This is a genomic window from Pseudoselenomonas ruminantium, from assembly GCF_900104055.1.
In the GTDB taxonomy this organism is placed as follows: Bacteria; Bacillota; Negativicutes; order Selenomonadales; family Selenomonadaceae; genus Selenomonas_A; species Selenomonas_A ruminantium_C.
In genome coordinates this window covers 1-57,671 of sequence record NZ_FNJQ01000006.1, presented here as the reverse complement: position 1 = coordinate 57,671, position 57,671 = coordinate 1, and the positions used below count along the sequence as shown (strand labels likewise).

Sequence of the window (57,671 nt, the reverse complement as noted above, 5' to 3'; positions counted from 1 at the left end):
ATATCGAATTTTCCAGCCAGCGTATCTGCCGTAAGCGTTGGCCAGCTCGTCGGCACATATTCAATCTTCACCCCCAGAGAATCTGCGATAATCTGGGAAAGTTCCGCATCAATCCCTTCATATTCTCCGGTCTGCGGATTGCGATAGGACATTGGGATATAATCCCCCGTAGTGCCGATCCGTATCGTTCCCCTGGCCGCAATATCCTCCAAATGCCCGGCCTCGGCATACATTCCCGGCAAAATCAGCAGGGCAAAGGTCATAATGCATACCATCAGTTTCGCTACTATATTCTTTCTCCCCATATTTCTCCCCCTCAAACTCGTTTATCGCCAAAATTATTTCCCGGACTGCGGCAAAATAATGTCACACTCGAACATCCGCAGCCATGGATTTTTGACCTTAAAGCCCTGCAAGAAGTCAAAATGCGGCAGATTCTTATTGGCAAAAGCCTGCATACGTTCATTGTTCTGCTGTTCCGCAAAGGCGAGTTTATCCTGCAATTTTATATAGTAACCCGGATTGCCGAATTGTTTCACCAGTTCATCGCCGACCACCGTACGAACATTGGCCTGATAGGCCCAGTCATCCAGATAGCGCACAGCCAGCAATTTGTTCCTGCCAGCCTCCGTCATCTTGGGCGCCAGCATGCCTGTCCCGATGGCAAAGCCCGTGGAATTGGTCGCGGTATTCCAGCCCGAATACGTACGCAGTTTGAACAACAGGCCCTTCTGCCGCAACTGTTCCAGCAGCGCATTATCGGCACCATTGGAATATTTGATATCCGCTACGCCGACTGGATAGCCCTTTGCCACATAATCTGCCACCAGACCGGCAAAGTGTTTCGTGCTCTTGTCCGCTGTCAGCTGCGGCTGGAAATTACCGCCATCCGGGTATCTATTATGCAGGCCGATGGTTTTTCCTTTTTTTTCCGTATTCACCAGCAACACGAAATCCGCCCGCTTAGGCTCCGGCACTTTAAGACCACCGGCAATGGCCAGCGCTGCATCTACGGAAGCTGAAATCTTTTCATCGGAAAAGGCAGGAACCGTATCACCGCCCTTGCCTTCATTATATGCCACATAAACAAAGGGCATCTCATAAGTCATATCGTTGACCGCGCGATTCAGCAACAGGACATTGAACTCGTCAATCCCTGGCATGGACTGGAACTTCGTCCGCGGCAGCTTGTTCTTCGCCGCATAGTCTAGGATTTCCCGATTCTCCCGATGCGTCTGGCAAAGCGGTGCATTATCGTCACGGCCGAGAATCAGATAGTCAATCACACCATCCCGGGCATAATCCATCAGTTTTTTGGTTGCCGCCAGATTCTTAGCCCGGCGCGCCAGCCAATCCTGCATATATTCCGCAGGGATTGCCTTTTCCCGCTCCTGCAGCATCTTTTCCTCTTGTTTGGACAATCCCTCTGTTTCCTTTTTATCCATCAAACGTGAATAATGGAAGAAATCCGCACCATATTGCGCATAATAATCCGGTTCCTCGATATTCCCTTCCTGCCCCCAGTCAGGCGTCCGCATCAGCGAATCGAAAACATAGAGATGCAGCCGCGGATTATCCTTACGCAGCTGCGCAAAACCTTCGATGCGCTCTGCCAGCTTCGCCTCAGAAACCTCATGCTTGCGCGATGGAATCAGACCGCCATATAGCATGGAATCGGAAGCGATAACCGCCGAGTCTGCCGCCTTGGCATTCTCATCGAGCCATTGCCAAAGCTCATCCGGATGCCCCATATTCGTGGCATTGCTCAAAAGCTCCTGCGGCGGCAAAATCATTTCATACCCCGCCTCCTGCAGAACCTCCACCGTCTGACGATAGGAAATCGGCCTGTCGTCATGAGGAATAAACAAAATCTTCCCCGCCGCTGCTCCCACATGCATCGACAACACCAGCCCCCCTAAAATCAATAAGGAAACTATTTTCCTCAATCTCTTTTTCAATCAAATATCCTCCCTATAATCTGAATTCTATCTCCACTATACTTCAAGACCAAGCCAAAATCAACACAAAACACCCACGCCAAGCAAGAAACAAACCGGACTTGGCGCAGGTGCTTGCTTTTTGACCGGAGTCCGCTGCCGCAGGCTGACTCCTAAGCGAAAAAACTGTACATAACGCTGAAAGCCGCGCCGTGGTGACCGGCGCAATCCAGCTAAGTCAACGGCATTCCCGAGGGAGTCATTCAGGACGCAGGGCAAAAAGCAAGCACCTGCGCCCCCACGCATTTCTGTTATTGCCCCGCACTCACATAACTGCGTTTTTCCTTAGGAATCTCCTCCCAACGGATCTCACTGGCCGGAATCTTATGCTTCAGCCCCCAGGCCGCCGCAATCCCCGCGGCTTCCCCAATGCTCATACAGGTAGGCTGGATGCGCATAGACGCCTGTAGAATAAAGCTGGCACTGATGCAGCGCCCCGTCACCAGCAAATTCTTGATTTCATTCGTCACCAACGAACGATAGGGAATCTCATAGAACCCGCCCTGGGGCAGCTTTTCCGAGACCTTCTCCCCATGCGCATCAATGAACCATGCCGTACGGCAGACCGCATCAGGGAAACGGCTCTGATTGTGATAGTCATCCTCCACGAGATAATACTTGCCACGAATACGCCAGGATTCCCGTGCCCCGAGCATGGCCGCTTCGCGGCTGATAAAGGCATGCTCGAAGCCCGGCAAATGACGGATCAAGTAATTGGCAATATTATGCATCATCCGGCGGCCAAAGGTCACAGCCTTGCTATAGGAGATGGGATCACTGGCCGAAAAACGCACAGGTATTTCCGGACAGTTCATGCTCATGACACCATCCTTGCCAATAATGGTGTAGCCCTGCATGTATTCCGCCTCTTCCTGCGTGATTTCACCGCACTCCACGCCCTTGGCCATAATCTCTTCGAGCTTATAGCGCTGCTTGCGGTGCATGGCCTCGGCAATCTCAAAATACGGCGGCTTAGACTTGCACCAATCCTCCTTGAGCTCAATGGCCACATGCTGATAAAGCCGCTTTACATCTATGCCGCCCATTTCAAAGCGGAAGGACAGGGGCTGGTTATTCCCGGTCTTTTCATAGCCCCGCTCAAAGGGAATACCTGCTGCCCGGGACAGATACGCATCCCCTGTCGCATCCACAAAAGTCTTGGCCTTGATGGCAGCCAAACCTGCAATAGTCTGCACGATAACCGCCGTAATCTCTGCCCCTTCCTTGACCACATCCACGAGAACCGTCTGATAGAGGATATTGACACCGGCCTCCGCACACATCTCATCATAGATCAGGGCCAAAGACTCAGGATTATGCCAAGTCTGCGCCGTCACGCCATCATAAGGTTCAATCCCATGTTTGCGCAGGCGGTCTTTTACTTCTGCCACATAGGGCGTATCACTGTCCGGCGCATGGGTATCCATAAAGGGATAAACACAACCCAGGACTGCCAAGCCGCCTAATGCCACACCGCGCTCCAGCAGGACCGTTTTCGCCCCCTTGCGCGCGGCATTTATAGCCGCCGCCGTTCCGGATGGACCGCCGCCCGCAACGCAAACATCCACATCATAAAGCACAGGCAGTTTTTCCTGCCCAAAATCCAGCACCGCTTTTCCCTTAGCCTCAGCAACGCCGCCCCCCATAACCAGCCCGGCCGCCGCCAGTCCTGTCATCTTCATGAAATCCCGCCGAGAAATAGGAATACCAAATGATTGTTCCATTATGTCCATCCTCCTCAGATTCAGCGGACAGTCCGCTTCACATCATCTCCATAAATGGTCTTGAAATCATCCCGCATAGAATTTCTCCCTTCAATCTCCAACTCAATATACTCTGATAAAATTCGACCTGCACATAAATGAATCCTGCCACCATAAGCAAAATGCCCCAAGGCCGCCTCCGACTGTTCCACAAAACGCCAAAAGCACCCGCACCAAGAATCAAACTGAACTTGGCGCAGGTGCTTGCTTTTTGACCGGAGTCCGTTGCCGTAAGGCTGGCTCCTAAAAGAAAAAACCTGGATACAACATTGAATGACAGAAATCAAGCCCCCAATCGTTGTAATCTATAATGCTGATACCCATTCAACACCAGCAATACCAGCAGCGACATAGCCAGCATCACAATGGCCACCGCGGCCGCCGCCTGATAATCAAACTGCTCCAGCTTGGTCATGATGAGCAGCGGCGCAATCTCCGTCTCAAAGGGCACATTGCCTGCGATAAACACCACGCTGCCATATTCCCCAATCCCCCGGGCAAAGGCCAGCGCAAAACCGCTGATCAGCGGTGTGATGAGTTCCGGCAGGATTACCTTGCGGAAAGTCAGGAACTTCCCCGCTCCCATAATGGCCGCCGCCTCTTCCAAAGAAGCATCCAAATCCCTGAGCACCGGCTGGACGCTGCGCACCACAAAGGGAATCCCCACAAACACCAGCGCAATGGTAATGCCCACCGCCGAAAAAGCCGACGGAATACCTGCGGCATAGAAGAACTGCCCCAGCCAGCCATTTTCCACATAGAGGGTGGTCAGCGCAATGCCCGCTACCGCCGTAGGCAGGGCAAAGGGCAGATCGATAAGACCATCCATCAGCCGCTTGCCAGGAAAATCATAACGCACCAGCACCCAGGCCAGCAACAGGCCAAAGACGGCATTGATGACCGCCGCGGCCAAAGCGCAGCCAAAACTCAGCGCATACCCATGCAACATACGGTAATCCGTCACCTGCTGGATAAAGCTTTCCCCACTCATGCCGCTGGCATAGAGTACGAAAGCCCCCAGCGGCAGGAAAATCAACAACGACAGATAAAAGAATACGATTCCCAAGGCGAATCCGCCTCCCGGGATGACCTGCCCCAGCTTCAGCATATCGCTTCCCCCTTCTATAAATCACTTCTTGTAAATCTGGTCAAAAGTGCCCCCATCGGCAAAATGTTCCTTCTGAGCTTTCGTCCAGCCGCCAAAGGCTTCGTCAATGGTAAAGAGCTTGAGTTCCGGGAACTGGCTCTTGTACTTCTCGAACACGGTCTTGTTGCGGGGACGGTAGAAATTCTTCGCTGCAATTTCCTGACCGGCATCGGAATAGAGATAGTTGATATAAGCTTCGGCCACCTTGCGGGTGCCTTTCTTGTCTACAACCTTATCCACCACAGCCACGGAAGGTTCTGCCAAAATGGACAAGGACGGCGCCACGATCTCAAAGTCCGGCGAATCTTTCAGTGTAATCAAAGCTTCATTTTCCCAGGCAATCAGCACATCTCCCTGACCGCGCTGCACAAAGCTCGTAGTTGCGCCGCGGGCACCAGAATCCAAAGCCACCACATTCTGGAAAAGCTTCTTGATGAAATCTTTGACCTGGTTTTCATCGCCGTTAAACTTCTGACGCGCATACTCCCAGGCCGCCAGATAGTTCCAACGGGCACCACCGGAGGTCTTCGGGTTCGGCGTGACAATCTTCACATCATCCCGCACCAGATCATCCCAGTCATGGATATTCTTGGGATTGCCCTTGCGCACTAAGAACACAATGGTCGAAGTGTAGGGAGCGGAGTTATCGGGAAATTTCTTGATCCAATCCTTATCGATAAGTCCTGCCTGCGAAATCTCATCCACGTCATAGGCTAGAGCCAAGGTCACCACATCCGCTTCCAGCCCTTCAATCACGGAACGGGCCTGTTTGCCAGAGCCGCCATTGGACTGACGGAACTCCACATCCTGACCGCTCTGCTTCTTCCATTCGCCCGTGAATTCCTTATTGAACTCCGCATAGAGTTCCCGGGTGGGATCGTAGGAAACATTCAAGAATTCCCCAGCTCCCTTGTTTTCCCCGCCGCTGGCTGCCTGTTCACCGCCGCAGCCCGTAAAGAGTCCTGCTGCCGCCAATATGCTGAGTGCCAAACCTGTCTTTTTCCACCATTTCATCATGATTACCTCCCCAATAAATAAATAATTTCCTAAATATAAAATAAGAGGCTCCACAAATCGCCCCTAACAGGCAATCTGTGGAACCTCCAATTTTTTTGGTCAGTTCATCCAATATATCTATCTTGACTTGTCAAATCCCGTCGCCATCCATGAACCGCTGTTTTTCCAACCGGTCAAAATGTGTGACAGTTCCCTGTTTCACGATAATGCTGAGCCTGCCATAATAAAGGCTGGCCAACTCCCGCTCGATGGTCCTGCGCAGATTCCGCTCTGTCACATCCGACCATTCTGCCGGCTTAGGAATGCCCTGCCAAGGATGCACCCGCATCTTTTCTGTACGCTCCACCTGAATCAGAACACCATTCTGGGCAATCAGCACCACTTCACCAAAGTACAGGCCGCGCAAAACATCCATAATGTAATTCAATACACCAACAGGTACATCCTTCATATACATCTCTCCTAAATGACGATGACCTTATGTTACACTATTACACCTATTATGTCAATAGGCATATGATAAATTTACACTTTCAGGCAAAAGAAAATACAGCTCCCACGATCAGAGCTGCATTTCTCCATAGGTTATTCCGGATAAAACACGAGTTCACGCCCCTGCAGCCGCGCCTGCAATGCTGCCATAAAACTGCGGCCAGGATCTATTTTTTCAGAACGATACCCTGCTACTTTCTCCCGATACAAACCGCTGCTTCTGGCCGCATCCTGCTGATAATGGCCAAAAACATAACGAATGGTAGGATATTTTTCCTGCAGATAGCAGATAAGTTTGACATTGGCTTCCAGCTGCTTGGCCGTCAGATCTTCTGCTCCGTTCACGCCACCGACATTCTCAATCCCGATTGCACACCAATTATAGCCAATGATATGGCGATCCAAAGCTGTCTCAGGCGTCAAGCGGAAAACTGTCCCATCACGAGAAACCAGGAACTGCGAGGCCACATTCAATGTTCCATCACTTCTGGCTTCCTGATAAAAATGCTGGTAAGCAGACTCCCAGGTATTTCCAGCCGTCCAATGAACGACTATCGCCTGCGGCACAATATAAACCATATCCATACCATAATGCGTCTGTGCATATTCACGGATAAGCTGCTCTCGCTGTGCCGACCATTGGATTGGCTTATCGATGATCTGCAGTTCCCCCGCCAGCATCGTTCCCGGCAAAAGCAACAGACCAATCAGCACAAGCAGTATCTTTCTAAACATAATCCGCCCTCACTTCAACGTTTTTCCAGCATCTTATTGACGCGAACGGCAATAAAGGCTGCCAACAGTGCCTTCATGATATCCCCAGGAATAAAGGGGAATACCGCCATGACCAGCCCCTGCCACAAATCGACCTGCATCACCAGCATCATGGAAATCAAGCCGCCTACATAGGTAAGCGGCACACCGGCCAGCACTGAGACCAGCGCATAGCGGCGGAAGTTTATATTCTTCCCTTTCAGCCAGCTGACAATCATGCAGACAACAGGCCAGCCAATATAAAAGCCGCCCGTCGGTCCAAGAAGGCGTCCCAAGCCGCCCACACCGCCGGGGAAAATCGGCAGGCCAATAGCTCCCAAGAACACATACGAAGCCACGGTAACAAATACCAAGCGCGGCGGCAACACCAATGCCGTCACCGTCAAGGCCACCGTCAAAGCCGTCACCAGTCCCGGCGTGAAGGGCAGAGGAAAGGAGATAAATGCCGACACACAGCAGAACGCCACGCATAGCGCCATCTTCATCATTTCCCGCACCGTGAAATGTTCCCGTTCATTTTCCATATCAATCGCCAAATCTCTCTGCATGATAACGCCTCCGTCTAAAAGGATAACAAGTTCTACAAACCTCCTTCATTATAGACACATCCCCGCATATCGTCAACTCCTATTTTACGCAAAGTTAACAAGATTAATCTTAAGTTATTGACAGTCTTATTCGATATAAATAATAATGGTTATATCTATTCCAAAGGAGGAAATCCCATGAAAACATTGCTGCAATCATTCCACTGGCAAAAACTGCTGCTATTGTTGTGTCTGTTGCTGCTCCCCACCCTACCTGCCAGTGCAGAGAAAACAGACTGGTATGACAAGGATTACAACTTCAGCCAGATCAAAAAAGCAGTGGTCTACGATGTTGTGCTGACGGACACCGCAGAATTCGAAAGCGACCTGCTGAATCAGACTTTGCAGGAAGAATATCTGAAAAACGCCCAGCGCCCCCAATATCACCTGATCCGTCCGGACAAGGCTGCCGTGCTTTCCCCGGACAATCCCAACGAAGCCGCTGACGTCTATATCCAATGTGAACTGCTCAAATGGCATAACGATTCCTATATCAAGGAGCCCTATACCACCTGGGAATCCCGCACTGCTACGCGGACGAAAAAACTCCCCAACGGCCAGAAAGTGTCCGAAACCTATTCCTATACGGTCCCCGTCTATCATCCGGCCAGAACAGTCTACACCTCCACCGTACGCCTGAAATTCGAAGTCTTCGACTCCAAGACCAACAAACGCATCATGGCTCGCGATGAACTGCGGCTGCGGGATGACTCCAACCATGGCGAGAAAGGCATCTTCGGCCGGATCAGCAAATCTTTCTTCGATGATTTAAACAAAAAAATAACCCGGTAAAAGAAAACCAGCAGGAAGCAATCAGCAGCGAAAGGATTGATACGCTATGATGGTGGTCAAAAACAACATGACAGCTGTGAGTTCATTGAACACGCTGAACAAGAACACCAATGAACTTGCCAAGCAGCTCCAACAGGTGTCCACAGGCATGAAAATCAACAGTGCCGCAGATGATGCATCGGCTTATGCCATCAGCGAACGGATGCGGGTAAATATCCGGGGGCTGGCTGCCGCCTACAGCAACACCCAGAATGCCAACAGCATGATGAAGGTCGCGGAAGGCGCAATCTCCTCCACCGTGGATATTTTGAAAGCCTTCAAGGAAAAGGCCCTCGATGCGGCCAATGACACCAACACCGATGTAGACCGGGCAATTATCCAGAACCAGCTGACGCAGTATATGTCCCAGATTGACGACAATGCCAATATCACCTTCAACGGCCAATATCTGATCAACGGCACCATGGGACGCAATATCGTTGCCGACCAGCACGATGCCATCGTCTCCTTTATGAGTTATCTGGATGATTCCCAGCTCCCTGCCCAGGCGGCGCTCGATGCAGCCATCAACTACACCTCCTGCGGCATGTTCAAGGATGAAAAAGCACTGATTGACAGTTTTATCGCCGATGTCGAGGAACATGGCCTGGCAGCCTGCGGCATTGACCTCAGCAACGATGATACCGGCGCTATCACCGGCAAGGATACTGGCGGCGAAGTCATCAAGACTGCCGAAAGCATCGTGCCGGAAAAAGGCAATCCCTATGCCGGCTCCCCCAAAGACTCCACCATCATCCGCGGCCTGACCGTCAACTGGCCGGATACCGAAAATGACGAGATGAAATCTGCCATCATCTCCGCTTTGGATAATGAGTGGCTGCAGAACTGCATGGACCTGATTGATGAATCCTATGCGCTGAATTTCGAGGAAAACGGCACTTCGGTGCGCTCGATGGATGTCAAGTTCACAGATGCGGATGATGGCACACTGGCCTTTGTCACGTCAAGCTTCAATACCAGTACCGGCATTACCAACGGCCTCAGCCTGACCGTCAACATGCACTATTACAACAATCTTGACCTGTCAGATCCCAATGGGGCTGTGGCAGGTTCATCCAACGAACTCTATCTGGACCGAACTATCGCCCACGAAATGACACATGCCCTGATGTCAGCCAATATCAAGAATTTCAGCAGCCTGCCCAAATATATCAAAGAAGGCGCCGCCGAACTGGTTCATGGTATTGACGATTACCGCAAGAGCAAGATTGAAGCTATGGCGGCAGATACGGAAAAATTGCGCAATACCTTGGAAAATTCTTCTACCGCCGAGGGTGATGATGCCTACGCGGCTGGCTATATGATACTACGCTATCTGACGAATAAAGCAAACAGCGCCGATCCGGAAAAGAACCTGTCCTTCCAGATCGGCACCAAGGCCAATCAGGCCATCCGCATGGGATTGGCCGATATGCGTTGTGAATCACTGGGACTCAAAAAAAGCGACGGCACTACCGTCAGCGTCGTCACGCAGTCCAAAGCCAATTCGGCCATCACCGTTGTAGACCGCGCCCTTAACCGGGCCATCAAGCAGCAGATCACCGTCGGCGCCATGCAGGTGCGGCTGAACTTTGCCGCCGCTAACCTCAGCACCGCCCACGAAAATGTCACCGCCTCCGAAAGCGTGATCCGGGATGCCGATATGGCCAAAGCCTTCACGTCCTATACCCGGGCCAACGTCCTGCTGCAGACCTCCCAATCCATGCTAGCTCAGGCTAACCAGAATAGCAACAATGTCTTAGGCTTGCTGCAATGAAAAAAGGAGCTTTATAGCTCCTTTTTTCATGCCTCCAGGAAAGCCTTGGCATCCTGCCGAACATCCAATGCGGTCAATACCATGCCATTCAAAAAGTGAATCCCTTCTATGGCTCCACAGGCTTCAAGATGTTTCTTCATCTGCGTAAATTGCTCGTAAGGCAGGAATATGATCAAGATTTCAGCCGGTGCAAGATTCATACCATCGGCATGGAGTTCACCAGCAGTCAGGTAACGCTCATCCTCCCGCAGCATCAGCATCTTCTTATACTTATCTGCCTCCTTGTCCGGCCCCACAACAATACGTCTCTTGCCTGCCGTAAGATTTGCATAGATCAATAATTTTGAATTGGCATTCTGCTGAATATTATGCGCCAACCGACAAAGAAAATTCGTATCACACCATGGAGTATCAGAAAAATTCTCCCAAAACAGACGCTGATAGTTGTTGCCATAATCAAATGCATGCAATCCATTATAACTATAGATACATGGTTCCAACGTATTGTTTCCCTGATTGATTTCCTTCATAACCCAAGTATTGTATTTATCCGGCAACAAGCAACAAGCTGCCCCAAAAACATGATTCAAAACATCCTGTACAGGATAATCACTTAACTCATGTTTTCTTAGAAAAGCCACGCCTCTTTCCAAAAGATCCTTTTCCTGTGAGAATGCCGGCATATTCAGCAATAAAACTTGAGCATTGAAATAACGTTTCGCCTCACAAAGACCTTTTTTGACCAACTTGCTGACATGATCATCCTGTATCATCCCATCCGGCACAGCCGCCAGTCCATTTTCACCTGTTTTTTCTGCCCAAAGCTCCTTGATATCCAGATTGACTATGGTATCAGCATCAAGATAGATCAGCCGTTCTACATCAGTCAGCTCTTCACCGAGCAAAAGCCGAAACCAGTCAGCCCGACCATTTCCTGACTTGCCATTTTTCTCCATCCATTTATTGCCCGACTCCATTCGTGCCAAACGGTCTTTATATTGGAGCTCCAAATCATGAAAAACCAATTGCTGACCATAGCTGCGCACCAGTTGCATCAGATAGCGCCGGTTATCTTCAGACAGGCTATAATCATGCAGGATATGTACCGTCACCCATTCTTCTGTATGGGCGAAAACTGAATGCATGGATGCTCCGATAAGCTTGGTATAGGTGCCCTTCTTATCAGAAACTGCATAACAAATATGTATCATCAGCGGCACCTCCTACATAACCATAAAAATACGATATTCATCTAACAAATGTGCAGGACGAGGCAGAATCAGTGCCTTGCCATCAATGAAATCTTCCCATTCCTGCCAGCCAGCCTCCTCTAATTGCTTGCGCAGTTCCGGAAAGGTATCCAGGAAGAACACATAGACATGGGTGCTCAAATCATAGGGAAGATGCAGGCCTGTTTTCTCCCATCCTTCTTCTAATGCCACATAGGGCTCCACATCTTGCAGAAAAAACATTTCCCGAAGTTTCTCCTCATTTTCTTTCGGCCCGACAAATACCCGTCTGCGTCTCCCCCAAACCGCGGCAGCCCTTCGATTAAGTTCATTATTCTTGTGGATATTTCCCGATATGACGTCCCGTGTCACGATAAGACTCTTGCAGATATATTCCGCATTGCACCATGGAGTATGCACAAAAGCCTCATAAAATACACTATCGCGCGGATCTGCAAAATTCAGGCGCAAGGTACGTCCCATGTAGTGATAAATGCCTTCCCGCAACTCCGGCTCTCCCCACTTTCTGTCCCAATGTTGCAGAATATTGTAGTTCCATGGCAAATGCATGTAATCCCGGGAAAAGAAATAGTTCAGGATATCCTGGTCAAAGAATTGGCACTCATCCTGATGCTGTACGAGGAACTGCAACCCCGGCAACAATATATCCCCCATATTCCGCAGGCGTTCCAAATCCATGATCAACACCCCGGAGTTGAAACAGCTATCGGAATCTGTCCAGCTATTTTTAAACAGGTAAAGTTTTTCATCAATGGATTTATCCACCTGCCGTTGGTAATGATTCATCAAATCACGTTCCCCCACAGCACCAATGGGATGATTATCCATGAAGATTTCCCAAAATTTGCGGATATCCATATTCACAATCGTATCCGCATCCAAATAGATCAGCCGCTTTACATTCTTCGGCAATACCCGTGCTGCTAAAATTCGATAGAGCGCAGCCGGCGTATAGTAGTCTGTGTCCACGGCTTCCTTAAAGATCTCCCTTGCTTCCTGCAAAATATCCTGGCAAAGCTCTGCCATATTATAAAAGAACATCTGCTGCCCGCAGCTGCGTGCCAATTCGATAAAGTAATCCCGGTTCTGTTCCGTCAGTGTCTCATCGTGGAGTAGATGCACCGTTACCCAGGCATCTGTACGAGCAAACAGCGAATATATCGACGTTCCAATATATTTGCTATAGGTTCCCTGCTTATCCGTCATGGCATAGGCCACATGCACCATGCGGGCATCCTGCCCAATCTTCTTCCGCACCACTGCTGCCACCTCACTTAATCGTATAAATTCATACTGTATATATACGCTGCCAACACGAAAAAGCCTCCCTTACGGGAGACTTTTTCGGCTGAATATTATCTTACTGCAGTAATCCCAGTACCGATGAACTCGATTGATTGGCTTGTGCCAGCATGGACTGGGACGCTTGCAGGAGGACGTTGTTCTTGGTATATTCGGTCATTGCCTTGGCCATATCGGCATCCCGGATGGTCGATTCCGAAGCCTGTACGTTATCCCGGGCAATATGCAGATTCGCTGAGGTCTGATTCAGACGGTTGGCGATAGCGCCGATATCGGTCTGCTGATCCAATGCCTTCTTGATTGCATTATCGAGAACATTGACCGCCACATTGGCGCTCTTCTGGGTTGCCAAACTGATGGTTGTACCATCAGCCCCCTTGAGCCCCAAGGCCTCGGAACGCATATCTGTAAGACCAATCTTGATGGCCTGATTGGCCTTGGCATCCACCTGGAATGTAAGTGAGCGATCCGATGACTCATCAAAGGCACGAATGCTTTCCGTGAAGTTATCCAGTACAGCGTTAACATTTTTCTTGATCTGTCCATTAACATCCGTGACATTAAAGGTAAAACCTGCCAACTGATACTTATTGCCAGTACCAGCAGCCCGGATGGTCAGCCCTGACCCCATATCGGCGGTATAGACATCATTACCAGCGGCATCCTGACCGACAATATAACCATGGTCCATTGTTAGCTGGTAGGGAATCAATTCACCTATGTTCCCCTGATAGGTTTCCACAGCTGAAGAGATTTCTGCAACCTTTATAGCCAAGGCCGAAGCAATAGCCGAATCCCTTGTCGATGCTGCCGTAGATATTGCACTTTCCTTAATTTCAGTTTGTTCACTTATAAGTGTACTTAGCTGGTTCGAATATGTTGTATAAACCGCTTGTGTCGAGGCTAAAGCAGTACTAGTATCTGCAGCCATGCTAGAATAACTAGCATACGTAAGGCCAAAAGTTGTTTGCATATTGCTCCAATAGGTATTATCTGTGCTAGGATGCTCCGTCAAAATTCTATTCTGGGTGGAATATGTCTGGGTATTCAGTTCCACATCCGCAGCAGCTAGCGATATTGCTTCTGATAAAGTTATATTCGTATACGTAGTTGTCTTGTTACTATATGAATGAACAGGATCATATACATTCTGATTATATGTAGCCGTAGCCGCATTTACCGCATTATTGAAGTTAGTATTTGCTGTACTCTCGGCTGCTGCATAATTGGCATTAGCCGTACTTACTGCACTGTTATATGCTTCATTAGCTGCACGTAATTGTGGGTTATTGCTTACATCAATATAAGGATCCATCGCTTCGACCAACACATCATTCAGTGTTTTAGTAGCATCAATCTCGATTTCCTTGCTATAGTTCTGCCCCTGAATCACATAGGATACAGTAATCCTGTCCGATGTCAGGATATTCAGGCTCTCACCATTGCGGTTCTTCAGATCCACCAGCGCGGTAAGGCCTGTAGTTGATTTGTCGAGACTCTGATTGGTCAGCGACGTCCGCGTAGCATTGCCTTTGGGCATCTTGCTGCCATCGACCAATGTCTTTCCATTGTAAGTAATCAGGGCGTTGTCATCCACCTGGTCGATGAACTGATCCATTTCTTTTTGGATAATGCCCCGATCTGTGTCGGTATTGGTATCGTTGGCTGCATTGATGGCTTTTTCCTTCATGGTGCGCAGAATATCAATCGTGGAAGAGACAGATCCTTCTGCCACTTTCAGCAGATTCGCACCATTCTGCGTATTTTGATCTGCCTGGTCCAGTGACCGTATCCGCACCTGCATCCGCTCGGCGATGGCATATCCGGAATTGTCATCGGCCGCGGAATTGATTTTCATGCCCGAGGACACTTGTTGCAGGCTTTTGGCGAGTGCCGCCGAGTTCTTGTTTAGTGTGCCCAGCGTCCTAATCGCCGAGATATTGTTTTTAACAACCATAGACATGGCTTCACACATCCTCCCTGATAATATCCAGCCTTGTTACTGCATCTGCTCTCTCACACTCCATGTGAGATGCAAATCTATCCCCAAAAGGGAACACCTACCCCCTTATATAGTTTCGCTTACCTTATATATCGTATATTTAGGGAGAAACTTAAGCGGTCAGCAAACTTTTTCTACAAAAAAACTGCCGTCCTGAAATGTCAGCAGGACGGCAGTTTGCGCAAGTTCTTACCAGATTTCCTTCATCCAGCCCCGATAATTTTCTTCCAGGAACTTGATCAGCACGTCAAACATACCATAAATTTCATCGCCCAGACGCTCGAAATCTTTTTCTTCATTGCCCGGCGTCAACAGACAGATATCGAGAATCAATGCGCCTGACTGGTCAAAGTAGAGCTTGAAAGGCTTGAACTTCATATTCTGTTCGCTGACCAGACGCAGGACGGCCAGTTCATTTTCCTCCGTGCGGGCATTCGGCGAGATCTGCACGCGGATCATGGAGAACACGCTATCGTCTAAGAGTACCAGCGTAGGCAGCTGCTGGCCTTCCACGACCACATGGGAACGGTATACCACCGTATGCTGCGCATCGTCGGCAATCTCTTCCACCTGAAATGCTTCAATCTTCTTCTCTTCCAAATACTTGCTGAATGCTTCGGCTTTGATATTCATGAAAAAAACAACTCCTTTGTTCTTGGAAATTTGTCTATAGATATATTATTCCACAAAGAAGCTGTTTTTCCTTTATTTATTATTAGTCTACTTTTACCTGCAGCCAAAGTTTCGTGTAGAGCTTGTCCAAAGCCTCACCCAAATAGCTGTAGGATTCCTGGCCTTTGTAGACCTCTTCCGGCGGGAAGGCCACATCAACATACTCACCGAGGTCTTCTTCCACCTCATCGCGCACAGTTATGTTCGGCGTGGAATAGCCCAGTTCTTCAAAGTTAGCGGCCGCGATGTCCGTGCGGCACATGAAATCGATGAACTTATGCGCATTTTCCACATGGCGGGCATTCTTCGGAATCACCCAGCTGTCAATCCAGACATTCGTTCCTTCCTTGGGTGCTGGCTGGAAGCGGAGATCCGGATTGGACTTCATGAGCTTGATGGCTTCGCCGGAGAAGATGACGCCCAAGGCGGCCTCACCGGAGCTCAGCTTGTCGCGGATATCGTCCACGCCATAGGCCTGCACCAGCGGTTTCTGCTTGATCAGCAGGTCACGGGCTTCCCGAAGTTCTGCCTCATTGGTGGTGTTCATGGAATAGCCCAGCAGCCGCAAGGGAATCATGATCGCATCGCGGGCCGAATCCTGCATCAGGATATTGTCCTTATACTTTTCATCCCAAAGGATTTTCCAGCTATCCACAGGCTCCTGCACCATCTTCGTATTGTACATGATGCCTACGGTGCCCCAGCAATAGGGGACGCTGTACTTGCCTTCACGGTCAAACATTTTTGACTGGTCAAAGAAGTCCTGCCCGATATTCTTGCGGGCATTGGGCAGCTGGCTGAAATCCAGCGGCTGGAGAAGGTCATTATGAATGAGCTTGTTGATCATATAGTCGGAAGGACATAGCACATCATAGGCCTCAGCCCCTTCGGCAATGCGAGGATACATGCTCTCGTTGGTGTCGTATTCATCGAGCACGACCTTGATACCGGTTTCCTCTTCGAACTGCTTGATAACATCCTCGCTAAGATAATCGCCCCAGCTGTAAACGTAGAGGACATTTTCGCCCTCTTCTTCCTCCTCGGCAAACATATCGCAGCCGGTCAGTGTGAAAGTTGTGAGTACCAACATCACCAGCAACAGGGAACGCAGGTATTCATTTAACCATTTCATGCTTCCTGCCCCCTTTTCTCCGCCTGGCGATAACGGTTGATTACCTTATAGTTGAGCATCAGCAGGGCTGCAAAGACCAGCACGCCACAGAAAAACAACGTGGACAGGGCATACATCTCCGGATGCACGCCGAGTTTCAATTCCGCATAGATTTCCGTAGTCAGCGTCTCGATGCCTGCACCTTTGGTGAAATACGTCACGATGAAGTCATCGGCACTCATGGCAAAGGAGAGCAGGAACGCGGCGATGATACCTGGCATCAGCTCCGGCAGGATGACCTTGCAGAAGGCCTGCAACGGTGTCGCCCCCAGATCGCGGGCCGCCTCATACCAGACATTATCCATTGTGAGTACCTGCGGCAGGATGCAGAGCATCGCATAGGGCAAGCTGATGACGATATGGGCCAGCAGGATGGTATCGTAACCAAGCTTCAGTCCCAGACCAAGGAAGAGCAGCATCAGCGAAATGCTGGTAACGATATCAGCGTTAAGCAGAGGAACATTGGCCAGCCCCCGCAGGAGCATCCGGCTCTGCCGTCCCATCTGCCGCATGCCCAGAGCTGTGAGCAGAGCCAATAAAGTTGCCAGCAGGGCAGACGTTACGCCGATGGTCAAGGTATTGGAAAAAGCATTGATGATATCTTCGCTCTCCAGCAGCTTTTCATACCATTCCCAGGTAAAGCCCGTCCACTGCCCGCGATAGCGGCTCGCATTGAAGGACTGGGCAATCAGCACCACGATGGGCGCATAGAGGAAAGCCACAATGAGGCCGAGATAGGTGTTCTTGATTTTCTGCATTATGGCCTTGCTCCTTTCTTCGCCTGCTTGCCCGTTTCACCATTTTCCGTGAAGGCTTCCAGCAGGATATTCAGGATGATGAAGACCATAAGCACCATCGAAAGGGCGCTTCCCAGCTGCCAGTCATAGGCCGCCGTAAATTCCTGTTCAATGATATTACCGACCAGCAATACCTTATTGCCGCCCAGCAGGGCACTGATCACGAAGGTGGTCAGCGCCGGAATGAACACCATAGTGGAACCGCTGACAATGCCCGGCATGGACAAAGGCAGGAGCACCCGCCGCAAAGTCTGATAGGGATTAGCCCCCAAATCCCGGGCCGCTTCGATGATGCTGTTATCAATGCGGTTGATTGCCACATAGAGCGGCAGCACCATATACGGCAGAAAATTATAGACCATGCCGATGATGATGGCCAGCGGCGTGTTGATGATATGCACTTTCGGCATACCGATTACCTGCAAGAACATATTGAGCAGACCATGCTTTTCCAAGATTGTCTGCCAGGCCATGGTAGTCAGCAGCGAATTCATCCAAAGCGGCAGCAGGAACAACACAAAGACCAGAAGGCCGCGGCTTTCCTTGCGCTCCCGCAGGATCAAGCACAAAGGATAGGCCAATACCAGACAGATAAAGGTGCTGACAAGCGCCAGCTCTACCGAAAGCCCCAGCGCTTTCAGATATTCCCATTGCAATACCGTCTGCAGATGTTCCAGCGTAAAACCGCCCGTCTCGGCCTTCAGACCGTTCCAAAGGACAAAGAACAGCGGCAGCACGATGAACAGGACGGACCAAAGACCGAAGGGCAGAGCCAAAAACCGCTGCGTAGACAGTCGCTCATTCATCGCTCACGGCCTCCTCGTCCTCGGACTCGGGCTTAGCCATGATCTGAATATTAGAAGCAGCTAATTTTAAGCCCACTTCCTTGCCCTGTTCATGACCCGTGATGGTCTGCACCAGCCATTCAAAGCCGCCCGCTTCAATGGTGATATCATAGACCGTGCCCTTGAAGATGACCTGCTTGATTTTGCCCGTGAACTGACCGTCCTCGGGTGCACAGATCTGAATATCCTCGGGGCGGATCTGCACATCTACCGGCACATTTTCGCCAAAGCCCGTATTGATACAAGGAATATCCTTGCCCAGCAGATGCACGAGCTTATCCCGCACCATGATGCCGTCAATGATATTGCTGTCGCCGATAAAGTCGGCCACAAAAGCGTTCTCCGGCTCATTGTACACGTTTTCTGGCGTGCCGATCTGCTGAATCCAGCCCTGGTTCATGACCACGACCGTATCGGACATGGACAGGGCTTCTTCCTGGTCATGGGTGACGAATACAAAGGTAATGCCCAGTTCCCGTTTGATCTTGACCAGTTCCCGCTGCATGTTCTGCCTCAGCTTCAGGTCAAGCGCAGAAAGCGGCTCATCCAAAAGCAGCACCTTTGGCTCGTTGACAATGGCCCGGGCAATGGCAATGCGCTGCTGCTGGCCGCCGGACATCTGGGTTACCCGGGCATGTTCATAGCCATCCAGGTTCACCAGCTTCAGGGCATATTTTATCTTATCGCGAATGTAACTTGCACTCTTCCCCTTGAGTTTCAGACCGAAAGCGATATTTTCCGCCACGTCCATATGGGAGAACAGCGAATACTTCTGAAACACTGTATTGACCTGACGCTTTTCCGGCTGCAGGTTCGTGATATCCTGCCCGTCAAACCAGATCTTACCGCTGTCCGGTGTCTCAAAGCCACCAATCATGCGCAGGATCGTGGTCTTGCCACAGCCTGACGGCCCCAAAAGGGTTACAAATTCATTCTCGTGAATCGTTAGATCCAGGTCTTCCAAGATTTTCCGACCATCATAACTTTTGTTGACGCGTTCAAGACGCAGAAGCTCTTTTTCCATTTATCGTCCCTTTTCTCGTTCTGTATTTGCGCCATAGGGCGCAGAAGCTGCTGACAGCATACATTGCCTTGTCAACAGCTTGCGATATCAATCATAGCATATTTAATTAGAAAAATCTATATTTACCATTTAACCTAACGCCACATCCAAAGTCATCATCAGCGTGAACCCCAGGGCAAAAGTCAGCACGCCGATGTCGCTATGCTCACCGGCTGACATTTCCGGGATGAGCTCTTCCACCACGACATAGATCATGGCACCGGCGGCGAAGGCCAGTAAATATGGCAAAACAGGCAGGACATAGGTTGCGGCCAGAATGGTCAAGACAGCGCCGATGGGTTCGACGATACCCGAGAGCATGCCGCTGATGAAGGATTTGTGCTTGCTCATCCCCTCCGCCCGCAAGGGCAGGGAGATGATGGCGCCTTCGGGGAAGTTCTGGATGGCGATGCCGATGGAAAGCGCCAAAGCACCGCTCAGCGTGATATCGGCATTGCCAGCCAGCCAGCCGGCAAACACCACGCCCACAGCCATACCTTCGGGGATGTTATGGAGCGTCACGGCCAGCACCAGCATGGCAGTTTTGGGAAGGCTGCACTTCGGTCCTTCGGCTTCCTCCGTATCCAAATGCAGATGCGGAATCACATGGTCCAGCAGCAGCAAAAACAATGTTCCTGTCCAAAAACCGGTTACAGCCGGCACAAAGGCCCATCTGCCCATATCCGCACTGCCATCCATCGCTGGAATCAGCAAACTCCAAATGGAAGCCGCCACCATCACGCCGGCTGCAAAGCCCATCAGGCCTTTTTGCACGCCGGCTTTCAATTCTTTTTTGAGTATATAGACGCAGGCGGCGCCCAAGGTGGTTCCCAAAAAGGGAATCAATAGCCCCTGCATGATTTCTACCGATAGCATCAAGCTTCCTCCTTAACCGTGGTATCCATGGGCACAAAACTGCCATTCTGCAGCAGATAGAGATAGCTCCTGTCCACCTTCCGCCCCAGGATGGCCTCCACAGCACTGCGATACAGGTCCAGCTGTATCTGATAGCGCCGCCGGATGCGGTCCGGATTGGTCATTTTGTCAGTTTTGTAGTCAATCAGGATAAGCTCACCGGCAGCCGTTTCCACGAGCAGATCAATCACGCCCTGCGTGAATACCCGTTCATCTTCCTCCTGCACTTCGGGATAAAAATCCTTCGCTTTAAGCATCCGGCTAAAGGGCAGTTCGCGGTAAAGGCTGCGGGCCTCTTTCACCTGCGCCCCCAGCGACGACTCAAAGAAGCCCTGTATGCCCTTGATATAAACGACCTTGCCGGCGCCTTCGGGCAGGATCCCCCTGGCCTCAAGATCTGCCACCTGCTTTTTGATGCCCTGATAGCTCAGATCGCCATGGAAGTCCAGCCGCTGCATGACCGTATGCATGACGGTGCCCCGCTCCATTGGCGAAAGCGTTTTGCGCACCTCCTGCATAAAACGCGGACGTGCCCAGTCCGTCTCGATATCCTCTGCGGCCTTTTCCACAAATGTCAGGGAACTTGTGTCCGTTACCGCTTCCAATTCTTCCTGCTCGTTCATGACAATCAGCTGCCGGGCTGCAGGCAGTTCTTCATCGGGTTCTTCCCCGGCCGCAAAGCGTCGCTTGATTTCCGTGACGGTGAGCTTGGCTGGGACGTTAGTCAGGCCTTTATCATCATATTGCCACTCCAGTATCTGCTCTACCTGTTCCTTATGAGCAGATGCCGGCATGGGCTGCAAGCGGCAAGAGGCCCGCAAGAGTTCATTCGTCATATCCTCTTCCTGCTTATCCGCCGTAATCTTCTCTGCCGGGCAGAGGTTTACCCGGATTAGGGCATCTGGCTCAATTTGCTGCTCCAGGTTTGAGGTCACATCTTCCAACCCCGCTTCTTTTCGCAAAGGAAGGCCCGCACTATGACGGCTCAAGGCCATGGCCACCCAATCCAGATAGCTGTTTGCACCCGTGATTGCAAAGGTCGGCAGCTGCACATCTGCCTGTTCCACAAACTTACAGTATTTCTGGAATTTCTTCTCCAGGGCTTTTCCCTTGACCACACCAGTAAGGATCAGCTTTTCCCGCGCTCTGGTCATAGCCACATAAAGGATGCGCATTTCCTCAGCCTTTGCTTCGGCGCGGATTTTCGTACAGACTGCCTGCCATGGCAGGGATTTATAGATCTGCCGCCCTACCCGCGAACGTTGGGCAATCTTTACGCCGATACCTAAGTCCTTGTGCATCAGGAAGGAACTGTTCAAGTCCTTGAAATTGAAGCCCTTGGCCGTATCGGCCACGATAACCACAGGGAATTCCAGACCTTTGCTGCGGTGGATGGTCATGATCTGCACCACGTTCTCGCTGGCGCCCAAAGTTCTGGCTACGGACAAGTCCGTTTCCCGCTTCTGCAGGTTCTCGATAAAGCGCAGGAAGCGGAACAGGCCCCGATAATTCGTGCGCTCATAGTCGGCCGCCCGGTCGGCGAGCATGCGCAGATTGGCCTGCCGCAGAAGCCCCCCCTTTAGACCGCCTACATAGTCATAATAGCCCGTTTCTCGATAAAGCAGCCAAATCAATTCCGGCACGCTATGACTGATGGCGTAGCTGCGCCAGCGGGCCAAATCGGCCTGGAACGCTGCCGTGCGAGCAGCCAATCCTTGCGGCAATTTGCTATCCAACGAGAAGCTGGAGAGCAGTCCGTCATAAAGGTCGCCGGTTTCTGACGCCAGGCGGATCTGCGTAAGTTCTTCCATGGAAAAACCGCCAATCGGGGAAGCCAGTACCGCAGCCAACGGGATATCCTGCCGCACATTGTCGAGGACTTTCATGAGGGCCAGCATCAGCCGCACTTCCGCCGCTTCGAAGTACCCGCCATCCACATTGGCATAAGCCGGGATACTGCTTCTGCGCAGGGTTTCGAGCAGGATATTGGCCTTGCCGCTGACTGCCCGCAAAAGCACCGCGATATCCCGGTAAGCAATGGGACGATACGTTCCCTGATCCTTATCGAAAACAAAGGGGTTATCCTCCATCAACTTGGCAATGCGCTGGGCAATATACTGCGCTTCGAGCTTGAACCCCTGCAGCTCCTCCTCGCTATCATCCTCTGCCGCCGTATCCACAGGGGCTTTTTTCTTTTCCTTCGCATCGGGCTGTTCCTGCAAGATCAAGTCTAATTCCAGTGGCCCCTTCAGCGTATGTTCATGTTCCGTATAATCCAGCGAACCGGGGTAAAGCTTGCTGCGCTCATCATAGTCGAGATCTGCCGCTTCTCTCGTCATGATCTGGTCAAAGATGAAGTTGATGGGTGCGAGCACCTCCGCCCGACTGCGGAAGTTCTTCTTCATGGTGATCAGCATATTCTTGTCATCTGCCGCCGGTTCTTCCACGAAACTGTCATACTTGGCCTGGAAAAGCGTCGGATCAGCCAGGCGGAAACGATAGATGCTCTGCTTGACATCACCGACGGTAAAGCGATTGTCCTCCCGGGCAATCAGGTTCAGGATGGTCTCCTGCACGCCATTGGTATCCTGATACTCATCTACCATAATGGACTTGTATTTCTCCCGTAAGGCCAAAGCCGCCTCGCTGGGAATGACCATGCCTGTCTCATCTTCCGTACTGAGAATCTGCAGTGCATAATGTTCCAAATCGTTGAAGTCCAGCACATTACGCTCTTTCTTAGCCACCTGCAAAGCCGCAGAAAAATCCAGCGCCAGCTGGGCATAAACCGCTGCAGCCTGCTGATTGGCATAGATATCCGCCTCCAGCTGCTCCGCCGACTGCCTCATATAATTTTCGTCAAACTTTTTCAATTCCTTTTTTACCGCATCCCGGCTATTGACAAAAGCCTGCCGGATCTGCGGATAGTCGTTCTTCAAATCATTGTAGACTTTTCCCCGCATGGCTGCCCAGGAAAAATTACTGACCTGATAAGTCAGCTCATCCCACTTTCCTTTATCCGGTGCATCAGCCAACAGATAAAAAGCTTCCCGGATAGCATCCAAGCCTGCTAAGTCCTGCTGCATCAGTTCGCCATAAGGCGCCCAGGCCGCCTGAAAGGCTGGTTCTGGGTTCTTCCTGCCCAGCACGGCCACATCCTCATATTGACGGATGATGGCCATCAGCCCGTTCTTCATCTCCGGAATCACTGCGGTCAGCCAAAGGGAATCGGCCAGGGTCTCCGCCTTCCGTTCCTGCTGGCCTTGCAGCCATTTTTCCGGAAAGGGCTGGCTCTGGGCAAAGGCATGGAGTTTCAGGATGGCCGCTTTTATCGTCTCGTCATCCTTTTCATCGCCATAGTCATCCATAAAGGAGATAAACGACTCCCAAGCCGGCATGTCCTCTGCCTGCATAGGCCGTTCGTATTTTTCCGTCAGCATCGTTTCCAGAACATCCTGCTTCATTATGGTCATTTCCTGTTCGCTGGCCAGACGGAACTTCGGATCTACATCGATATTTTCGATATGCTGACGGATTAACCGCTGACAGAAGGAATGGAATGTGCTGATATCGGCACCGGTCAGCAAGATTATCTGTCGTTCCAGACGAGCAGCCATCTTCCGATCTGTAATTCCATCTAATTCCCTTGCCAAGGCCCCTTCAATGCGCTCACGCATCTCGGCTGCCGCTGCATTGGTAAAGGTCACGACCAATAATCCATCCACATCCATTTCGTCTTCGGTGATCTGGTGGATAATACGCTCCACCAGCACCCGCGTCTTGCCGGAACCAGCAGCCGCAGCCACAAGTATATTGCGGCCGCAGGTCTCAATGGCCTTTTGTTGATCCTCGGTGAATTGCATCAGCTAAATCCTCTCTTCCTATTTTCTCCGCCATGCGGCACTCCATTTCCTGTTCGTCAAAATCATGCACATCGTTATAGGCAAAGCCCTCAATATCCGGATCAAAGCCACAGAGCACCCGATAATTGCAATACTTGCAGGCCGTGCGTTCACCATTCCGGTAGGGTTTGATTGCAATATCCCCGGCCAGGATTGCCCTGCCGGTATCCCGCAGGATATAATCCACATAGCCCAGCAACAGTTCAAATTCCTGCGCCGTACGTACGGATTTGGCCGTGGCCTGGCTGAGTTCTCCCTTACTCGTCATTTGGGGCTTGATATAGTTCAATTCCGCATCAATACTGCGAATCACATCCATATCTGCGAGCACCCACCCCGGCATGGTAAGTTCCTTGCGGATAGCCTTCGCCAACTCCTCATCGCTAAGCTGTTGGCTGGCGGATATGGTCGGATTTTTCAGCAGGGAATAGAGTATGCCTGCCGGCAGCCGCTCCGTATCCTGCTGCTTCAAAAGTTCCTGCCCTACGAGCATATAAACCAACAACTGCAACTTCAAGCCATAATAGACTTCAAAGAGATTGATGGCCGCCTGTCCGGTCTTGTAATCAAGAATCAAAAAATACGGACTGGCCTGATGGATATCCAGCCGGTCAATCTGCCCTTTCAAGGACAAAGCGAAACCATTACCCAAAGGCAAGGGTGTCAGCTGCACCTTATCTGCCTTATGACCAAAACCTTCTTCAAAATAAGCCGGCTGGAATTCCGACACTGCCGCCCAGGCCGACAGATGATTGACTGCCTGCAAAGCCGTAGCCTCCATGCGCCGCTTGTAATGGCGGTAATCCGGACGGCTCAGCAGGATCTCACTCTGCAGACGCGGCGCAATGGTTTCCACCAGTTCATGGCAGATATCCCCCCGGCGCTCTTCGGGCACATCCTGCCAGCGACGGTCATAATCACGGCTGACCATTTCCCCGTATTCGCGGATGACCTCATGCAGCAACTGCCCCAGATCCATATGCCGGAATTCATAGGTGTGCCGCTCCTGCAGTTTCAACCCATATTGGGCAAAATGGCTGAACGGACACTGCCGGAACTTCTCGAACTGCGTGACACTGCCCCGCAGGAACTTGCCCTGCAGATAGATGGCCTGCGCCAGCTCCGTGGGAATCTCACCCACCGGCGCCTTAGGAGATAACCCTGCCAGTGCCAGCTTCATCGGCCGCTGCAGATCCGGCTGCTTTAAGGCCCAGTTATACACATCCCGCCAGAATTCATCCATCTGCCCTTCGTCGCGCTGGCCGCGCAGGGCATTGGCCAGCCCGGATACCGCCGGCACTGGTGCCGATAACTGCAACAGATCATGACGCCCCAGCGTTTCCAGCGGAATGGAATCCAGCTCCAGCTTTGGGAAACAATGCCGCAGCTTTCCCACCAGAGAGGCTGGCTGCAGGCCGTTGCCCTCCGCATCGGCCAAGGCATAGGAAATCCAAAGGTACTCGCTGGCTTCGTTGAACCCACGATAGAGTAGGAATCGTTCACCAAAACTGCGCTCCAGACTGCCCCGGGAAATCATGGGCTTTTGACCATCACCTGCAGGCATTTTCTCCAAGGCTTCGGCTAGGTGCAGCCGATCCGCATCGGTAAACATCCCCGCCTCACTGATACGCCGTGGCATAGCCCCGGCATTAGCCCCCAGAATATAGATGGCCCGGCTGCCGGCCATGCTGTTCTGGTCCAAGGAAGCGACGGTCACATAGTCAAGTCCCGGCGGAATCAGGGACAGGCTCACAGCATCGAGCCCATCCCCGAGCACGGCTGCAAAATCACTAAGACTCATCTTCTCCTGACCACTGATTTCCACAAGCTGGTCGAAGAATTCCATGATATCTTCCCAGATCTGACGATGTTCGGCCGCTTCGGCCATGCGGCCCTCAGCCTCAGCCACTTCCTGCCACTTGGCCAGATGGGCTGGCACTTCCAGCGCCACCAGGAAATCATAAAGCGCCGTAACCTGACCGGTCACAGTTTCGGCCTGCCGGATTGACCGGTCAAAAATGCTTAACGCCTCCACTGCCTGCCGCCGCAAGCCATCCAGCAACTGCAGCCGTTGCTGCGTTTCTGCGTCCACTTCTTCCTCTTCCGTATCCAATGCGTAACGCCGATGCCAATTCCAATCCTCTGTCTGCAGCCAACGCTTGCGCCCGCGGATGCCGAATTCCAGCACATAGTTTTCAAGCTTGTCCACATCATCCCGCACCAGCGGGAAAAAGCCCGTACGCAGGCAGCGGAAGATGTTCTCGTAATTCCAGCCACGCTGTACGACCTCAAGTGCCGAACGCAGCAGTTCTGCCAGCGGATGATGGATGCTCTGCCGCTTGCCATCCTGGAAAAACGGGAGGCCATAGTCCTGAAAGACCAGTGGCAGGATACCATCATAATCCTCGGCATTGCGAATCAGCACGCCGATTTCCCGATAGCGATAGCCCTCTTCACGCACCAGCCGCAGGATATCCGCCGCCGCCGTCTCCACCTCGATACGGCGGTTGGCCGCTTCTACCAGACGCAGATTCTCTACTTTCTCCTGCATAGCCTCTGCCTGACCGAATAACGTTCTCTCCAGCCAAGCCAAAGCCGAATTTTTCGCACGATGATTTTCCGTCAGCAATGTCACCGGCTGCCAGAAGAAAGACTGATTGGGTACCAGTTCCTGCAGCAGACGGCAGATATTTTCCATCGTGCGGTAGGGGCGGTTGAACAGCCCGGTTTCATTGGTATTCTCAGGCAGCTGGAAATTAACTGGCCCGCCCGGCAGCGGGGTGCCCATCATGGGCAGGGTGATATGGACTTTGGCTGCGCTGGCGAGGATGGCGGCCAGCACATTCATTTCCTGCGGGTTGAAGAACACAAAGCCGTCAATCCAGACTTCGGCGCCCCGCATAAGCTGCGCCTGCGGGATTTTCTCAGCCAGGATATTCATGAGATCTTCCGCATCACTCTTGCGGCCAGCCATGGCTGCCGCAAACTCATCAGCCAATATGCTGAGTTCCCGCACCTTGCCCAAGAGCCGCTCCTGTCCCGTGCCCACCATCTCTGCAGCCTGCCGCAGGGTATCCGTGGTCAGACGGTAACTCTTGATTTCCTTGATCGTATCGGACAGGGTTTCCGTAAAGCCCCGCTGCCTTGCCGCCCGCGCAAAGACCGTCAGGTCCTTAGCCTTCTGATGCTGCAATAAAAGCTTCTGCAAAAGAAGCCGCCGCCCCACATCGCTGATGCGCGGTATATCGCCACCAGTCTCCATCAGGATTTGCCGGGCAAAGCGCCGGAAGCCGAACACATAGGCCCGGAAAAATCCCTGCCCATTCTGCTCCATCATCATGGCCAGTTCCCGCTCAGTCTTATAGGTCATATGCTCCGGCAGGAGCAAGATTAGCGCCGGCCCTAAAGGCCGCGCCTCCATTTCCGCCTGCATGGCCGAAAGGCAGGCATGTGTCTTGCCCGTGCCGCTGCGGCCGATGATAAAATCCAAAGTTGCTGTCATTGTCATTCCTCACATAAAAAGCCTTCCCCCAAGGGGAAGGCAATTTTCTCACATAAATGTAAATGGTGTCGTTACCCTGTATAGTGTCCTTCCGCAATCACATACATCCGTTTCCAGCATCACTGCCTGTCCGGTGCGGTAGCGAATCAGCGGCACTGCTTCGGCTGCCAGCGTGGTCACTACGAGCTCGCCCATCTGATGGGGTTCGGTCACCACATGGCTGCTATGGAACGCCACAATTTCCGGATAGAAATAATCCTCCTGGATATGATATCCCTTATGGGCTTCACACTGGAAAAGCATGCTGGCCGTACCCAATTCTGCCGGCTCATAGAGATTGTAGACCGTCGCATGGGTGCGGTCGGCAATATGGCGCTGCATGGCATTCTGCAGTCCCTGCTGGTTCAAGCAGATGATCCTGGTCAGCGGATAGTCCGCAATGTTCTTGCCTGTAGCCTGCAGCTGGATAATCAGCTGCATGATAAGCTGCGGCGAGCTCACAATGGTATCCATGCTGATGAGTTCCATCATGCGCAGCCACTGCCGGTAGTCCGTGCCCATAGCCACCACAGTCGCGCCGAGCATCTCGAGCGCATACTGGATATCCATGATGCGGCTGTCCGCCATATCTCCCTGCAGGGCCACCACGGAAGTCTGATTGATGCCTGCAGCCACCAGACCGCGCGTCATCATCTCGACATTATGGCCGATATCGCCGGCGGTATAGAACTTCGTCACCTCGCCATTTTCCTGCTGCACCACGCTGAAGCGGATGATGCCCGATAACGGCATGGTCAGCATATCGAGCGAATCAATCTGGAAGAGTTCATTAGCGGTCAGGAAAGGAAGCCTCCGGATGTCCTCAAGGCTCTTGATGTCACCTGCCGACACTCCTGCCTTGGTAAACTTCTGCTGGTAGAAGAAACTCTTTTCCTCTGCCCATTTCAGCTGTTTCTGCAGGCGCTCTAACTGCAAGGCTTGCATTCTTTCCCTATCTAGTTGTTCTATCTGTTGATTCGCGTACATGACTTAGCTCCGATCTTTTCGTAATAATTGGCGTTTTTCTTATGCCAAAGGCTTTTGATAGAAGAACGGCTGGAAACTGGTATAGCCTAATTTGCGGAAGTTCAGGATGGCCTCAGTGGCACCGACAAAAAGGATGCCACCTGGCTTCAGGGCCTTGAAGAAGTTGGCATAGAGCTGATCCTTGGCTTCCTCGGTGAAGTAAATGACCACATTGCGGCAGAGGATCAGGTCAAAGCCATTCTCAAAGGGATCCTTCAAGAGATTATGCCGCTTGAATTCGATGCAGCTCTTGATATCCTGGCTGACCGCGTATTTATCTCCCTCAACAGTCGTGAAATACTTATTGAGGCGCTCCGGCTTCATGGCCTTGATCTCGTCCTTGGTATAGACACCTCTCTTGGCCTTGGCCAGGATTTCGATATCGAGATCCGATGCCAGGATGCGATGGCGGGTGGCCGGTGTCATTTCCTTCATGATAATGGCCAGTGAATACGGCTCTGCCCCGATGGAGCACCCCGCACTCCAGATATTTAGTTTCGGCGAACGCTTCAAGAGATCCGGAATTACATCTGTCTCCAGCTTGCCGAATTTCTCCGGCGTACGGAAGAACTCCGACACGTTGATGGTCAGATATTCAATGAACGCCGCGAAATCATCCTTATTCTTGGCCGCATTGTCAAAATACTCCACATAGGAATCCATGCTGGCTCTGGTCACCAGATTGCCAATACGCCGTTTCATCTGCGGTTCTTTATATAGATCGAGGTCAATTTCCGTCTTGGCCTTCAGTTTTCTCTTAAACTCCGCCCAATCCTTTTCATCCATCATCTTTAGTCCCTCCCAATCTCCTCTGGTCAGCTTGATAAACGAATCCTGTTTACTCTATGTACTATTCCCTTTCCATCCAAAAAAATCCTGCCTCTTCCTGCAAGACCGTGAAAATATTTTCCCATTCTTTCAATATTCTATCATAAAAAAAGCCTGCTGGCACCTTTTGGGGCAGCCAGCAGGCTTTCAGCTTCAATCACTCGATATCAAATACCGTACGGTTTTCGTCTTCCGTCTGTTTCGGCAGGACGATATGCAGGATACCATTCTCAAAAGCCACGTTGACGGCCTTCTTGTCAATGCCATCAATGTAGAACGTGCGCTCGAAGTCGCCAGCTTTGCGCTCCCGGCAGAGATACTTGATGCTGGCATCCACAGCCTCGGCCCGCTGGGCCTTGATGCGCAGGTAATTGTCATCATCATAGGAAACCGTGATCTGCTCCTTATAGAAGCCCGGCAGTTCCGCAAAGAGCTCGTAGGCCGTATCGGTCTCAATCACATCCACCTTGAAGGAGGACAGGGCTCCGCTGACCTTGCCCAGCGGATTCAGGGACTGCTCGGCGGCATAGCTCAACACCTTTTCCAAAACATCATAACCACGCTCCGCGTTTTCCCGGAGATGAAATGGTACTGCTCTAAACATAAGAACCCCTCCCACAGATAAAATGGAAAACTTGCTTCGATGTGTCCTATTATACTATAATATTCAGAATATTACAAGCGCGCTGCCAATTTATCCAAAAAGGTCCGCGCTGTCTCTTCTGATACCTGCGCATCCTTATCATGGACCTTCACTTCATCCAGCAGCTGCCGGAATTCTGCCCGTCTGTGCTTCTCGCCGTTCATCACCCGAATGCCCAGCATGTCCGCCTGCAGGATGCGGTGGAACTGTGCCAGCTGCGGCTGGCATTCCTTCAATACATTGGCTGGCAGTTCTTGCTGCAGTTTCACGACCGACTGGTCCAGTGTTTCCAGTTCGGCCAGCAGTTTTTTCTCGACTGCCTTATCCGGCCCCTGCCAATAGGTTTCCATCAGCTGCCGCATTTCCAGGCCGTCTTCCGGTCCAATCACGGCCCAACTTACCACCATATGCTGGCTGTGACCGGCAAAGGCTTCCATAGCCGGCGCCAGCTTGCCATATTGTGCCTTGATGGCTTTCTGCCAAGATTTATTGGCATCGTACTTCGCCGGATTCTGTGCATAGTCAGCACCGGTAGCCAGCGAGATCTTTGACAGCTCCGCATGCTTCATGGGGTTGTAGAAGATGGCCGGGATATCCGACTTCACCGGCATTTTCTCAATGGGCCCCAAAGCCAGTTTAGATTCACGGTAATCGCTGACAGGATAGTTCCACCAGATGCCCAGCTGACGCCCGTAAAGCGCATTGGCCTTGGCATAATCCTCATCGGTCAGGCCGTCGGGCACCACCTTTTCCCCTGTGTATAGCACAAGAATATCCTTATCCAGCGTATTGGAAAAATCCCGGGTGTACTCCTTGATCTGCCCATCCGCTTCCATATCCAGCCGATAGTATTCCGTGGGCACAGTAATCAGCGGTGACACATCCTTATGCTTGGCGATGAAGTTCTCATTGAGCCAGTTCAGGAACTCGGCCTGCCCCTTGGCATCCTTGTTCTTGATATCATCATAGAAGATGGCAAAATCCCGCACGCCCATCTCGTACATGGCCGTGAGTTTCTGTTCCATCGCCAGTTTGTCAGCCTCGACCTGCGGGCCGTCAAAATGGATGTCAAGCCCCGGCGAGATTGCAAAGATGAACTTGACCTGCTGCTTCTTGGACTCATCAATCAAAGCCTGCAACTCGACCATCTTATCGGCCGGATACGGCTCCCGCCACTTGGCCCGGTGATAAGGATCATCCTTTGGGGCATAGATATAGGCATTGAGCTTATGTTCATGGCAGAACTTCAGCATATCCAGCCGGTCAGCCTGCGACCAGGGCGTGCCATAGAAACCTTCCACGATCCCCCGCAAGGGAATGGCCGGCGCACTGGATGCCGGCAGGTTGCCACACAGAGAAACCGCCAGCAAGACCGCCAGCCCCAACAGGTATTTCCATTTGCCTTGTAAGAAACACATCACAATCCCTCCTTAAAGTTTAAAGATAATCTGCCGCTTATACAGGAAATTGGCCACAGGCAGCCAGAGCAACACCCAAACAAAAGCAAACACCGCAATACTCAAAGGCGCGCCGAGCACGCCCAGCAGCGTATGTTCCCAAAGCCAGGGATAGATTGCTGTGCCCTGAACCTTTATATACCAAAACAGCAATAACAGCCGATCCGGCACAATAAAGAAAAACAAAGGGTTCGTGCCCAACAGCCGGCAGGGCGTAAACAACCACTTCATAAAATCCGGAAACAGACTCAAGGCCATCTGCAGAAGGCCCAGCCCCCACATGAAACCGCCGCTGGTAAAGAGTACGTATGGTGCCGTCCAAAGCTGTTTGCTAATGATATCCAGATAGCTCCAGACACCGCCCAAAATCAAAAGCAGCGTGCCACTGACCAGCAGCATCAGCACCCGCTCAAATATGGGCGCACTCTCCAAGGTCAGCTGCCGCCCGGCCAGCATGCCCCACAAAAAAGAGGCTGTGGCTGCGATTGTCCCATAGAGCCCCTCCGGATCAAAGGGCTTTCCGAGGTAACAATGCGCCGCCCCTGGGAAAATCCCATCAATCAGCATACTGATGTTATTGTCCGGACTGAAGGGATTCGTCGTGTCATAGAGATGAAAACATGTCGAGGACAGGGCCAGCAACAGCAGGGACATGATGGCAATATGCTTTTCACTGCGCAGCCACCAGGTGATGATCATGCCGAAGAAATACACCAGCCCCAACCGCTGCAGCACGCCCATGACACGGCCATGCTCCATGATATCGTTCAGCAAAGAGCCGCCCGCCTCCGGCGAAAAACAATGCTGCAGAAGCAGCGGAAGCTGATTCAGGATAAGTCCAAACAGGAACAACAGGACTGAGCGCTTCAGGATTATGCTGAATTTCTCGCCAAAACTGTCATCCCTGTGTTTGGCAAACCACAGGGATGCTGACACACCCATAATAAAGACAAATCCCGGGAAGGCCAGATCCGCAATGGTCAGCCCCGCCCACGGGGCATGCAACAGCAGCGGATAGGCCTGTTCAAAATTTGGCAGGGAATTGACCAGCAGCATGATGGCTATCGTCAATCCCCGGAATATATCTATGGCGACCAGGCGCCGAGTATCTCGTAGCAACATAGCAGCCCTCTATATACCTTATTTTTCTTCAATATCCTCAATGGCCTGCGCTGCACCCATGATGCCGATCACGGCATGTTCAAAGGTCAGGCCGCCCTGCAGATAGACATTGTAAGGTGCCCGCATGGGGCCATCCGCGCTGAATTCGATGGACGCGCCCTGCACGAAAGTACCGGCTGCCATGATGATCTGGTCAGCATAGCCCGGCATATCCCAGGGTTCCGGCGCCGCATAGGAATCCACCGGCGAATACTTCTGGATGCCGCCGCAGAACGCGATGAGTTTCTCTGCCGTGCCCAGCTCGATGGCCTGAATGATATCACCGCGCACATCCGTCGGCAACGGCAGAGTCTTGTAGCCCAGGCGGGCGAACATACCAGCCGCAAAGATTGCGCCCTTGATGGACTGGGCCACCACATGCGGAGCCAGGAACAGACCTTGGAACAGCAAGCGGTTATTGGCCAGGCTTGCGCCCAGCTCATCGCCCATGCCCGGTGCCGTCAGTCGGTAGGAAGCCAGCTCCACCAATTTGTCCTTGCCCACGATATAGCCGCCCGTCGGCGCAATGCCGCCGCCCGGGTTCTTAATCAGGGAACCGGCCATGATATCGGCACCCACCTGCGTCGGTTCCAGCGTATCCACGAACTCGCCATAACAGTTATCCACAAAGCAGATACAGTCCGGCTTGATGCGGTGCACTTCGGCGCAGATGGCCTCGATATCCTCGATGGACAGCGGATTGCGCATGCTATAGCCGCGGGAACGCTGAATCTCCACCATCTTGGTTTTGGAAGTGATGACGTTCTGGATGCCTGCCATATCGACCTTGCCGTCAATCATGGGCAATTCATTATAGAGCACACCGAATTCCTTGAGCGAACCGGGGCTCGGATTGTCATAGCCGATAACCGTCTGCATGGTATCATAGGGCTTGCCCGTCAGAGACACCAGTTCGTCACCGGGGCGCAGGATGCCAAACAGCACCGTCGCCAAAGCATGGGTGCCGGACACGAACTGCGTGCGCACCAAGGCCCGCTCCGCGCCAAAGATCTTGGCATAGAGTTCTTCGAGTTTGCCCCGGCCGATATCATCATAGGCATAACCGGAAGTCGTGTTGAAATGGGCATCGGATACCTTGCACTCGCGCATGGCATCCAAAACCTTCAGCGTGTTTTCCTCGGCAATGCCGTCCACACAGGCAAAGAGCTCGCGGGACTCAGCGAGCACTTCCTGTTTCAAGTCAACGATTTTTTGCGAAAAAGCCAAAACGATTACTCCTTTAGTTCATATTGTACGAAATTATCTTTTTCCGACAGAGGCAGGCGCACTTCTACTTTCGTGCCCGCCTCCTCATAGGCCGTCTCCACCACGGCATTGAGCTGATGCAGCCTCGTGACCGCCGCGCCCTCAGCATAGGGAATCAACAGCGTCATGCGCACCTGGCTTTCCTGGAAAAAGCCCTCGATGCGCCGCTGCAGGGCATCGAGATTCTCCCCGGTCATGGCCGAGATAAAGACGCCGTCACGGCCGCGCAACAGCTGTTCCCGGATATGGGGATTATCCAGCTGATCCGCCTTGTTGAAGACATAGAGCACGGGCTTGTTATCCGCCTCTAATTCCTTGAGCACCGAAACCACCGCTTCAATCTGGGCTTCGAGATTCTCATTGCTGCAATCCACCACATGCAGCAGCAGATCTGCCTCCTGCACTTCCTCCAGCGTGGCCCGGAAAGCCTTGACCAGCGTATGCGGCAGCTTCTGGATGAAGCCAACCGTATCTGTTAAAAGTATATCCTGCTTTTCCGGCAACTGCAAGTGCCGGGTGGTCGGGTCCAGCGTAGCAAAGAGCTTATCCTCGGCAAAGACCTCCGAACCGGTCAGTTTATTCAACAGCGTGGATTTCCCCGCATTGGTATAGCCCACCAGCGCCACCAACGGAATCTGCGATTCCTTACGTCGCTTGCGGTGCAGGGTGCGGCTTTTCTTCATGCCCTCAATCTGCTCTTCGATGTCGTGGATCTTGCTGTAGATGCGCCGCCGGTCCACTTCAAGCTTTGTTTCACCGGGGCCGCGGGTACCGATACCGCCACCCAGACGGGAAAGCGCCAAACCTTGGCCGCTGAGGCGCGGCAGATTATAGCGCAGCTGCGCAAGCTCCACCTGCAGCTTGCCTTCCCGCGAGTGGGCCCGCTGGGCAAAGATATCGAGGATCAGCGCCGTGCGGTCAATGACCTTGACGCCGAGCATACGCTCTAAGTTATGCTGCTGGGAGGGCGTGAGTTCATCATCGAGAATCAACAGCGTTGCTTCGAGGTTCTGAATCTCCATAGCCAGTTCATTGACCTTGCCCTTGCCCAGGAAAAACGCCGCATCGGGCTTTTCCTTGCGCTGGGTGAACGTGGCCACTACTTTTGCCCCGGCGGTATCGGCCAACCGTTCCAGCTCTGCCATGGATTCTTCGATGGGCCAGCTGCTGCCAGGGCGCTCCACGCCAGCCAATATTGCCCGTTCCACCTCGTCTTCCGTGGACTTCGTGCTCTGGGCCGCCAGTTTCTTGTTGACCACCGTCACCAGCATGTTCAGGTTGATCTGCGCGAGCACCTTGTCCTCTGCCGGGCCGTACTGCGTCAGCAGCTGCGCACCGTCCTCGCTCATCTCCCCGGCAAAGAAGGCCAGGCAGCCGATAATCTTGCCATCCCTGCGGCCAATGGCAGCCATGCAGTCAAAGCGCAGACGCCGCAAGGATGACAGGTCAGGCGCACTAAGCCGCACATCCCCGCTCGGATGGGTATGGATGCAGCGGATGCCCGACAGCCGCAGATCCGAGCGCGTTTTCTGCTTGAACTCCGGCAGGTCCACCGTCGCCGTATCCCCCAAGGACACCTGCACGACCTTTCCCTGACGGTTCAGATACACCGCCACTTCCCGGTCCGTATCCTCAGTGATGGCGAGCATTTCCTCATTCAATTCTCTGGTAGAAATCTGCCCGATGGGCACCTTGAGCTCATAGAGCGCTTTCAATTTCTCCAGCACATAGGTTTTGATATTGGCCAAATCGCCATTTACTTGCATAGTTTCGCTCCTGTCAACCGCGGTTCACGATATTGCCGATATGCTTGAGCATGATGGAGAGCGTCCCATCCTCATTGTTATGGAACTCCATGAACTCCGTATTGTCGAAGTACTCGGAGGGAATCGTCAGTTCGATGCCCGTATCCGTCTTGAGCTTATGCTTGCACATCTTCTTGATGGTCGCTTCCTGATCCATCTTCACAGGTTCCGTGAAGCCCGCTTCCTTGATGGCATTGTCAAAATCCGCCTGCATGGAAGGATTCTCCTTGAAGATTTCCTTGCCCGCCTCAACCAGATCCAGTTCGTCAGTCGTCTGCATATTTTCCGTCACATAGCTCTTGACCGCCGCTTCCGTGGCCACCTTGTCCTGCCCATAGGCTTCGGCCACCTTGGCCGCCGTCTTGCTGAGGTTCTTGATTGCTTCCTTCGGCGAAGGCGTCAAGCTACATTCGAGCAGGATTTCCGGGAACACCAGGATGCTGTTGCCATCGATCGTGTACTTTTTCGCCGTGACCGAAACTTCCCTCGTTTCGGCATCGATAAAGGCAAATTCCTCCATCTTCTGGGACAGGTTGGGCATGATGGAATAATGATTGATGATCTCGTTCTTAATGCCCGCCTCGGTCTGATTCACCTGATGCGTATAACCGATATGGCTGTTGGATTTGAAGATCACGATCTGCCGCCGGTCATCAATGCGCACATCGGCCACAATCACATCGCTCGACGCCATTTCCTCGGCATGGACGAAAGCATCTTCAAGCTTCTTGCCCAATTCCTTGGAAAAGGGCACAAAGCTCATTTCCCCGCTGAGGTATTCCTTCACCAGCTGGGCACAGTGGCTGTCATCATAGAACGTCCCCGGCTTGGCATCCTGACTGCCCCAGGCTTTTTCGATATGCTTGTGCAGGAAGGTCTCAATGCTGTCCTGTACCGTGAGTTCTTCATCCGAATACACCGTCATGCCGGAGTTGAAATCCAAAATATGCAAGATTGCTTTATCAATTACTATCATAGTGTACCTCATCCTTCTGTTCTTCCGCCCATTGCCTTACCTGCTGCAAGCGGGCCGGCATGCGGGTGCGCAGTTTCTCCTCCAGCTCCCGCAGGTCATTCGAATCAAAATCGTAATTTACATCAGGGATATTCCAGATCCGGGCCTCGGCGAAGAATTCATCCCGGTAAATATTATAGTAGACCGTAAAACTGCTCTCGAGTGCAAAGTTCACATAATCAATGACAATATACGAACCATTATTGATTTTCACCGGTTCAGCCGGCTTGATAAAGAGCTCGAACCCCTCATTTTCTGCCGGCAAATCCCTGCCATACTGCCAATCCGGCAGATTCTTGTCCACCACGATGCTGCTGAGGGTGGCCGGATTGAAATCAGCCATATCCATCAGGAGTTGTTCAAACTGACTATTCAGCAATTCCTCAAACACGGAAAGTTTGCCCGTGATAAACTCAATCCGGGCAAACTCGATCAGGCCGATTTTCAGCCGCACCTTGTACTCACGGGTTTCCTCATGGAAGTAAACGATGGCTCTTTTATGCCAATTTTCATTGACATAGGCATAGAGGTCATACTTATTCTTGCCAATGACCGGCTCCCTATGGAGCTTGAAACCGTGCCACTCCTCCGGCAGGTTTTTCATATATTCCCAGCCAGCCGTCTCCTCTTTTATTTTTGCAATGGTATCTTCTTTCATTAGATGAACCTTTCCTGCAAGAGCATACAAGAAAAGCTCCCAGGCAAAGCCTAAGAGCTTGTAATTTCAAATGGTGACCCACCACGGAATCGAACCGTGAACCTACTGATTAAGAGTCAGTTGCTCTGCCAGTTGAGCTAGTGAGTCATGCGCCTTGTTCTCAAGGACATGTAATATATTAACACCATCATCCGGCTTCGTCAAGCACTTTTTGAAAAAAATTTCATTTTGCCCGCTCAGCATATTGCAGGCTGGCAATTCCCTTCTGTACCTGCCGTTCCGCTTCTTTATCACCGGCATCATAGATAAAGGTGAAAATCCAGCCCAGATTCTTCCGGGCAATCGTCACCACCTCGATCTCCACATCCTGCCCTTTCTGCTGACCGGTAAAATGAAATCTTCGCAGCGGAATATGATTGACGACCGCAGTCTCCTGATGCGTCATGGACACATTCTCTATACCATAATTTCCCATTATCTTCAGGACACGCTTCTGCGGCCCTTCCTGCATATATCTGTCCCGGTCTTCCTGCAGATACAAGCTCTCGCTATGCAGATCCACGAACATATCGTCACAGTCAGCCTGACATACCGTATAGCCCTCATCGGACTCGGACAGCGGTTCCAGGCGCACCGGCAGCTCAATCCGCAGTTCCTGCTTTTCCGAAGCAATGAAACTGCTTGTTTTCCAAAAGCAATCGATATCCTGCAGTGCCCCATTCTCACTCAGCAGCCATAAACACCCCATCAAAACAGCAGCAATGAAATAAAAACGCATCATAGAAACAACCCCTCACAGATTTTATCAGATCATTCAACTATGCTGAGATCATGGCAGGAACAAGCGATTTCCTTGGCCAAAGATTTCAACTTGCGATTGCCATACGAAAAGGAAATCGTCCCCCATACCATATGCCCGCTGACACCTGTCAGGAACATGCAATTATACATACGTTCCAGCAGTCCATCACTGATATATTCAAAATAAGCTAATTGCTGATAGCATCCGGTCAATACAGATGCCTCATAAATATGAACACCAGCTGCCATCTTAGGCAGAACGAGTTTGCAGATTTCCACCTGCTTAGCCAGAATCTCTGCATCTACCGGATCATCTGCCCGCAACAGGCTGAAAGAAAACTGTCCTGCATCATCTGTCAGCAATAATTGCCCCGGTTTGCTTCCCGGCAAATATATCTCTTTTACCGAATCCGGCATCAGCGCAAATGATTCAGGAAGCCTGACCGAAAACTTGTCATCGTAAAATAATCTTTCCTTGAATCTATAGCTATGTCCCCGAAACGCAAATTCGTAATCGTCATCATAAAATGATAAGGCCGCCACCTGTTATCCCTCCGCTTTCATATTCATCAATAACTCTTCAGACAAATTACAACGCTCTGTGCTCATATGGCGGAATACACAATTCTGAACTGCTACATCATGCCAATCACAACCAACGATGGATACGCCATCGAACAGACAATCCTGAAAGAGCATCGCATACATGCTTGCTTCGCCAGCAGCAGTAACTTCATAAAAATGGCAATCCTCAAAAGAGCAAGCCACAAATATTGCCCCCTGCAAATCTGCCTGCGTAAAATCCGTCAGATGAAACCTGCAATTTTGGAACAGTACCTCACGCAAATTAGTTTGTGCAAACCGCCATGGCTCAAACAGGCAATCCTGAAATATACTATGCTGTAAATCCAGCCTGCCCAGCGTCTTTACACGATAACGGTTCCGGCAAAAACAGCGATATTGCAATTCATCCGTTGTCCAATCATCCTGGCCTGTATATTTCATGAGATTTACCGCAGGACGCAAGCGCCCGACTATATTCTGCCTTCCCAGATATTCACCAAAGGTAAACAGGACTTCATCTGTATGTGGCACCCCCTCCATAATCTCCAGCAGGTCAAAGGAAATCCATAGCCTAAAATACTCTGCCATAACCCCCATAAGCTGCCGAAGCGTCGCAGGGTAAAACGGACGAAACATCGACGGATGGATATAGGCACGCACATAGGCCCTTTCATCCGTGACCTGCTCAACAAAGCTATGCCAAAGAGGCAGCAGCCAGCGACAATCCCATTCGCCCATGGTCATGATTGTCCCTTGTTCGTCACAAAGATAGATATTAACCCTGGCCAGTCCGGCAAAAAAATCAGTATACTGCAAAGTACAATATACGTTACGGACAGGTCCTATTGTTCCATTTCCTGTTTTCTGCAATATTTGCCGCAAACAGCTAAAAAAACTTCCCTGCAGCTCTGCCGAATGTTCAATGTAATATTGATTAACGGCCGAGAGGAACATCTCTTCCAAGGGGATATACCTGTTATGATAAAATTCATCTACTTTTAAAGCTTTCATTTTACTACTTCACCAATAGAATTTGCCGCATTTTTTTCTGCATCATCGATATCATCATTCAGATGTTTTCTGTTACAGCTATCATTATATTTGTAGTCCACTACTCCTGTAGCCCCTAATCTGACAGCGGTAACCCCTTTACTGGTCAGGAATTTATGTGTCGCCTCGACACCAGTTTTCCCTGCATTGACTGCCCATCGACGGCCTGTATTCAATTTACTGATCAGGTCAGGATGCGCCGCTGCAAACTCAGGGAGCACCGTACTTCCCACCTCGATTACCTGTCGGCCCAGCACCTGCGCTCCCCGGATTACCCGCAAATTTCCGCCCCAGCTTCGGAATGACCGCATTGTATCGATCACAGCCTCCCCCGCAGGACGCAAAGCTCTTGCAGCCCGCGAGGCTGCAACTGTCTCAGCCAATTCTCCGGCGCGCGCCGCACCTGCGGCAGCTATTTCCCCCGCACGTGCCATACCTGCTGTAGCGGCTTCTCCTGCACGCGAAGCCACTCTGGCCACACAAGGAATCCCCTTGGCGGCTTTCATCAGTGGGATCGCATCCAGGACAGCCATGGCTACGCCCCAATTTCTAGCTGTGGTATCTCCTCTTTTGGACGCTTCGTACGCATCATTCAGATCCAGCGCCACCGAACCGAGTGCACAGGCAATCTGCAACGGCGGGCAGGGGATAAACGAACCCACGAAGAACGCTGCTCTCGCCAGCGCCTTTAAATCCGCTGCAGACTGCGCCTGCTGCAGTTCTGCCGAAGTCTTTACAGCATTGGCGTATTTCGCATGCGTATAACCTTCCTGATTGATGATCTTGGCCTGTAAAAAAATCGTTTTGGCATCGGCATTCACGATCATCTGCGATTTTTGCACAGCAAACTTCACATAATGCTCGGACTTTATACATATCGTTGACATACCCTTATCGTCCTTTCGCAGCCATATCCAATAGATTTACAGATTTTGATTTTTCTACAGGTTCAAACCAAGGACTGTTCTCTTGCAGCTTCTTGGGTTCTTCGCCCAGCTCTACTAAGAAATCTGACAATTTATAAGGATATTCCACCGGTACACCTCCGGCGCCAAGATACTCATTATAACCTTTATCGAACCCTGGGAGCAGTTCACTGGCTTCATCATCATTTTTTGTCACATTCGCCTGAATAGAAATTTTCTCCGGTCTTTGTATATAGATATTCTCACTGGATATAATATCGATTCCCGTACTTGTATCACCAGTAATCCGCGAAGAATCACTGCCCTCACGCCCGGCAATACACACCGTACTGTCTGGCTGGAACTGAATCATCTGATTTTCAGATGTAAGATTGCGATTTTCCGGATTCTGGTAATCCGGATTGCCCCCCAGGTCACCACGCTGGCTGCCCATCGCCACCAGTTCACCACATTCTTCAAAGTAAGTATAGGCCTTATCCCCCTCATCCGGCATCGAATACATATAGTTATTCACCGTATTCTCATGTGTGATCCACCTGGCTTTTTCCTTATCCTGATTTTCATCGCAGTCAAATTGCATCTTGACTTGCTGTCCCTGAACATCAAGTATCTTACCAGGGATATAACATGGTCTGTTCCAACACTTTCTTTGTTTAGCGGCAGTCGTGCACACCCCCTCTTTATGCCTTATCAACATCCAATTTTCCAAAAAATCTCCCTGTAATCCAATTCTGCTTTTCAGCACCACCTGTGCACGATTTGCCAATGTAAGGCCATAGCCAGCCCCCGGCAATAAATCATAAGTTATTATTTTTTGATCCAAAAACTCATCCACCCGTGATTGCTTTTTGGTATTCTCCTGCCTTCTCCGTACTTCAAGATACGATATATGATAACCATGCTGGATTTCCTGTCCTGTAAGCTTGTAATCCTTAAAACCTTCCCCAGACAAGCTAAGTTGAAGCGCCGGACTGCTGCTATCACAAAACAACATAAGCCCCAAGCCTTCGCAAAGCCGTCGTAAAAACATCCAATCGGTTTCATCATTCTGATAAAGCATGCGTGAAATCACCGGATTGTCTCCGACCTTTACCTGCGCATGATATTCTTGGGCCACTTCCCTAGCTACATCTTCCAATGTTTTATCCACAGCCTGAAACGTACGGCTTCTTCTTTTGATATCCATCCTCCAGGAAAGCGAATGCAATACCAATGAAATCACCTTACGACCGTCTGCATATTGACAATTGGACTCTGTCACCATACCGGCAAAAATGAGTTGTCCCCGTCCATAAACGTTTACTTCATGTTGCTGCCAGGACAACAATTCCACATCATCTGTTTCTTCACGCACTTCCAGGACAACGTGGCAGTATCCGTGTTCACCAGCACAGGTCCGCAATGAAAAATCCAAAAGCTTCCCTGCGGGAAGCCCCTCAAATCCGATGTCCCCCAAAGATAATGCTTCCATATCTACTCCTTCTAATCATGCTTGTCGGATACGCTGACGGCGCCACTATATTTACCATCTTTATCCTTTTCACCCGTTATCTTAAAGTTGCCATATTGAGCATTGACTTCTTTTTTCCTATCAGCATGTATTGAAGCTTCTGCCTCTGCATCTTTCACTTTGCCTTTGACAAACACCTTTGCATCCGGACTCTCTGGATTACTAATATCCCCTGATTTTGTTTTACCAGCCTCCACTTCTCCTCCAGCGGAAATATTCATATCTCCATGCGTGAACCCTACTTCCGCTCCGGTTTTGCTCTGGATAGCGTTTTCATGAGTCAGATCTCTTTCTTTCGGTTTAAATTCCGTCACACTATAATCTGCATCCACCGCATTGATATACAGATTCGCATACAGGCCATTTTCCCGATTCCCCAAGGTCAGATGCACATCCTTCAAGTCTTTCATACATTCGGGCAAATGCTCTGCTACCGCCTTGTCAAATTTGTCCAAAGCATCATTTATTCCCCTAAACGCACTATATTCATCCTTGCTTGCATCCTGCATCTTGCTCTCCTCAGAACCCTCCTTTACGAAACGGATTATACCGCCGCGTGAACAGACCAGGCAGCTTGTATCCAGCACTACCGGCGCCCCCTCAATGGTATAATGGGGATCGCAATCCTGCCATGCCTGTTCCAGGATAGGCCTGCATACAGTGGTCGGCGTCGCATATTTGCCATGTTTGTGCCTATGCCTTCTCAGTACAGAATGAGCCTTTTGGGCCTTACAATAGCCGTAACCTTTGATATTCTCCGGATATTTATAATCATTGGCATTCAATACCGGTTTCTTGTCCTTCTGATTGATTACCCCATGTGATTCCGACATATACACCCTTTGCTTATCCGTACCATGATCACAATAAGTATATACAGTATCCATCGACATATAATTTTTACACTCTGCCACTTCATACACCTCCGATAACGACATCTTCAGCTGCTAACTTCAGCTCCTTAGCAGACATATCTATGATTGTACCGTTTGCCTGCAAACTTATTCCTCTTTCTGCCAAAAACTCAATTTTCTTCCCCTGCAGCAGCACATTTTTATCTGCCCTGACATTTACGGTATTTGATGTGACGATATTAATCCCTGTCCCAGACATATCGACAAATGTATCCTGATGCTTCGTGATCAGATGGACGCTGTCATCTGTAAGCAACAATTCCTTGCCTCCCGGAGCACGCAGGACTTTATTGCGTGTATTCGCCGGCGGTGCGGCATTGACCGTACTCACGCAGAACGCATCCTTCTCCTCCTGCGTGGGGAAAAATACACGCACATAATCGCCTTCATCCGGCATCACATACCAGCCGCTGCCATCGCTGGAAGAATATGTAGTGGAATACGTAAACCACTTGGTCGTGCCTTCATCATAGCGATCATCCACATCCACGAAATATACTTTTACCTTGTCCTGACCGACTTCCTCCACGCGCCCGATCAGCACCAGCCCCGCGCAAGCAGGATTCTTTTGCCTGGGGGCTAAAAAAGCTGTTTCAGCGGCCAGCCGATAACGCATATGCAGCATGCCATCCTGCAGTTTTCCCCACACGGCTGCGATATAATACGATTTTCCCTGAAATGAAACCTTTGCCCCCAGCGGCAGATAAACATCTGCTTCCACTGTGAAACTGGCAAAGTCTTCTGCCATACTCTGCCGCCCGCCAAGCAAGGAATTCTCCTCACAAAACTGACGCTTTCCGTCCTGATAACGGACACTGTACTCTGCCCGCACCAGTGCGTTTTCCCTGTCTGCCCGCGGCAACAAGCCCACGGATAAATATGGCTTTTCCGCAGTGCAATCCGTGATGACCGGCGCAGCGAAGCGGGAAGCCATTCTGCGGGCAAAAGCCCAATCTGTCTCATCAAGCTGCAAAATGAATTCACCGATGGGCTTATCCGGCACATTCATCGCCACCTGCGCCGTATCCCCCAGACCATTTTGCTGACATGCCTCTGTCAATATCTCACCATAGGTCCTGGCCAGATTCTGAAAGGACTTTCTTTCCCGTTGCAGATCCAGCCGATAAGAAGTATCGGCCAATAACATTTTCGCCAGACAGTAATCCGCCTTTTCCTCCAGATCGATTCGCAATATATACCCGCAAAAAATCTTTTTTCCTGCACCAGACATTGTCCCCACAGTAATGGTTATCAGACTTTCTGCCGACCTATCCATAAATGATTCCATCGCCGCCCGGTCTGCTTCTCCCGTCAGCTTGGCAAAGGCATATTGATTGGGACGATGCCGAATCGTCAGATCTTGAATGCGCTGCAGTTCTACGCCGTCAACCTGCAATCCTTGATGAATGATATTCATGACTCCCCCTCCCCAATGGCGACAGTATCTGCTCCCATACCAATTTCCTTAGCATCCATATGAATGTTTGATTTTCCCACCTGCAGAGTGATACTTTCATCGGCCATCACAATCACGCCCTCTTTTCCATCCAGCGTGATATCTTTTTCCGCTGAAATCGTAATCGGTCTGTTGGAATAAATTTGTATCCCCCGGCTTTGTGAAATCCGGATGAAACTATCCGCCGAGACGCAATCCAATGTGATGCCATCCTCATCCATCAGCACATTGTTTCCGCCGGGAGCGCGGAAATACTTGTTCCGTTCAGATGGAGCCGGTGCCTGATTGACCGCACTGGCGCCAAAGGCAGCATCCTCATCATGAGAAGGGAACAGTATCCTGACCTCGTCCTCCTGCTCCGGCATGACATACCAGCCACTGCCATCCTGAGAAGAATACCCTGTGGAATACGGGAACCAGGTACTGCCGCTGCTATCGTAGGCATCATCCATACCGTCAAACCAGACCTTTATCCGGTCCCGTTCCACCGACTGCACCTTCCCCTTGATGATACGCCCGCCACAGCCGGGATGATAACGCCAGGGCAGCAACACGCCGCGCTTGTCCGCCAACTCATAGGTCATATGCAGGAGTCCATCCCGCAGGCTGCCATGTACTTTGCTGATCACATAGGATTTACCGCGAAATTCTGCTTCTGTCCCCAAGCAGGCATATGTATCCGATTCACAGGAAATCCGCTGAAAATCCTGTGGCACAGCCTCGCTGCCAGCTTGTTCACGCTGCAGGCGATAGCGCCAATAGCGCCGATTGTCCTGCTGAAGAACCGCTTCCGCTCCATTCAGCTGCAGCACCGTCCCATCACTGTTCGGGAGTCCTACTGACAAAGCCGGCACTGGTTCGTCCATACGGGTAAACAATGCCGTATGGAAATGCGAAGCCAGCCGCTTGGAAAACTCCCAGGCTGTTTCCTGCATCTGGGCCAGGAATCTGCCCACAGGCTTATCCTTTACCCCAAAACTGAGATTGACTGCCACGCCGGCTAAATCGTAAGCACGCTGCAGAACCGCCTGATAGGATTCTGACTGATTCTGATAAGTCTGATCCTGCCTGCGCAAATCCAACAAAATACAGGCATCTGCCAATGTGCAGGTAACCACAGCATACTGACCTGACAATTCATAATCCAATTCGTCCAGATATCCGCAAAAAATGTTTTTTTCTCCGGTTCCGTCAGCGCATACAACCAGCCGCACCAAATCCTTCCCTGCCCGCGGGATGAAATATTCCATTTCCTGCGCCGTCGTCTCCAAAACCAACCGGGCCATGCCGCAGGCATTAGGTGCGTGGTAAAGCTCCAATTCCAGAATCCTGCTGCAGGGAATCCCCCTGACCTGCAAACAATCATGTGTGATTTTCAAATCTGCTCCTCCTTGCCTGCTGCTGGTAATCTGACAAAATGAACGCCCATCACGCCCCGGGACAGGATCTTCTCGGCAGCCGCCAAAGAAAAGAGCCAATGAACCTCACGCTTTCCCTCGTGCTTCACGATATCTCTGCCTTCCATGCACTCCGGATGCACATAATATCCATCCTGCCCCTTTTCCAGACAATTAACCGGTGGCAAGCAGGGAATCCAATAATTGATGCCCTGCCCGCCATCATCGCTCCAGGGAAAAAGTGCCAGTGCCCGCGTCTCCACCTCAGGCGCTAACGAGCGAAACAGTGAAATTACCTTTTTCCCTACCATGAATGTCGGCGCAAACAGGAAATCACAGACCTCCAGCCCGATTTTCGGCTCATAGAAACCGACACGATCCTGAAGCCTGGCAAAATCCCCTGCTGTCATCACCTGCGAATAGTCCTGCATTGGAATCCCGATTGGCATTATGGGATTTACGATATCCTCGTCCGGACGCAACTCAAACCAAACCTGCTCTAACACAGCCGCTCCTTTCTCTTCAAGCCCTCTATCCCTAAGCCCGACAAAAAGAGGCATCGTGCCAAAGAAAATCTCCATGGCACGGTGCCCCCATCGTTTCTTCCTCTACCTATTACAAATGATACTCTCTTTCAATTAGAGCAGGATTACATTTTCATTAAAGCTTGATTAAAATATAATCTAAATCCTTAATCAATTCACTTATCTTCTCCATTATAGTCAACCAAATCTTTCCCTATCTCCAGTTCGTCCTTTAACCAACTCGAAAAACTATCCCATTCCTCAACGATCTCACCTTTTTCATGATCCCATTGTACTATTACATTATTTTTTTCATCAATACAAATCATATCTCCATAATTCAAATCAGCCACAATCAATAATTCATCTCCCATATCTGGCCATTTTTTTTGCAAATTATCATCTAAATAGTTACCAAATCTTTCTTTTTCTTTCATCTCTTCATCATATATACCTGCTATAGATGTTCCAGGTATAAATATTTCTCCACCATTATATATGGTTAAAAATTCCATATAATCATCAGGTAAAACAATACCAGTCTTTTTCTCAAATATTTTTATTTTTTCTTTACCAATTCCTTTTCTCAGTTCATGTACACCATCACTGTACTTTCGAATTTCTTCTATACAATATTCCATCTTTTCGTTCATTTTATTTCAACTATCTCCTTCCAACGTCTGACTTTCATCCACGTCAATTGGTTTAAATTTTATTAAACTCTAGGTATTCTTTTAAATAATCATATTGCGGTGCTTTCAATTTTTCAACTATTTCATATGGAACAGCCCCCAAGCTACAAGGTAAGCTCTTCGATTTTATCAATAAATCTTTACTTGAGATGTTAAGATTTAAATCTTTTTTTATTCTCCCCAGCATTGATAATCCTCCATCATATTTGAGTAGCACCGCATCATAATTTGAGTTGAGATTATCAAAATCATCCCATTCTTTTTCACAATCATAAAAAAAATCAACTATATTTTCAAAAACCGGTTCTCCTATCTCCTTTTCCATTTCATGATCCCATGTTGTATATATCTTATCACCTTCTGCACTATTAATTTTACATACCCAAAAGCAAAATAAATTATCTTTCCCAAAGGCCAGCCATTCCTTTGCAAATGGTGGTTCTTTGGATACTTTCATCATTGTCTCATAGTCAAATATTTCTCCAAACGGCAATTCAACGCCTCCGTATTCCAAATATATATTTTTTAATTCATTAGGTATATAATTTCCCAAAGGTATGTCATTTACGCTTTTCTTAACACCATAACTTTTCATATAATCATCTAACTTCATTGGCACCCCCACTAAATTATCATTCTCAATTCGAATCAATAATTAGTTGTTCATAAAATAGATATATGCACTTTCCTCTATCTCTCCACCCTCAGATTTAGATTCATCATCAAAATACTCTTTTAAAATCATTTTCTTTTCTTCCATGCAAAGTTTTACAAAATCATTGCCTGTCATTATTTACCACCTCAGTCACGTTTCTATTACCATCATTTTCTCATCTCTGGGTATTTTAATTTATTCAAGTCTATTAACTCTTTTAATTTTTTATTGGGGATATCAGGATATACTCTACGTAATTCTTTAATATCACGAGCCAACAACTGTCGCGCAGAGGATATATCCACTCGGATCATAATAATCCACCGGATTATTAACACAGTAAGCATAAAGATTCAGCCCATCCCCGTGATACTCGTCTTCCTGCTTGAATCTGGCGATTGCCGGATTGTAGAATCTTGCCCGCAGGTAGTATTGTTGGGTTATCTGGTCGAACTGTTGGCCAGTGTATTGGTAACGGTTGGGAATCTGTTCCTCTGATTCTATGATATTACCAAAAGCATCATAAGCATAATGGTTCTTTACTTTGCCCTGTCTATCTGTAATGAAGATGGTACTGCCCTGCTCGTCACTTGCATAGTGATACCATGTTTTCTCCGGCTCGGATTCCATAGCCCAAAGGTCACTTGTCCGAATCAGGCGGGTGATATTGTCACCTTCTTGTTCCGCGATTACTTCCTTGTTCTCGTTGAAGATGAACTGCACCAGATTGCCGTTTTACCTGCTTTGGTTGTTATCTTGGATGTATGACGGAAATCGTCATATTCGTAGATATTATTGGCATCTGACTGTTTTTACGCCCTAGTTCGTCATAGGTATAGCCTAGAAGCGTCCTGCCGCTGGCTTTCTTGGCGGTCAACAGACCGTCTTTGTCGTAGTTGTAGCGGTAGTCCATACCATTGGATATTGCGGCTGTGAGCTGGCCGTTTGCGGCATACTCATAAACATTACGCAAATCTCCAGCCTTCCGCTCGGTCATACTGCCGTAGACATTCCACTGGTACTCATTAACTATACCATTGCGGTCTTGGAATTTGCTTAGATTTCCCTCAATGCCGTAAAGGTATTTTTCCTCACTGCCATCCGGGTAGGTTATGGATTTCAGCTGGTTGTTGTCATCGTATGCATAGATGCGTTTATTGCCATTGCCATCCACGGCTTCGGTGATATTTCCGGCAAAGTCATAGGCGTAATTTTCCTTACTGCCGTCTGCTTTGCGGATTTCGGTAATACGCCCCCAGCTGTCCAGTACATAACTGGTTTCGTTGCCTTTGCCATCACATATACCCGTGACATTACCCTGCGCATCGTAGTTATAGGATTGGCTTACCTAAAACATCACTCGCATCTATCAATGCTTTTCCAAAAGGATTATCCCCATCATCAACGAAAAACTCCACGATAAAACAAGGATCATATCGTCCTGCATTAGCAAATATATGTAAAAATGATAAACGAAGATAATGGCATGGCGGTACAAAAGCTAATACCCCAGCACACTTTTCCCGAACTTGATGGACAACAGTAATAACATTCCTCATATATTTTATCCAATCTTCACCTTGTTTAATGTCCAATGCTGACACAATGGTATTATATTTTTTTATATAATCTTGCTCTTTTTTTGATAAAAGTCATCATTATATTCGTCGATATCTCTAAACAGCATCTCTATCCCCTGATAATTTTCATATTATGAACCAAGTCAAATTCACATGCAGAATTTTAGACAATGTAGCCACACTAATCAGCAAAGCAGATCCCCCCAATATATATTTCACCATTTTTCTAGATGCTAACATCTCATCACGAATTGTTTGTGGGCTTTCGCCATTAGAACGCCTATAATGAATAGGGCCATAGAAATATGCCGCTAACAATGGCATTAATTTTAACGGAAAAAACATTTCCCAAGTATAGTATTCGCACTTGATAAGCGTATTTATAATCAATATAAAGTAAACAGATAAATACCAAAAAAATACGCACGCCATTTTTTTCTCCCTACAAACATAAAAGCAGAAAATAGCATATTTTTCTTCATAACCTCATATCCTCCTCTTAATGATTTATACTTCCCAATTCATTGCATAAATCATTGATATTTTTATCTATCTGCGGATTAGGACCATAATTTTGCACAACTTCATTTTTCCTTCTTATGTTAATATAATCCTCTACCACAGTGCTCACATCTTTTTGCTTCCCAGCCAAAAAAATAAATTTCTCTACAGTTTTTCCCTCCAACTTCCCCATTGCCATATTACCAAAATCATATACAAAGGTAGTTCCATCTTTACCTAACGGTGTTTTTTCCCCAAGATAAACTACTCCCTCTTTTAGATAATCATGTGCATCATTAGTTCCTACTACAGCATCAGTAATTTCTCCTATTCCATTCCAAGTATCTGATGCCCCCTTTGCGAATATATATACCCCTAGAATAGCTGATGTTCCAAATGTAGCTTCAGCGCCCATCATCAGCATAAAGCCTGCATACATCCCTGTCACTCCAGATACAGTATCAACCGCACCTGCAACCCACTTATTATTATTGGCTCCAATATAACATTTTATACCGCTCTCCATACTAGGTATATCACCATCACAAACCCCAATAACACCACCATTCATACAAAACAGACGACTATCCTGCGTTAATTTTGGCGCACCGCCTATCAAGGATTTTTCATCTGTGTATATCCATACCTTAGGTGTACGCGGCCGACAAATTTCTCCTAAACATTTGCAATATCCATAACATAAAATATTACTACCTACTACATGATCATTAGCATTTAAAAACATTTCATCATTGTTCTTCCATGATCCATATCCCTGGGTTCTAACTATAACTTTTAAGCTTCCTTTATTACAAAACGTAAACTTTTTATCGGTCATGTATTCTTTTTCATCTGCCACGATATCGTCTCCTCTATCAGCTCATTTTCACATTCTTAGCCCCCAACACAATCTGCTCCTTCCCCATATTGATTTTAGAATCACCAACTTGCAGTGTCAGGTTCTCTTTCGCCAGCATAGTCAGTTTTTTCTCTGCCGACAGTGTGACATTGGCATCAGAGGACACATGAATATCTTTGGACGATACAATCTTGATGACAACAGCAAGGAGATACTAAGATAAGAACAAATCTCCCCTGTCTCCTGTTGCACCGCAGCAGCTCCAGCCACTGCTTCCTGCAAACCATCTCGCCAAAATTTGCAGATTGCAGTAAAATCCTTATCCCACTCGGCAAAGCTTTGGGCTAAAAAATCTCCTTCTACATCTTGGTAACGTTTTTCTTTATATTGATTTAGTGTTTCAATCATAAAACTATCAACTTCCCTAATATATTTACCCAATTATCTAGCGAATCCACAACCTCTTATAAAAAATCATAAATCACTGTTTATTTTTCCACTCTAAATATGCATTAAAATCCCACATTACACATTTATAAAAATATTCACATGCATCATCTTCTCTTTTAAAAATTTTCAATCCGTTTTTAGAACCTTTTTCACTACAGCAAACATGCCATTCGCCCCCCATTTTTTCAATACACATTTTTTCAAAAGGCGTCCAACCATCAAGACTATACATATCAGATGGAACCTTTTTTTCATTTAATTTTCCCCTTAACTCTAACATTTTCATTTAATCAATTCTCCTAATTTTATTTTCTTCAATAAGTTCCCGTATACTCTTTTCTAATTTAAACTGAATACCTCCACCTGGTTGATTAAACCATGGTGCAATCACACTCCCTTCTGCTTTTATTGGCTTCAATACCTCATATTGCGTATATGGCGTTAATTCCTTAGTTCTCGGTCTCAAATACCTACTTTCATAAGACATATCTTTAGGTGAAACATAGTAGCCAGTCTCCTTGCCAAATCTGTCAATTTGATATCCTTTTGTTAATGTTACTGATTTTGTAGTCCCAAAAACAGCACCATCATTTTCAGGCCATATAACTTTGCCATTTTTCTGATTGTAGAAAGTAGAATTATCAAATGTTTCTTTATACTTATTATATATTTCATTATTCGGCCGTTCTACCCAACCTGATAATTTACTCTCATCTACATCAGAAATTTTTGCAACTGGTGATTCTTTTGTTTCGCTTGCACAATACCCACTCAGATCATAATAATCTACCGGATTATTTGCACAGTACGCATAAAGATTCAACCCATCTCCATGATACTCATCTTCCTGCGTAAATCTAGCGATGGCAGGGTTGTAGAATCTTGCTCGCAGGTAGTATTGCTGCGTAATTGCGTCGAACTGCTGACCGGTGTATTGGTAGCGGTTGAGGATTTGTTCTTCCTTGTCTACCGTATTACCGAAGGCATCATAAGCATTGCCGAGATGGCAGACAAGACGTACCAGGAGTCTATGCAAATCATAGTGGAAGCCATGCTGGCTGCGGTTCAGGAAGAATTTCATATCACGGACGAACAGGTTGAAGTCTTCTACGAAAAGTTCACGTCCAAACTGCCTGACTCTATGCTGCGGTTATTGCAGGCTGCTTAAGGAATTTATCTCTTGAGATATACAGTTTTCAAGGTGCCATGAGTATTTTGCATGTGGGAAGTTTGAGTTCCATAAAAAAAGTCTTTAATCTCTTGATATGAATTCACCTATTTAGATATTTACATTATCAACCAAATTAAATTTACTCCTGTAAATTTATAAACAACCACACTAACCATTGCAATAACAGCAACAGTCAAAAACATTCTTCTAAAATCCCGTTCTACATCCTTAGAAAGGCATATTTCATTATTTGCCTTTTTACTCATCCACTTCCCCGCGGTTCTAGCAAACAAAAATGGGAATAATTTTAAAGGAACCACCCCATCCAATGAATACCATTTAAAATATAAGCATCCAAAGCATATAGTAATAATATACGATACTATATACCAGAACCAAAAAGCTCTACTTTTTATTTGAAAAAACGAATTCAACGCATCTTCATTAATGTATTTAATTAGTGTTTTTATCATGAAAATTCACCCCATTATAACTAATTCCTATATACCTCATATAACACACTTATATTTTTATCTACTTTAACATTTGTATTATAATCATTATTCTTACCACGTCTCCATTCATCCACATTATCTTTAATCTGCCGTGCACGATTATCTACATAATCTATTACATTTTTCTTTGTTGTCTCTATATTATCAGCACACTTATCTATTTTCTTTTTTGTCACATCTATTACATCATTAAGGTCTTTCCCAGAACTTATAATATCCATCACTTGCTTTGATTTTATTGCTTCACGTCCACTCTTGAGAAGATTACCATAATCATATATTGCCTCTCCATATTCCGGAGAAATTCTCTTAAACTCATTCTTAACAAAATCCCAATCATGTTCACCTGCTCCAACCCCCTCCAAAAATTCTCCTAGACCATTAGCCATATTACCAGCACCATATATTCCAAGAACAGCTACGCCTGTAACTCCAAGTGCACGACCACACATTGATGTATTACTAGCAAACAATAAACCAGCACCAGCCGCAGCTACTCTCACATCAGCATAGCCCCCCGTAATATCTAAATATGCTGATACTAACTTATTACCGTATATTTTTTTTAATTGGCTCGCTAAATCATCCTGCGCGATAGATTTAGCATACTTTCCTTCAATCAGATCTTGAATACATTCTAGTAAGCCATATGATTCACCCTCGCCAAAACTTATTTCACCACCATGCCTACATAACAAGCGACTTTTTTCTGTCAAACGAGGAGCTCCATCCAGTAATGCATTTTCATCAACATCAATCCACACCTTAGGCGTATCAGGAACACACAACATGCCTGTGCATCGGCAATACCCATAACAAATAATATTTTTGATTGGCCAATGATCCGTTGCATTTAAATATTGTTCATTCTCGTTATTTATGCCATGACCTTTCGTTTTCACCATATCCGGCCAGCTTCCCATAGAACAATGTGTTTTTTTCTTATCCGTCATATATTCTTTTATATCTGACATTATACATTCTCCCATCTATCAACTTAACTTCACATTCTTAGCCCCCAATACAATCTAATCCTTCCCCATATTGATTTTAGAATCTCCCACCTGAAGTGTCAGGTTCTCCTTTGCCAGCATAGTCAATTTCTTCTCCGACGACAATGTGACATTGGCATCGGAGGACACATGGATATCCTTGGACGATACGATCTTGATGCCATCGCCCTGTGTCAGGTCGATAAAGATGCTCTGGTGCTGGCACATGATGTAGATGCCCTCATCGGTCAGCAGTATCTCCTTATTATCTGCCGCTTAAATTCTAAATATTTTTTTTCCAAATATACAAAAACCAACCAGTCCGGAAAGTTTTCTCAAATATAGCAATAGTCACCAACAACACTATAAATCCTATTCCCAGCTTAAAACTCCTTCTCAAAACCCATTCTTGCGTTCCTTGACCACGTACAGCCTTATAATTAACAGGTGCAAAAAATATTGATATGTAAACAGGTAATATCTTCAAAGGAAAAAGAGCTGACAATGAAAAATCGCCACGTCTAATTCCTACATGCCATACAATCGCCAGATACCCTATCAAATACCAAAAACAATATGCTCTCCATTTCTTTTCTCCCACATAGGTCAAAAATGATAGAATTATATTATTCTTCACGTTATCTCCACATCCCTTGACAAAGAATCAACTGTATCTTTATCATCGATAATATAGCACAAATTTCCTCTTAATTTACAAACAATTCACATCACTAACCAAACCAAGTTAACTCCAGTGAATTCATATATAACAACACCTACTATTGCAGTAGTAGCAATAATTGCAAACATTAACGAAAAATCACACTTTGCTTCTTGGGGCGAAAAAAATTCTTTATTTGCTCTTTTATTCATTACAGTTCCTATATTTTTTGCAATCAGTAGTGGATATAATTTCAACGGAAAGAAACTTCTCTGTAACCCCCAATTAAAATTAACACAATCAAAAATCGCAACAATAACATATGTTAGTATATACCAAAATAAGAATGATTTTTTTTGCTTTTAAAAAAATCATTCAATCTTTCTTCCCCAATTCCATCAATCATTTTAACAAAAAAATTTTTCATTGCTTTCTCTCCCCCTATACAATTACTATCTAAACACATCAAACAGTACACCTAGATTTTTATCAACCTTAACATCTGTAGGATATTGATTTTTCTTCTCGCCAACATGTTCAGGTATATATCTTCTAAATTCTTTCGCACCATCATTTACATATTCAATTACATTTTTCTTGACCGCATCTATGTCTTCATTATATTTTTCTATTTTCTTTTGCGTTTCATCCAGCACATCATTAAAATCTTTTCCCGAACTTACAATATCCATTATCTTCTTTGATTCTATTGCTCCACGTCCACTTTTTAATAAATTACCGCAATCATATATCATTTCGCCATTTTCAGGAGAAATCCACCTGGCACCTCTTTTCAAAAAATCCCAATCGTGTTCACCTGCTCCAACCCCCTCTAAAAACTCTCCCACGCCACTTGCAGCATTACTCAAACCATAAACACCAGTAATTACAGCTCCTGTATAGCCAATCGTCTGCTCCCTCATTGTAGCAGTCTCACTAGCCATCAATAGTCCTGCAGCTTCTACCGCCATTGTTATATCTGTATATCCACCTGTAATATCCAAATATCCTGCTAAATCGCCTACCTGTAAAGTAAGCCCTTCCTTCGCCAGCATGGTCAGTTTCTTCTCTGCTGACAAGGTGACGTTGGCATCGGAGGAAACATGGATATCCTTGGACGATACAATCTTGATGCCATCGCCCTGTGTCAGGTCGATAAAGATGCTCTGGTGCTGGCACATGATGTAGATGCCCTCATCGGTCAGCAGTATCTCCTTGCCGCCGGGGGCTTTGAAGCTTTTATTTCTCGTGCTCTCTGGCGGGGATGAGTTGATGGAGCTGGCGGCAAAGCCGTCCGTTTGGTTCAGCCATAGAAAAATCAGCTTCTGCTGTGTCTGGGCTAACAGTAATTGTATAGCATCTGAATTGTAATAACGTGCATACCATCCCATTACCTTTTAAAGTATCATCCATAACAAATCGATGCTAGTAATTTTATGAAACTATATACATCGCCACCCATATTACCAAATTAGCCAATACACGCCCATATGATAGTCTTTCTCGATCAAAGCACTTACTACAACGACAAAAATAAAAACAGCACTGATTATAATACTTCTTTTAAGTATCCATTCACTTGAACAAATCTCATGAACCATTTTATAGTTCACCGGTGCAAACATATACGATATGTATATCATAAACATTTTAAAAGGGAAAAACTTCTCTAAGGAAAGATTATTGTCTTTTGTTATGATATTCCATGCAAGAAACAAATATGCAATCAAATACCAAAAAAGATACGCTCTCCACTTTTCTTCCCCAACGAATTTTAACACTTTTTTCATATAAAAACTCCTAACGATTTACAGTACCTAATTCATTCATTAATTCACCAATAGTAATATTAACTGGACGATTCTTTGCGTCCTCATTATAACATTTTACTGGATCTCTTAATTTCTCAACAATCCCCTCTGCCGTCTTTTTACTATCATTCGTCGCATTTTCTAGTGCACTATCTTGTACATCCCCAACCACACTAACTATATCCTTTTGTTTTGCTAGCAGCTCTACTTTCCCATTAACCCCTCCCGAAATAGCACTACCAATATCATACATAAAGCCAAAACTCTCTTTACTAATTGGTGTAAAATAGCTACCAGCATTCATAACTCCTTCTTTAAAATAGTCATGCGCACTATCTGTTCCAAAAACAAAGTCATTTATTCCTCCTCTTCCATGTTCAAGATCAGAAAGGCCTTTTGCTACCCCAAATGTTGCCAGCGAAAAATGCATTTTATTTCCTGATTGGTAAAACTTATTCATTTCATAAACACCCCCTATTATAGCTCCTACACCAGATAAAACATCTATAGTTCCTGCAAACAATTCATCCCGTATGTCACACAGGTGGTTTGACTGGTCAAACTGGTATTTGACTTTTCGCCCGGAAATGTCCGTCTGGCTGGTTTTACGCCCTAGTTCGTCATAGGTATAGCCCAGAAGTGTCCTGCCGCTGGCTTTCTTGGCGGTCAACAGGCCGTCTTTGTCGTAGCTGTAGCGATAGTCCATACCATTGGAGATTGCAGCCGTCAACTGACCATTAGGCGCATATTCATAGACATTCCGCAAATTTCCGGCTTTGCGCTCGGTCATACTGCCGTAGACATTCCACTGGTACTCATTAACTATACCATTGCGGTCTTGGAGTGCCCACCATGTGCCTTTGCGCTTTTGGTTGAGTTTTTCGGCTCTGTCGGTCAGGCGGCCTGTTTCATCATAGAGGTATTTTATCAGCTGGGTT

Annotated in this window: 59 protein-coding genes, 1 tRNA gene and 2 pseudogenes (1 of these 62 running past the window's edge); 4 read left to right on the top strand and 58 right to left on the bottom strand. The window is 48.5% G+C overall.

Going from position 1 to position 57,671, the window contains the following annotated elements; genetic code table 11:
• From BLQ59_RS04250 to BLQ59_RS04215, 8 genes are all read right to left on the bottom strand, one after another.
• Window positions 1-305, bottom strand: partial view of a transporter substrate-binding domain-containing protein gene (locus BLQ59_RS04250; RefSeq protein WP_074571685.1) — the 5' portion only. It extends 520 nt beyond the left edge of the window; only the first 305 of its 825 coding nucleotides appear in the window; the start codon lies at window positions 303-305; the stop codon falls past the left edge of the window.
• Window positions 306-338: 33 nt separating this feature from the next.
• The gene (locus tag BLQ59_RS04245; RefSeq protein WP_074571684.1) at window positions 339-1,958 is read right to left on the bottom strand and encodes a DUF4127 family protein; all 1,620 of its coding nucleotides are present in this window, start codon (window positions 1,956-1,958) and stop codon (window positions 339-341) included.
• 290 nt (window positions 1,959-2,248) lie between these two features.
• The gene (locus BLQ59_RS04240; RefSeq protein ID WP_176756724.1) at window positions 2,249-3,721 is read right to left on the bottom strand and encodes an FAD-dependent oxidoreductase; all 1,473 of its coding nucleotides are present in this window, start codon (window positions 3,719-3,721) and stop codon (window positions 2,249-2,251) included.
• A 322-nt stretch (window positions 3,722-4,043) separates the two neighbouring features.
• A complete protein-coding gene (gene cysT / locus BLQ59_RS04235) occupies window positions 4,044-4,868 on the bottom strand; it encodes a sulfate ABC transporter permease subunit CysT (RefSeq protein ID WP_074571683.1) in 825 nt (274 codons plus the stop codon).
• A gap of 21 nt (window positions 4,869-4,889) precedes the next feature.
• Complete coding sequence (locus tag BLQ59_RS04230; RefSeq protein WP_256324598.1) at window positions 4,890-5,924, bottom strand: sulfate ABC transporter substrate-binding protein; 1,035 nt, start codon at window positions 5,922-5,924, stop codon at window positions 4,890-4,892.
• A gap of 130 nt (window positions 5,925-6,054) precedes the next feature.
• Entirely contained in the window at window positions 6,055-6,375 is a 321-nt protein-coding gene (locus BLQ59_RS04225) for a YezD family protein (protein WP_074571681.1), read from the bottom strand.
• A 134-nt stretch (window positions 6,376-6,509) separates the two neighbouring features.
• Window positions 6,510-7,151: an N-acetylmuramoyl-L-alanine amidase gene (locus BLQ59_RS04220; RefSeq protein WP_074571680.1), complete on the bottom strand. Its 642-nt coding sequence runs from the start codon at window positions 7,149-7,151 to the stop codon at window positions 6,510-6,512.
• A 14-nt stretch (window positions 7,152-7,165) separates the two neighbouring features.
• Window positions 7,166-7,738 (bottom strand): biotin transporter BioY, encoded by a 573-nt coding sequence (locus tag BLQ59_RS04215; protein ID WP_074571679.1) that lies wholly within the window; start codon window positions 7,736-7,738, stop codon window positions 7,166-7,168.
• Window positions 7,739-7,915: 177 nt separating this feature from the next.
• Between BLQ59_RS04215 and BLQ59_RS04210 the strand changes: the two genes are divergently transcribed.
• The 3 genes and pseudogenes from BLQ59_RS04210 (at window position 7,916) to BLQ59_RS16510 (ending at window position 10,385) form a co-directional block, all read left to right on the top strand.
• Window positions 7,916-8,569 carry a hypothetical protein gene (locus BLQ59_RS04210; RefSeq protein WP_074571678.1) on the top strand — a complete coding sequence of 218 codons (654 nt, stop codon included), beginning with the start codon at window positions 7,916-7,918 and terminating at the stop codon, window positions 8,567-8,569.
• 49 nt (window positions 8,570-8,618) lie between these two features.
• Window positions 8,619-9,032 (top strand): annotated as a pseudogene (locus tag BLQ59_RS15560) (flagellin); the annotation flags it as partial.
• The gene (locus BLQ59_RS16510; RefSeq protein WP_371118269.1) at window positions 9,033-10,385 is read left to right on the top strand and encodes a flagellin; all 1,353 of its coding nucleotides are present in this window, start codon (window positions 9,033-9,035) and stop codon (window positions 10,383-10,385) included.
• Window positions 10,386-10,411: 26 nt separating this feature from the next.
• On the opposite strand, the gene BLQ59_RS04200 is transcribed toward BLQ59_RS16510, so the two are convergent.
• The 42 genes and pseudogenes from BLQ59_RS04200 to BLQ59_RS15945 all read right to left on the bottom strand — a co-directional run bounded on the left by BLQ59_RS04200 (window position 10,412) and on the right by BLQ59_RS15945 (window position 52,535).
• The gene (locus BLQ59_RS04200; protein WP_074571676.1) at window positions 10,412-11,596 is read right to left on the bottom strand and encodes a glycosyltransferase family 8 protein; all 1,185 of its coding nucleotides are present in this window, start codon (window positions 11,594-11,596) and stop codon (window positions 10,412-10,414) included.
• 12 nt (window positions 11,597-11,608) lie between these two features.
• Window positions 11,609-12,892: a glycosyltransferase family 8 protein gene (locus BLQ59_RS04195; RefSeq protein ID WP_143005281.1), complete on the bottom strand. Its 1,284-nt coding sequence runs from the start codon at window positions 12,890-12,892 to the stop codon at window positions 11,609-11,611.
• 103 nt (window positions 12,893-12,995) lie between these two features.
• On the bottom strand, window positions 12,996-14,900 hold the full coding sequence (locus tag BLQ59_RS04190) for a flagellin N-terminal helical domain-containing protein (RefSeq protein WP_074571674.1): 1,905 nt from the start codon (window positions 14,898-14,900) through the stop codon (window positions 12,996-12,998).
• 228 nt (window positions 14,901-15,128) lie between these two features.
• Window positions 15,129-15,572, bottom strand: a complete 444-nt coding sequence (locus BLQ59_RS04185) for a hypothetical protein (RefSeq protein ID WP_074571673.1) — start codon at window positions 15,570-15,572, stop codon at window positions 15,129-15,131.
• Between the two features lie 82 nt (window positions 15,573-15,654).
• Window positions 15,655-16,743 (bottom strand): ABC transporter substrate-binding protein, encoded by a 1,089-nt coding sequence (locus BLQ59_RS04180; RefSeq protein WP_074571672.1) that lies wholly within the window; start codon window positions 16,741-16,743, stop codon window positions 15,655-15,657.
• The gene (locus BLQ59_RS04175) at window positions 16,740-17,540 is read right to left on the bottom strand and encodes an ABC transporter permease (protein WP_074571671.1); all 801 of its coding nucleotides are present in this window, start codon (window positions 17,538-17,540) and stop codon (window positions 16,740-16,742) included. The genes BLQ59_RS04180 and BLQ59_RS04175 overlap by 4 nt, the downstream gene beginning before the upstream one ends.
• The gene (locus tag BLQ59_RS04170; protein WP_074571670.1) at window positions 17,540-18,385 is read right to left on the bottom strand and encodes an ABC transporter permease; all 846 of its coding nucleotides are present in this window, start codon (window positions 18,383-18,385) and stop codon (window positions 17,540-17,542) included. The genes BLQ59_RS04175 and BLQ59_RS04170 overlap by 1 nt, the downstream gene beginning before the upstream one ends.
• Entirely contained in the window at window positions 18,378-19,448 is a 1,071-nt protein-coding gene (locus tag BLQ59_RS04165; RefSeq protein ID WP_074571669.1) for an ABC transporter ATP-binding protein, read from the bottom strand. Before BLQ59_RS04165 ends, BLQ59_RS04170 begins: the two co-directional genes overlap by 8 nt.
• 129 nt (window positions 19,449-19,577) lie before the next feature.
• Window positions 19,578-20,363, bottom strand: a complete 786-nt coding sequence (locus BLQ59_RS04160) for a ZIP family metal transporter (RefSeq protein WP_074571668.1) — start codon at window positions 20,361-20,363, stop codon at window positions 19,578-19,580.
• Window positions 20,363-24,265: a helicase-exonuclease AddAB subunit AddA gene (gene addA / locus BLQ59_RS04155; protein ID WP_074571667.1), complete on the bottom strand. Its 3,903-nt coding sequence runs from the start codon at window positions 24,263-24,265 to the stop codon at window positions 20,363-20,365. The genes BLQ59_RS04160 and addA overlap by 1 nt, the downstream gene beginning before the upstream one ends.
• Window positions 24,231-27,806 carry a helicase-exonuclease AddAB subunit AddB gene (gene addB, locus BLQ59_RS04150; RefSeq protein WP_074571666.1) on the bottom strand — a complete coding sequence of 1,192 codons (3,576 nt, stop codon included), beginning with the start codon at window positions 27,804-27,806 and terminating at the stop codon, window positions 24,231-24,233. The genes addA and addB overlap by 35 nt, the downstream gene beginning before the upstream one ends.
• 48 nt (window positions 27,807-27,854) lie before the next feature.
• On the bottom strand, window positions 27,855-28,790 hold the full coding sequence (locus BLQ59_RS04145) for a phenylacetate--CoA ligase family protein (protein ID WP_081342444.1): 936 nt from the start codon (window positions 28,788-28,790) through the stop codon (window positions 27,855-27,857).
• Window positions 28,791-28,871: 81 nt separating this feature from the next.
• Entirely contained in the window at window positions 28,872-29,660 is a 789-nt protein-coding gene (locus tag BLQ59_RS04140; RefSeq protein WP_074571664.1) for a CheR family methyltransferase, read from the bottom strand.
• Window positions 29,661-29,721: 61 nt separating this feature from the next.
• Entirely contained in the window at window positions 29,722-29,856 is a 135-nt protein-coding gene (locus BLQ59_RS16340) for a hypothetical protein (protein WP_256324597.1), read from the bottom strand.
• Window positions 29,857-30,303, bottom strand: a complete 447-nt coding sequence (locus tag BLQ59_RS04135; RefSeq protein WP_074571663.1) for an Hsp20/alpha crystallin family protein — start codon at window positions 30,301-30,303, stop codon at window positions 29,857-29,859.
• A 71-nt stretch (window positions 30,304-30,374) separates the two neighbouring features.
• Entirely contained in the window at window positions 30,375-31,760 is a 1,386-nt protein-coding gene (locus BLQ59_RS04130; protein WP_074571662.1) for a protein O-GlcNAcase, read from the bottom strand.
• A gap of 12 nt (window positions 31,761-31,772) precedes the next feature.
• Window positions 31,773-32,921, bottom strand: a complete 1,149-nt coding sequence (locus BLQ59_RS04125) for an acyltransferase family protein (RefSeq protein ID WP_074571661.1) — start codon at window positions 32,919-32,921, stop codon at window positions 31,773-31,775.
• Between the two features lie 18 nt (window positions 32,922-32,939).
• On the bottom strand, window positions 32,940-34,187 hold the full coding sequence (locus BLQ59_RS04120; protein ID WP_074571660.1) for a methionine gamma-lyase family protein: 1,248 nt from the start codon (window positions 34,185-34,187) through the stop codon (window positions 32,940-32,942).
• A 5-nt stretch (window positions 34,188-34,192) separates the two neighbouring features.
• Complete coding sequence (gene hflX / locus BLQ59_RS04115; protein WP_074571659.1) at window positions 34,193-35,992, bottom strand: GTPase HflX; 1,800 nt, start codon at window positions 35,990-35,992, stop codon at window positions 34,193-34,195.
• Between the two features lie 13 nt (window positions 35,993-36,005).
• The gene (locus tag BLQ59_RS04110) at window positions 36,006-37,007 is read right to left on the bottom strand and encodes a nucleoid-associated protein (RefSeq protein WP_074571658.1); all 1,002 of its coding nucleotides are present in this window, start codon (window positions 37,005-37,007) and stop codon (window positions 36,006-36,008) included.
• Window positions 36,994-37,704 carry a hypothetical protein gene (locus tag BLQ59_RS04105; RefSeq protein WP_074571657.1) on the bottom strand — a complete coding sequence of 237 codons (711 nt, stop codon included), beginning with the start codon at window positions 37,702-37,704 and terminating at the stop codon, window positions 36,994-36,996. Before BLQ59_RS04105 ends, BLQ59_RS04110 begins: the two co-directional genes overlap by 14 nt.
• A gap of 71 nt (window positions 37,705-37,775) precedes the next feature.
• Window positions 37,776-37,851: transfer RNA gene (locus BLQ59_RS04100), tRNA-Lys, on the bottom strand.
• A 76-nt stretch (window positions 37,852-37,927) separates the two neighbouring features.
• The gene (locus BLQ59_RS04095) at window positions 37,928-38,485 is read right to left on the bottom strand and encodes a hypothetical protein (RefSeq protein WP_074571656.1); all 558 of its coding nucleotides are present in this window, start codon (window positions 38,483-38,485) and stop codon (window positions 37,928-37,930) included.
• A gap of 29 nt (window positions 38,486-38,514) precedes the next feature.
• Complete coding sequence (locus BLQ59_RS04090) at window positions 38,515-39,048, bottom strand: hypothetical protein (protein ID WP_074571655.1); 534 nt, start codon at window positions 39,046-39,048, stop codon at window positions 38,515-38,517.
• A gap of 3 nt (window positions 39,049-39,051) precedes the next feature.
• Window positions 39,052-40,080 (bottom strand): pentapeptide repeat-containing protein, encoded by a 1,029-nt coding sequence (locus tag BLQ59_RS04085; RefSeq protein ID WP_074571654.1) that lies wholly within the window; start codon window positions 40,078-40,080, stop codon window positions 39,052-39,054.
• Window positions 40,077-41,006 (bottom strand): hypothetical protein, encoded by a 930-nt coding sequence (locus BLQ59_RS04080; RefSeq protein WP_074571653.1) that lies wholly within the window; start codon window positions 41,004-41,006, stop codon window positions 40,077-40,079. Before BLQ59_RS04080 ends, BLQ59_RS04085 begins: the two co-directional genes overlap by 4 nt.
• A 4-nt stretch (window positions 41,007-41,010) precedes the next feature.
• Complete coding sequence (locus BLQ59_RS04075) at window positions 41,011-42,516, bottom strand: contractile injection system protein, VgrG/Pvc8 family (protein ID WP_074571652.1); 1,506 nt, start codon at window positions 42,514-42,516, stop codon at window positions 41,011-41,013.
• Between the two features lie 11 nt (window positions 42,517-42,527).
• Entirely contained in the window at window positions 42,528-43,064 is a 537-nt protein-coding gene (locus tag BLQ59_RS16335) for a DUF2213 domain-containing protein (RefSeq protein ID WP_256324596.1), read from the bottom strand.
• Window positions 43,065-43,091: 27 nt separating this feature from the next.
• Window positions 43,092-43,442: pseudogene (locus BLQ59_RS16505) on the bottom strand (PAAR-like protein); the annotation flags it as partial.
• A gap of 28 nt (window positions 43,443-43,470) precedes the next feature.
• The gene (locus tag BLQ59_RS04065; RefSeq protein WP_074571650.1) at window positions 43,471-44,886 is read right to left on the bottom strand and encodes a contractile injection system protein, VgrG/Pvc8 family; all 1,416 of its coding nucleotides are present in this window, start codon (window positions 44,884-44,886) and stop codon (window positions 43,471-43,473) included.
• Complete coding sequence (locus BLQ59_RS04060) at window positions 44,883-46,304, bottom strand: hypothetical protein (RefSeq protein ID WP_074571649.1); 1,422 nt, start codon at window positions 46,302-46,304, stop codon at window positions 44,883-44,885. The genes BLQ59_RS04065 and BLQ59_RS04060 overlap by 4 nt, the downstream gene beginning before the upstream one ends.
• The gene (locus BLQ59_RS04055) at window positions 46,301-46,903 is read right to left on the bottom strand and encodes a hypothetical protein (protein ID WP_074571648.1); all 603 of its coding nucleotides are present in this window, start codon (window positions 46,901-46,903) and stop codon (window positions 46,301-46,303) included. Before BLQ59_RS04055 ends, BLQ59_RS04060 begins: the two co-directional genes overlap by 4 nt.
• A 119-nt stretch (window positions 46,904-47,022) precedes the next feature.
• Window positions 47,023-47,499: an SMI1/KNR4 family protein gene (locus BLQ59_RS04050; protein WP_074571647.1), complete on the bottom strand. Its 477-nt coding sequence runs from the start codon at window positions 47,497-47,499 to the stop codon at window positions 47,023-47,025.
• A 52-nt stretch (window positions 47,500-47,551) separates the two neighbouring features.
• On the bottom strand, window positions 47,552-48,151 hold the full coding sequence (locus BLQ59_RS04045) for a hypothetical protein (RefSeq protein WP_074571646.1): 600 nt from the start codon (window positions 48,149-48,151) through the stop codon (window positions 47,552-47,554).
• Window positions 48,152-48,193: 42 nt separating this feature from the next.
• Entirely contained in the window at window positions 48,194-48,328 is a 135-nt protein-coding gene (locus tag BLQ59_RS16330) for a hypothetical protein (RefSeq protein WP_256324595.1), read from the bottom strand.
• A 132-nt stretch (window positions 48,329-48,460) separates the two neighbouring features.
• Complete coding sequence (locus BLQ59_RS16325) at window positions 48,461-48,916, bottom strand: RHS repeat-associated core domain-containing protein (protein ID WP_256324594.1); 456 nt, start codon at window positions 48,914-48,916, stop codon at window positions 48,461-48,463.
• 28 nt (window positions 48,917-48,944) lie between these two features.
• Window positions 48,945-49,367, bottom strand: coding sequence for a hypothetical protein (locus BLQ59_RS16580; RefSeq protein WP_074571645.1), 423 nt, complete (start codon window positions 49,365-49,367; stop codon window positions 48,945-48,947).
• A gap of 157 nt (window positions 49,368-49,524) precedes the next feature.
• Complete coding sequence (locus BLQ59_RS15725; RefSeq protein ID WP_143005280.1) at window positions 49,525-49,797, bottom strand: hypothetical protein; 273 nt, start codon at window positions 49,795-49,797, stop codon at window positions 49,525-49,527.
• Between the two features lie 475 nt (window positions 49,798-50,272).
• Entirely contained in the window at window positions 50,273-51,133 is an 861-nt protein-coding gene (locus BLQ59_RS04025) for a PAAR-like protein (protein WP_074571644.1), read from the bottom strand.
• A gap of 120 nt (window positions 51,134-51,253) precedes the next feature.
• Window positions 51,254-51,541, bottom strand: a complete 288-nt coding sequence (locus tag BLQ59_RS04020) for a hypothetical protein (protein WP_074571643.1) — start codon at window positions 51,539-51,541, stop codon at window positions 51,254-51,256.
• A 73-nt stretch (window positions 51,542-51,614) separates the two neighbouring features.
• Window positions 51,615-51,869, bottom strand: coding sequence for a hypothetical protein (locus BLQ59_RS04015; RefSeq protein ID WP_074571642.1), 255 nt, complete (start codon window positions 51,867-51,869; stop codon window positions 51,615-51,617).
• Complete coding sequence (locus BLQ59_RS15945) at window positions 51,870-52,535, bottom strand: glycohydrolase toxin TNT-related protein (RefSeq protein ID WP_256324602.1); 666 nt, start codon at window positions 52,533-52,535, stop codon at window positions 51,870-51,872.
• Here BLQ59_RS15945 and BLQ59_RS16320 point away from each other — a divergent pair.
• Window positions 52,482-52,751, top strand: a complete 270-nt coding sequence (locus BLQ59_RS16320; protein WP_256324605.1) for a hypothetical protein — start codon at window positions 52,482-52,484, stop codon at window positions 52,749-52,751. The genes BLQ59_RS15945 and BLQ59_RS16320 overlap by 54 nt on opposite strands.
• A 119-nt stretch (window positions 52,752-52,870) precedes the next feature.
• Here BLQ59_RS16320 and BLQ59_RS04000 read toward each other — a convergent pair whose 3' ends face one another.
• The 8 genes from BLQ59_RS04000 to BLQ59_RS03970 all read right to left on the bottom strand — a co-directional run.
• Window positions 52,871-53,227 carry a hypothetical protein gene (locus BLQ59_RS04000; protein WP_074571641.1) on the bottom strand — a complete coding sequence of 119 codons (357 nt, stop codon included), beginning with the start codon at window positions 53,225-53,227 and terminating at the stop codon, window positions 52,871-52,873.
• A 20-nt stretch (window positions 53,228-53,247) separates the two neighbouring features.
• A complete protein-coding gene (locus tag BLQ59_RS03995; protein WP_074571640.1) occupies window positions 53,248-54,243 on the bottom strand; it encodes a DUF4280 domain-containing protein in 996 nt (331 codons plus the stop codon).
• A gap of 54 nt (window positions 54,244-54,297) precedes the next feature.
• Entirely contained in the window at window positions 54,298-54,489 is a 192-nt protein-coding gene (locus BLQ59_RS03990) for a hypothetical protein (RefSeq protein WP_074571639.1), read from the bottom strand.
• 55 nt (window positions 54,490-54,544) lie between these two features.
• A complete protein-coding gene (locus BLQ59_RS03985) occupies window positions 54,545-54,898 on the bottom strand; it encodes a hypothetical protein (RefSeq protein WP_074571638.1) in 354 nt (117 codons plus the stop codon).
• 86 nt (window positions 54,899-54,984) lie between these two features.
• Entirely contained in the window at window positions 54,985-55,134 is a 150-nt protein-coding gene (locus BLQ59_RS15715) for a hypothetical protein (RefSeq protein WP_176756720.1), read from the bottom strand.
• Window positions 55,135-55,374: 240 nt separating this feature from the next.
• Window positions 55,375-56,313, bottom strand: coding sequence for a hypothetical protein (locus BLQ59_RS15940; RefSeq protein WP_074571637.1), 939 nt, complete (start codon window positions 56,311-56,313; stop codon window positions 55,375-55,377).
• Between the two features lie 72 nt (window positions 56,314-56,385).
• The gene (locus BLQ59_RS03975) at window positions 56,386-56,712 is read right to left on the bottom strand and encodes a hypothetical protein (protein WP_074571636.1); all 327 of its coding nucleotides are present in this window, start codon (window positions 56,710-56,712) and stop codon (window positions 56,386-56,388) included.
• 10 nt (window positions 56,713-56,722) lie between these two features.
• A partial coding sequence (locus BLQ59_RS03970; protein WP_143005278.1) for an RHS repeat domain-containing protein occupies window positions 56,723-57,671 on the bottom strand: 949 nt, incomplete at its 5' end.

Excerpts from the sequence above, each read along its gene's own strand:
- BLQ59_RS04130 (WP_074571662.1), bottom strand. The coding sequence starts at position 31,760 with ATGTGTTTCTTACAAGGCAAATGGAAATACCTGTTGGGGCTGGCGGTC.
- BLQ59_RS04165 (WP_074571669.1), bottom strand. The coding sequence starts at position 19,448 with ATGGAAAAAGAGCTTCTGCGTCTTGAACGCGTCAACAAAAGTTATGAT.
- BLQ59_RS04140 (WP_074571664.1), bottom strand. The coding sequence starts at position 29,660 with ATGATGGATGAAAAGGATTGGGCGGAGTTTAAGAGAAAACTGAAGGCC.
- BLQ59_RS03990 (WP_074571639.1), bottom strand. The coding sequence starts at position 54,489 with ATGTGCCAGCACCAGAGCATCTTTATCGACCTGACACAGGGCGATGGC.
- BLQ59_RS04225 (WP_074571681.1), bottom strand. The coding sequence starts at position 6,375 with ATGAAGGATGTACCTGTTGGTGTATTGAATTACATTATGGATGTTTTG.
- BLQ59_RS04240 (WP_176756724.1), bottom strand. The coding sequence starts at position 3,721 with ATGGAACAATCATTTGGTATTCCTATTTCTCGGCGGGATTTCATGAAG.
- BLQ59_RS04080 (WP_074571653.1), bottom strand. The coding sequence starts at position 41,006 with ATGTCAACGATATGTATAAAGTCCGAGCATTATGTGAAGTTTGCTGTG.
- BLQ59_RS04215 (WP_074571679.1), bottom strand. The coding sequence starts at position 7,738 with ATGCAGAGAGATTTGGCGATTGATATGGAAAATGAACGGGAACATTTC.
- BLQ59_RS04180 (WP_074571672.1), bottom strand. The coding sequence starts at position 16,743 with ATGAAATGGTTAAATGAATACCTGCGTTCCCTGTTGCTGGTGATGTTG.
- BLQ59_RS04085 (WP_074571654.1), bottom strand. The coding sequence starts at position 40,080 with ATGAAAGCTTTAAAAGTAGATGAATTTTATCATAACAGGTATATCCCC.
- BLQ59_RS04050 (WP_074571647.1), bottom strand. The coding sequence starts at position 47,499 with ATGAACGAAAAGATGGAATATTGTATAGAAGAAATTCGAAAGTACAGT.
- addA (WP_074571667.1), bottom strand. The coding sequence starts at position 24,265 with ATGCAATTCACCGAGGATCAACAAAAGGCCATTGAGACCTGCGGCCGC.
- BLQ59_RS04045 (WP_074571646.1), bottom strand. The coding sequence starts at position 48,151 with ATGAAGTTAGATGATTATATGAAAAGTTATGGTGTTAAGAAAAGCGTA.
- BLQ59_RS04105 (WP_074571657.1), bottom strand. The coding sequence starts at position 37,704 with ATGAAAGAAGATACCATTGCAAAAATAAAAGAGGAGACGGCTGGCTGG.
- BLQ59_RS04015 (WP_074571642.1), bottom strand. The coding sequence starts at position 51,869 with ATGAAAATGTTAGAGTTAAGGGGAAAATTAAATGAAAAAAAGGTTCCA.
- BLQ59_RS15715 (WP_176756720.1), bottom strand. The coding sequence starts at position 55,134 with ATGAATAAAAGAGCAAATAAAGAATTTTTTTCGCCCCAAGAAGCAAAG.
- BLQ59_RS16510 (WP_371118269.1), top strand. The coding sequence starts at position 9,033 with ATGGGACGCAATATCGTTGCCGACCAGCACGATGCCATCGTCTCCTTT.
- BLQ59_RS04125 (WP_074571661.1), bottom strand. The coding sequence starts at position 32,921 with ATGTTGCTACGAGATACTCGGCGCCTGGTCGCCATAGATATATTCCGG.
- BLQ59_RS04175 (WP_074571671.1), bottom strand. The coding sequence starts at position 17,540 with ATGCAGAAAATCAAGAACACCTATCTCGGCCTCATTGTGGCTTTCCTC.
- BLQ59_RS04065 (WP_074571650.1), bottom strand. The coding sequence starts at position 44,886 with ATGAATATCATTCATCAAGGATTGCAGGTTGACGGCGTAGAACTGCAG.
- BLQ59_RS16335 (WP_256324596.1), bottom strand. The coding sequence starts at position 43,064 with ATGCAGGATGCAAGCAAGGATGAATATAGTGCGTTTAGGGGAATAAAT.
- BLQ59_RS04220 (WP_074571680.1), bottom strand. The coding sequence starts at position 7,151 with ATGTTTAGAAAGATACTGCTTGTGCTGATTGGTCTGTTGCTTTTGCCG.
- BLQ59_RS03995 (WP_074571640.1), bottom strand. The coding sequence starts at position 54,243 with ATGTCAGATATAAAAGAATATATGACGGATAAGAAAAAAACACATTGT.
- BLQ59_RS04230 (WP_256324598.1), bottom strand. The coding sequence starts at position 5,924 with ATGATGAAATGGTGGAAAAAGACAGGTTTGGCACTCAGCATATTGGCG.
- BLQ59_RS04170 (WP_074571670.1), bottom strand. The coding sequence starts at position 18,385 with ATGAATGAGCGACTGTCTACGCAGCGGTTTTTGGCTCTGCCCTTCGGT.
- BLQ59_RS04185 (WP_074571673.1), bottom strand. The coding sequence starts at position 15,572 with ATGAATATCAAAGCCGAAGCATTCAGCAAGTATTTGGAAGAGAAGAAG.
- cysT (WP_074571683.1), bottom strand. The coding sequence starts at position 4,868 with ATGCTGAAGCTGGGGCAGGTCATCCCGGGAGGCGGATTCGCCTTGGGA.
- BLQ59_RS04160 (WP_074571668.1), bottom strand. The coding sequence starts at position 20,363 with ATGCTATCGGTAGAAATCATGCAGGGGCTATTGATTCCCTTTTTGGGA.
- BLQ59_RS04075 (WP_074571652.1), bottom strand. The coding sequence starts at position 42,516 with ATGGAAGCATTATCTTTGGGGGACATCGGATTTGAGGGGCTTCCCGCA.
- BLQ59_RS04210 (WP_074571678.1), top strand. The coding sequence starts at position 7,916 with ATGAAAACATTGCTGCAATCATTCCACTGGCAAAAACTGCTGCTATTG.
- BLQ59_RS04110 (WP_074571658.1), bottom strand. The coding sequence starts at position 37,007 with ATGATAGTAATTGATAAAGCAATCTTGCATATTTTGGATTTCAACTCC.
- BLQ59_RS04145 (WP_081342444.1), bottom strand. The coding sequence starts at position 28,790 with ATGCAAGCCTTGCAGTTAGAGCGCCTGCAGAAACAGCTGAAATGGGCA.
- BLQ59_RS16330 (WP_256324595.1), bottom strand. The coding sequence starts at position 48,328 with ATGACAGGCAATGATTTTGTAAAACTTTGCATGGAAGAAAAGAAAATG.
- BLQ59_RS04095 (WP_074571656.1), bottom strand. The coding sequence starts at position 38,485 with ATGATGCGTTTTTATTTCATTGCTGCTGTTTTGATGGGGTGTTTATGG.
- BLQ59_RS04190 (WP_074571674.1), bottom strand. The coding sequence starts at position 14,900 with ATGTCTATGGTTGTTAAAAACAATATCTCGGCGATTAGGACGCTGGGC.
- hflX (WP_074571659.1), bottom strand. The coding sequence starts at position 35,992 with ATGCAAGTAAATGGCGATTTGGCCAATATCAAAACCTATGTGCTGGAG.
- BLQ59_RS03975 (WP_074571636.1), bottom strand. The coding sequence starts at position 56,712 with ATGAAAAAAGTGTTAAAATTCGTTGGGGAAGAAAAGTGGAGAGCGTAT.
- addB (WP_074571666.1), bottom strand. The coding sequence starts at position 27,806 with ATGACAGCAACTTTGGATTTTATCATCGGCCGCAGCGGCACGGGCAAG.
- BLQ59_RS04135 (WP_074571663.1), bottom strand. The coding sequence starts at position 30,303 with ATGTTTAGAGCAGTACCATTTCATCTCCGGGAAAACGCGGAGCGTGGT.
- BLQ59_RS04200 (WP_074571676.1), bottom strand. The coding sequence starts at position 11,596 with ATGATACATATTTGTTATGCAGTTTCTGATAAGAAGGGCACCTATACC.
- BLQ59_RS04055 (WP_074571648.1), bottom strand. The coding sequence starts at position 46,903 with ATGGAGATTTTCTTTGGCACGATGCCTCTTTTTGTCGGGCTTAGGGAT.
- BLQ59_RS04020 (WP_074571643.1), bottom strand. The coding sequence starts at position 51,541 with ATGATTGAAACACTAAATCAATATAAAGAAAAACGTTACCAAGATGTA.
- BLQ59_RS15940 (WP_074571637.1), bottom strand. The coding sequence starts at position 56,313 with ATGGGATGGTATGCACGTTATTACAATTCAGATGCTATACAATTACTG.
- BLQ59_RS04000 (WP_074571641.1), bottom strand. The coding sequence starts at position 53,227 with ATGATAAAAACACTAATTAAATACATTAATGAAGATGCGTTGAATTCG.